Source organism: Rhodococcus sp. 14C212 (assembly GCF_011058195.1).
Taxonomy (GTDB): domain Bacteria; phylum Actinomycetota; class Actinomycetes; order Mycobacteriales; family Mycobacteriaceae; genus Rhodococcus; species Rhodococcus aetherivorans.
Genome location: NZ_JAALEH010000004.1, coordinates 57,290 through 114,125, shown reverse-complemented (window position 1 = coordinate 114,125; position 56,836 = coordinate 57,290). Strand labels below are relative to the sequence as shown.

Genomic DNA, 56,836 nt, shown 5'->3' with positions numbered 1-56,836 from the left:
TGCCCGGCGCGCTGCGCGAGCGGCCCGTCCTGGCCCCAGCCGGTCATCCGGCCGTACACCAGCTTCGGGTTGCGCGCCCAGCAGTCCTCGGGGCCCAGACCCAGGCGCTCGGTGACGCCGGGCCGGTAGCCCTCGATCAGCACGTCAGCCTTCTCGACCAGCGCGAGCACCGTCGCGAGCCCGTCCGGGTCCTTCAGGTCGGCGGCGATCATCCGTTTGCCGCGCTGGAGGGTGTCCAGCCGCGGGTCGATGGGCATGGTGAACCCGGCGCCGGTGCGCTCGACGCGCACGACGTCGGCGCCCTGATCGGCGAGGAACATCGCGGCGAACGGCGCCGGTCCCAGCCCGGCCAGTTCCACGACCTTCAGGCCGGCCAGCGGGCCCGTCCGGTGTTCGGTCATCGTGATCTACTCCTGCGGGTTCTCGGCGTCGCTAGACGCCGACCAGTTCGCCGACGGTGACGGTCTGCTTGCCCTCGGTGATGTGCGAGGCGATGAACTCCTCGTTGAGTTCGATTCCGAAGCCCGGGCCCTCGTTCGGGTAGAGCTTGCCGTCGGCGAAGACCGGGACGTTCAGGGCGATGTCCTGCGTGATCTTCTGCTCGGCGTTCTCCCACTGGTTGTTGATGATCAGCGGACCGAGGTTCTCGTGGGTGAACTGCGACGCCCAGTTGTTGGCGATCATCAGGTGCGCCGAGGGGCTGGCCTCGAGGCCCGAGCCGATCATGCAGCCGCTCATGACGGCCATGTCGGCGAGGCGGGCCATCGTCAGCCAGCGCTGCGCCTTGAGCAGGCCGCCGGCCTTCTGCATCTTGATGAACAGGCCGTCGGCGGCGCGCCGTTCGATGATCTCCCGGATGTTGTGCAGCTCCTGCGCCGACTCGTCGGCGAAGATCGGGGTGTCGATGCGGGTGCGCAGGCGGGCCATGCCCTCGATGTCCCAGTGCGGCACGGGCTGCTCGATGCACTCCATGCCGTACCGGTCGAGCCGGCGCATCGTCTTCAGCGCCTGGTCGTAGTTCCAGAAGCCGTTGGCGTCGACCACGATCCGAGCGGAATCCCCCAGCGCGGCACGGACCTCGCGGACGTTGTCCACGTCGTGGTCGGAGTTGCCGTCGGACTTGAGCTTGATCAGGCAGAAGCCCTTCTCGTGGGCCTGCACGGCCTCGGCGACCACCTGGTCGACCGGGCCGGCGGAGGCGACCCAGCCCTGCACGGAGGCGTCGGCGTTCTTCCCGCCGAGCAGCTGGTACACCGGCACGCCCAGAGCCTTGCCCTTGAGGTCGTGCAGCGCGAAGTCGACGAGAGCCTTGGCCTGGTTGTTGTCGCGGACGAAGGTGTCCATCTGCCCGACGATCTTCTCGATGTTGAGCGGATCCTGGCCGATCAGGAACGCCGGGGCGATGTGGTTCGCGATCATCGCCGTCATCGATTCCTGGGTCTCGCCCCGGTACCAGGTGGAGGTGTCGCCGCTGTCGCCGTAGCCGACGATCCCCTCGTCGGTGTGCAGCTTCAGCACGACGGAATGGATGTGGGTGATCCGGGTCCCCGGCATGAGGAACGGCTTGACAAGCGGCGTGGAGACCGGGATCAGTTCGACCTTGGTGATGATCATGCGACGTGCTCCTGAGCGGAAGAAGGGATGACGGTGGCGCCGGCGTCGGCCAGGGCCGTGAGTTCGGCGGTGTCGAGGCCGGCCTCGCGGAGGATCTCGACGGTGTGCTCGCCGACGAGCGGGGCGCGGCGCTCGACCGCGCCCGGAGTGTTGGAGAGCTTGGCGGGGATACCGGGGACGGTGACGGCGCGGCCGTTGTGCGGGTGCGTGACGGTCGGCAGCATGTCGCGGGCCCGGAAGTGGGGGTCCGCGAAGATGTCCGCAGCGTCGAGGATCGGACCGAGCGGCACCTTGCCCCCGAGCAGCTCGATGAGTTCGGCGATGGTGCGGGTCCGGGTCCAGGCGTTGACCACCTCGTAGACGGCGTCGCGGTTGAGCCACCGGTCGTGGTCGGTGGCGAACCGCGGGTCGTCGACGAGTTCCGGCTGCCCCATGACGGCGGCGAGCTTGGCCCACTGCGGGTTGTGCGGAGCACCCAGCGCGACGACACCGTCCTTTGCCTGCACCGTGTCGAACGGTGCGAAACCCTGCAGCTGGTTGCCGAGCGGGCCGGGGACCCGGCCGGTGTGGCCGTAGGTGTTGACCACGACCTCGGAGATCGCGAGGACGGCGTCGGCCATGGCGACGTCGACGTACTGGCCCTGCCCGGTGCGCTCGGCGTCGCGCAGGGCGGCGAGGATCCCGAAGGCGGCGAACAGGCCCGGAACCGTATCGCCGACACCGGAACCCACCCGGACGGGGTGCTCGGCGTCGGTCCCGGTGATGGACATGAGCCCACCCATGGCCTGCGCGACGATGTCGAACGCCGGCCAGTCCCGGTAGGGGCTGTGCCCGCCGGTCTTGTCGCCGAATCCGCGGATCGAGGCGTACACCAGGCGGGGATTGCGCACGGCGAGGGTGTCGTAGTCGAGGCCGAAGCGGTCCATGACGCCGGCGCTGAAGTTCTCGACGAGGATGTCGGCGTCGTCGATCAGCCGCAGCAGCACGTCGCGGCCCTCGGGCTTCTTCAGGTCGAGCACGATCGACCGCTTGTTGCGGTTGGCCGACTGGAACACTCCGCCGTAGTCGCGCGGCTCGTCGTCGGAGGCGAACGGGCCGGCGTAGCGGAGGAAGTCGCCGCGCGGCGGCTCCACCTTGATCACGTCGGCCCCCTGGTCGGCGAGCAGCGACGTGCAGAACGGCCCGGCGAGGGCCTGGGTCAGGTCGACGACCCGCACTCCGTCGAGGGCGCGGCGGGAGGGGGTGATCATGCGGTGGCCTCCCGTCCGAGCAGCGCGCGGCCGATGACGACCTTCTGGATCTGCGGGGTGCCCTCGCCGATCTCGAGTCCGGAGACGTCGCGCAGCATGGCCTGCAGCGGCAGTTCCTCGGCGAAGCCGCTGTGGCCGTGGGCGACGATGCAGTCGCGGATGGTCTGCAGCGAGACGTCGGTGGCGTAGAGCTTGGTCATCGCGGCCTCCTTCGTGAAGGGTCTGCCGGCGTCGGAGAGAGAGAGGGCGCGGTAGGTGAGCCAGCGGGCCGCCTCGAGCTTGGTGGCGTTCTCGGCGATGGGGAAGGACACACCCTGGAACGAGGCGACCGGCTTGCCGAAGGCCTTGCGGGACTTGACGTAGTCGATGGTGATGTCGAGGGCCTTGCGGGCGACGCCGGTCGACATCAGGCCGATGACCGAACGGGTGTAGTCGAATTCGCTCATGACGAGCCGGAATCCGTTGCCGACGCCCCCGATGACGTACTCGTCCGGGACGAAGACGTCGTCGAGGAACACGCCGGCCCGGCCGAGCGGCTTCCAGCCGGCGTCCGGGAACTTCTGCATGCTCACGCCCTCGGAGTCGAGGGGCACGAGGAAGGCGGTGACGCCGGATTCCTCCGGGGTGGCGCCACGGGCCTTGACGAACGTGATCATCGCCTTGGCGTGCGGGGCGAAGGTGATGGACGTCTTCTCGCCGTTGAGCTTCCAGCCGCCGTCGACCTTCTCGGCCTTGGCGCGCATGGCCATCGCGTCCGATCCGCTGCCCGGCTCGGTCAGGCCGAGGGCGACGACGTGGCGGCCCTCGACGATGCCGCGCACCCAGTCCTTCGCGACATCGGGGGCGAGGAAGCGCTCGAGCAGCGGGCCGGTGAGGTTGTTCGTGTAGGCGAGCTGGGTGAGGTAGAAGTTCGAGTAGGCCAGTTCCTCGTGGGCGATGCCGAGGTGCGTCTTGGTGAGCACCTCGCCGATGCGGCCCTGGCCGCCGTTCTCCTCGGAGACGCCGAGGCCGAGGAGGCCCTGGGCGGCCATCTTCTCGGCGAGGTCCCACGGGAACTCCTCGCTGTGGGCGCGTTCGAGGTAGCTCTCGGCGTGCGGTGCCGCGAACTCGCGGACCCACTGGGCGAACTCCTCGTATTCCGGCGCGAAGAGGACCGGCGGATGCAGGGCGTCCGTGGCAGACATTATCGATCTCCTCGAAGTGGTTGTGAATCAGCGCTTCTCATCGGCACCGGGAACGGAACCCGGACCGCGCGCTGCCGATCAGCGCGTCGGAACCCAGTATGTCCGCAGTCACAACCTCAGAAAAGAACAAGAATGTGGTGATCGTTATGAGGAAACCTGCGGTGTGTCTTTCGGGCGGCCCTGACAGCCCAAAGGAGACACCGATCTACAGCCGGCCCACGCGAGCCGTCGCGAACGAAATGAACTCGCGCACCACCCGGCTGAGCACCACGTCGGGTCGCCAGGCGATGACCAGCCGCACCGGATCGAGCTCGGGGACGTCGATCGGCAACAGCACGATCTTCAGTCCGCCGTAGGTGCGGTTGAGCTGCGGCTGGTGCAGCATGATCGTCCAGCCCAGACCCCGGCCGACATACGCCCGCACGGTCTCGTAGTTCGCCGACCGGTACTCGATCCGGGGCGTGAACCCGGCCCGCGCACATACCTGCAGCGCGTGTGTCGACGCCGGCGGCGCGTCGAGCAACACCATCGGTTCGTCCCGCACCGCGGCCAGCTCCACCGGGCCGGGCGTGGCCGCCAGCCGGTGCCCCGCCGGCACGACCAGCGCCGGCCGCCTCGTCATCAGCGTGGCGGTGCGCCAGGCCGGCGGCAGCTCCAGGTCGTAGGTGATCACCGCGTCCAGCGCCCCACCCTCGAGCCGCTCGGCCAGCTCATCGGCCATCGCCTCCCGGAACTCGAGCGAAACCCGCGGATGAAGCTCGGTGAACTCGGACAGCAGCGGCGGCAGGATCGTCGGCCCGACCGTCGTGTAACAGCCGACGGCGAGCCGGCCGGCGAGCTCGCCGCCTGCACCGAGCATCTCGTCCTCGATCTCGCCCGCCTGCTGCAGCAGGGCCCGCGCCCGGGCCAGCAGCGACTCCCCCGCCGGCGTGAGCTGCACGCCGTGGGCGCGGCGGCGCACGCACAGCTGCGCCGACAGCGCCTTCTCGAGTTCGGTGACGGCCAGCGACACGGCCGACTGCGACACCAGCAACCGGTCGGCCGCCGCGCTGATCGTGCCGGTCTCGGCGACGGCGACGAAGGCGACCAGTTGCCGCATGGTGAAGGCCGGCGCCCGGTCGCTGCTCATGAATCGATCATATGGGCGGTCCGCGCCGCGCCCCGCGCGGCGGTCAGGCGTCGGGGGCGGTCGTCAGCGGCACGTCGCCGCCCGGCCGCCGGCGGGGCTCCGCGACCCGGTGCAGCCCCCTGCCCAGCTTGCCGACCCCGGTGCTGCCCGCCCCGACGGCCCGGCCGCCGAGGGTGCGGGCGCTGTCACCGAGGGTGCGGGCGCTGTCGCCGAGGGCACCGCCGACGGCCCGGACCGGTTTGCCCAGCTCCGCCAGGTTCTCGGCCACCGACGGATCCTCGGCCTCGAGGGCGCGTTCCGCGGCGCTGCCGAACGCCGCCGCGACGTCGTCCAGGTCCGCCCGGAGCCGGGCGATGTCCTTCTTCACCCGGGCGGTCGACAGCCACCGCACCAGCTCGAACGGCTTGAGCTCCGCGTAGCTCGCCAGCCGGGCGCGGGCGCACAGCAGCAGCGCGACGTCCCGCTCGACGCGCCCGGCCAGCGTCGTGCCGATCGCCGCGCGTTCGTGCTCGAGCCGGTCCGGCTCGACGGTGCGGATCCGTTCGAGCCGCAGCCGCTGCCACAGGTTCAGCGAGTCCTCGACAAGGACGAGCAGCTGCAACGTCTCGCCGAGCCGGTCGGCCTCCGCGGCCTGCTGCAGGCAGGCCACCCGATCCTGCGGCGGCGCGTCGGCGGCGAGCCCGTCGAGCACCCGTCCGGCGTGGACGCGCAGCCGCCCGGCCCGATCGGCGAGTACGTCGCCGAGGCCGCGCACGGATTCCCAGTCGGTGGCGCGCAGCTGCCCGGTGGCGTCCAGGAGCCCCGCCACCCGGGTCAGCGCGTTGTGGTGGTCGACGGCGTCCCCGCCTTCGGGCGCGCCGACCAGCTCGAAGATCTCCTCGGAGAACTCGTGTACCCGCGCGACGGCCGCCTCGACCGAGACGATCGCGTCCCGCAGGGCGCGGGCGACGCCTTCGTCGGCGGGACCCGGTTCCTCGATGTGCGCGTCGTCGGCCATGGCTCCATGGTGCTACGCGTTCACGACGGGCGCAGCAGGATGCCCCGTGCCGAGCAGGTGACGGATGCCGAAGCCGGTGACCAGGGCGGTCACGAACGCCATCAGCAGGCCGCCGAGGGCCCCGATCGCCACGGTGAGCCACAGCGGCTGGCCGGGCCGCCACAGCGGCGTGCACACCGCGAGGAACAGCGTGAGACCGGCCAGCCACGCACCGGCCGTCCACACGATCCAGCGCCCGGCGCGTGGGAGGTGCCGGCGCAGCTCGAGCCACTGCGCGACCCCGATCGAACCCAGCAACGCCACCGCGAAGACCACACCGAGCGCGATGGGGATCGCCACCGGCCACGCGGACCACGTCTCGTGGAACGTCGAGGGCGACATCCCCAGCAGGTAGGCGCAGGCGGCGGCGACACCCGTGCCCAGCACCCAGCGCCGGACCGACATCGCCGGCAGCCGGTGCCGCAGCACCCGGGCCTGCGACCAGCCCAGCACCGACCCCTCGACGACACCGGCCGCCATCAGCGCCGGCAGCGCCGCGGCACTGTCGAACAGCACGGCCCCGACGACGGCGGGAACGAGGAATCCGACGAACTCCCCCGCCGTCGCCGACACCGTCCAGTCCCGCAGCAGGCTCATCGGCCGATCCCCAGCCGGGCCGCCAGCTCCGGGCCGCCGACCTGCCGGACGAAGTCCGGATCCCCGCACACCACCAGCTGATCGCGGGCCCGGGACAACCCCACGTACAGGCGCTCGCGCGAGCGCTCCTGGGGCTGCGTCTCGTTCACCGCGAGCACCACCGCCCGGCGCTCGAGACCCTTGAAGCCGAGGACATGCCCGTAGAAGACCTGTTCGGTGTCCCAGAAGCTGTCCCAGTACGCCGAGTTGCCCTCGGACTGGCGCGCCACCTGCTCCGGGTGCCGGCTGCCCGTCGCGAGCAGCGCGACGTCGCCGGGCCGCCACCCCTCGTCGAGCAGGGCGTCGATCCGGTCGTCGGCGACGGCGAGCGCCTCGTCGCCGCGGCACGCGACGAACTGCACGTCGGGGCCGTCGCCGCCGAGCAGACGCATCCGCTGCCCGACGAGCGGGCCGAAGGTCCCCGCGATCTGCCGGGTGTTGCGCAGGTTGTGGTCGAGCACCAGCGGAACCAGGGGCACCGGGGGCCGGCCCTCCCGGTCGAACACCCGCTGCGCCTCGTCGGTGAACACGTAGATGCCGCTGGTCTCCTCGTCGCGCAGGGCGGCCATGATCGGATCCCACCAGGCGTCGGTGAAGTCCTGCGCCTCGTCGACGACGACCGCGTCGAAGCGTTGTCCCTCCGGCAGGGACCGGGCCAGCTCGGTCATCTGGGCGGGCAGGTCGTGTTCCCAGAAGCGCACGGTGTCGGCGGTGCGCAGGGCCTCGTCGGGCCCCTCGGCGGCCCCCCAGAGCCGGCCGAGGGCGTGGAACTCGCCGACATATGCGGGCCGCTTCTTCCGGTTCCACGTCGCGGTGATCCGCTGCAGGTACGACGCGAGACCGTGCGAATAGCAGATCAACGCGACCCGCTGGTGCTGCTCCGCGAGGCGCCGGGCCTGCTCGAGGGCGAGGAACGTCTTGCCGGTGCCGGCGCCGCCGCGCACCTCGACGCGGGTCAGCAGGCGGGTCGCGTCGAGGATGACGGCCTGCTGCTCGGTGAGCCGGTCCGCGGCGTCCTCGTTGGCGACGGCACGCGACACCACGTCGCGCTGCGGCAGGCCACGGCCCGCGAGCACCTCGGCGAACTGGTCGACGCCGTCGGCGACGAGGGCCGGCCGGTCGAGTTCCTGCTTGTCGAGCACCGCACGCAGCCGATCGGCGATGCTGCCGAGGTCGTTGCGGTCGATCACCTTCCAGCGGGGGCACTCGGGCAGGGCGAAGTCGGCGCGGACCTCGGTGTTGGGCAGGACGACGAAGTGGTCCCAGCGCAGCCGGCGCTGCGTCCAGCGGGGGTCGGCCTCGACGTAGCGGCGCAGCGCGTAGCAGGACTGCATCACCTGCCGGACCGGATCGATCGACCGGTCCTTGCCCTGCCGGGCCTGCACCCACTGGAAGCCGTCGTGCCACACCTGGCCGCCCTTGACCTCGAGGCACGCGATGCCGTGGCCCTCGAGGGCGACGACGAAGTCGATCTCGTGGTCCTTGAGATGGTCGGTGACGCGCCGGCCCGCGGCGACGAGATCACCGTCGCCGAGCTGCCGGACGAGCGCGTCCCAGACGACGCGTTCGGCGTCGTTCGCCAACAGCGGATGCTCGGGTCTGCGGATCGGCATGCGCTCAGCTTGGCACGCGCACCCATGCCTGCTCGAGCAATGCGGTCACCTCGGCCTCGTGCCGGGCCCGGTAGGCGCTGAGCACCCGGCGCGGCCGGGTCTCGTCGCCCAGGCCGACGGCGGCGGCGAAGGCCGGCGCGACGCCCTCGTCCGGGACGATCTCCGGGGCCGAGTGGCCGATGAGGGCGAGTGCCTTGCGCAGCGGTTCGGCGTTGTCGGCGACGGTGCGCAGCGGCAGCACGTCGAACCGTCCGCCGGGGTGGAACTCGAGGAACATCTCGTTGCCCTCCTCCACCCCGAGGTCCTCGAGGAACCGTCGCACGCTGCCGAGATGGGGGGACGCGCCCGTCCAGCGCACGACCTGGGTACCCAGCCTCGACGACAGGGAGACCTCGCGTCCCGGGGCGCAGCCGATGACGCCCGCGACCGCGGACGGCACCGGGAAGTCGGCACCGCGCAGGTGGTCACGCGTGGCGGTGACCCGCAGCCGCCACACGTCGCCGAGGCGGTAGAGGCGACGGGTGCGGTGCGGCGGCTTGATGCTCACGTGGGTGCGGCGGCGCCGGCGCACCCGGCCGTCGACGATCTCGAAGTCGCCGCTGCCGGCGAAGATGCGGGCACTGGTCGGCGACACCCCGAACCGCTCGACCAGCCGGTCGACGACGCGATCGAGGTCGGCGGATCCGCCGTCGGCGTCGACGATCCGGCCGATGCGGCCGCGCACCGCGCCCGCCTCGTCGGTCTCCCATTCGCTGAGTGCCCACCGGCCGTCCTCGGAGAGCGTGAACCGCTCGTCGGCGCCGATCGCGTCGATCACGGCGGCGGGACCCGCGGGGGTGCCCATCCGGTCGACGAGCTCCGCGGCCGGCAGCGGATCCCCGATCACCTCGAGAACCGCCGCGGCATGATCGGCGAACGCGGATCGCCGGGTCAGAGCGCGGCCCTCGAACATCGGTACCCCGCACCGGCGCAGCCACGCGGCGATCTCCGCGGCGGGCAGGTCCCACACGACAGCGACAGCCGCGGGTTCGACGACCCCGTTCGGGGATTCGAACTCGGCGAGCAGCGCGTGGGTGCGGCGCTCGGCCTCGGCCAGACCGGGCACGGCGACCCACCCGTCGGCCACCTCGAAGCGGTCGTCGAGGCGGGCGAGAGCCCGCCACAGCGGCACGTCGAGCCCCGGGACGGGCTGGGCCAGCTCCGGCCGCAGCCCCAGCATCCGGTCGAGGGCGGCGACGGGGCGCACGTCCACGCGCAGCGCCGCGAGCAGGTCGCCGACGGCGGTACCGAACGCGAAGGTCGACGGAGCGTCCGGGTCGGGCGGCTCGTCGCCGAGGACGCGGCGGCGGATCGCGTCGCGCTCGGGCGCGGACAGCCCGGCGACGTACGCGGCGAGTTCGTCGAGCGCGCGGTGGGGCGCCGGCACGGGCAGGTCACGTGCGGTCAGGGCGGCGATGCGCGCGGCGACCTGCTGGATCTCCTCGGGGGTGCCGTCCTCGAGCTCGACCCGCACCAACGGCCGGTCGGGCTCGGCGCGCAGCCCGCGCCACCGCGCGAGCGCGACGAGGTCGTCGAGCAGCAGCGACAGCGCCGGCGGGAGCGTGGGGGCGTCGGTCGCCACCCGCAGCGACGCCGGGTCCCGCAGGATCGCGAGGACGAGGACGGCCTGCACGATCTGGTGCACGGTCTCCGGGCCCGCGCCGCGCACCGAGAACAGGGCGGCGGGCGTGTAACCGAGCAGACCGGCGGTGGTCGCCGCGCGGGGCAGCCGCGCGACGGTGGCGGCGGCGCGGGTGCCGAGCCCGAGGGCCGCGACGGGGACGTCGGCGGTGTCGGCGATTCCCGTGGAGAACGCGAGATCGGGGTGCTCGGTGACGTAGATCCGGGCCAGTTCCCCGCAGATCGCCACGACGTCGGCGGAGGCGGCGGTCTCCGCCGGGGACCGACGTTCCCACCAGCGCTCGTCGGGCGCGAGGGCGGCCAGTTGCGCGTTGCGGGCCGAGCCGTACCGGTCGAGCCACGGCATGAGGTCGATCCAGACGTACTCGCTGAGCATCCCGGGGGACAGTGCAGTCGACCACAGCGACACGACCCGGTGCTCCTCTTCGATCCGCGACAGGCGACCGCGGTCTCGTGCGGGACGCCCGTCGGGGACTCTACCGGCCGGCGGTCCGGCCGTCGTACGACGACCGGATCAGCCGAGTTCGTCGGCGCGCCGGACCAGCATGTCCCGCAGGCGGGCCGTGTCCCGGTCGTCGAACCCGATCTCGGCGACGCGGTCGAGGCCGCCGGCGATCCCGCGCCGGATCCCGTCGAGCATCCGGGTGACGGCGCGTTCGGGCACCCCGAGCCGGCCGCCGGACTCGACGAAGTGGCGGCGGGTGAGCTTGTTGGCCTTGCCGTACAGGTCGAGGGCCATCGGGTCGCGCCAACCGAGGTAGGGCTGGGTGCACAGGAGGTCGTAGGCCGGGGTGACGGCCCACAGCCCGGCCTCGGTCAGGTGGATGGAGAAGTTCTTCCCGTGCAGGTCGCCGTTGCCGACGGCGTACGAGTAGGCCACGAGCCGCAGCAGTTCGAGGGTGGCGACGCGGGCCGATCCGCCGCCGTGCTCGCACGCGGCGGCCAGCGCCTGGACGACGCGTTCGGTCTTCAGCCGGTACTTGGCCGCCGGGTAGACACCGAGGACCTGGCAGGCGTCCTCCTGCGCGGTGCGGTGGACGGTGTGGCCGGGACCGATCCATCGATCGAAGCGGGCGACGAGCAGTCCCGCGTTGCCCCTGCGGTCGTAGACGAGCTGATGCCCGGCGACGGCGAGGCCGCAGGCGGTCGCGAGACCCATGAAGAAGTGCTCGTTCTCGACCAGGCGGGGGTAACCGCGGGGCGGTGCGAGTTTGAGGATGGCGGGGCCCCGCACCGTCGCGACGGGGGCGGAGTACATCTGGGCCGACACCTTCGCCTGCACTCCCGGCAGGGAGGTCGGGTCGAGGACGACGGACTCGTGGCCGGAGATCCGGTCGAACAGCTCGTGCAGGTCCTCACGTCGGACGGCATCCGGGTCGAGCAGGAGCGTCGACGTCGGGGGCCGAGCGCCGGCGGGGAGCACCCGCACATCGCCGATGGTGTCCGCGCCGACCGCCATGAGGATGGTGAGGTGGTCGTCTTCGGAGGTCTTGGTGGCGGCGACGGCGCCGCGGAGCCGGATGCCCTCCGGCAGCAGGCCGGCGAAGAACGGGGGCACGCTGCCGCCGCCGGCGCGAACCTCCTCGCCGGTCTTCGGCACCGTCCACGCGAGGGCGGGAGCGGCCGGATCGTCGAGGTAGTCCTGCGCGTACCGGAACACGACATCGTGGCCGTCCCGGGTGAGGTGCCCGGCCAGGCGGTCGCCCTTGTACACGTCGGCGCTGTCGACGGCGACCAGGCGTTCGACCACCGCGCTCACCCGGCCCGGTCGCCGCGCGTGGTGAGGGTCAGGTCGCAGCCCAGCGCGTCGGCGATCGCCACGACGAGGTCGAGTTGCACGGTGGCGCGGCCGGACTCGAGCGACTGGACGCTCGAGCGCGACACACCGGCGAGGTCGGCCAGCTCGGACTGGGTGAGGCCGAGCCGGTGCCGCCGGTCCACGAAGTGGTCACCGAGACCGCCGCGTCCCGTGCGGGTGCGACGACGAGGCGTGGCCACGGCGCCTCCTCCCTGCGCTTGCGAGGGCATGCTTTGCGTCGAGTATGCCGTCGCCACGCCCGGTTGTCCAGGCTTGTGCCTGCCACCGCAAGCTCAACACGGGCGAGACACAGCTCGTCCCCTGGATTCGAGCCTTCGGCAGGCGCTCGCAGGCCCAAGGGACCCGGGCGGCAGGGCGCGACCGGTCAGGGGGTGATGCGATCCGGCTCGACCTCGAGCTGGGCTGCGGGCCGAAGCCGCAGCAGCACCAGGCCCGCGACCGACGCCACGATCAGCGCGCCGACGGCACCGTGCACGTGCAGCGCGTTGACGGCGATCCCGGCGCCGACCAGACCCACCAGCAACGCACACCACAGAACGACTTTCGCGACCACCATGACCCAAGCACCTTCCCGAGGCCCCCTGCCCGACTGTGAAGAATAGTGCGCTGGGTCACACGAGCGCGGGAGGGGCGCGGCGTGTCCGCTCGCCGGCGGTGCGGGGCACGCACCGCGCCGCGGTAGAGGGCACGCACCGCGCCGCGGTAGAGGGCACACTGTTGCGCATGAACTCGGAGGAGATCCTGCGCCCTCTCGCGGGCATCCGCGTCCTCGAACTCGGCAACTACATCGCCGCACCCACCGCGGGCCGGCTGCTCGCCGACTTCGGCGCCGAGGTCATCAAGGTCGAACGTCCCCGCACCGGCGACGAACTGCGCAACTGGCGCCTGTACGCCGGGGACACGTCGATGCTGTACCGCACGGTGAACCGCAACAAGAAGTCCATCGTGGTGGACCTGCGTACCGACGCGGGCCGGGCCGTGATCCTCGATCTGGTGCGCCACTGCGACGTGCTGCTCGAGAACTTCCGGCCGGGCACCCTGGAGAAGTGGGGCATGGGCCCCGAGGTGCTGTCGGAGATCAAGCCCGACCTGGTGATCACCCGGATCTCCGCGTTCGGCCAGACGGGTCCCCTCGCGGATCGCCCCGGATTCGCGGCCGTCGCCGAGGCCGTGGGCGGGTTCCGCGAACTCGTCGGGGACCCGGACCGGCCACCGGTGCGGGTCGGGGTGTCGATCGGCGACTCCATCGCCGGGCTGTACGCGGCCTTCGGCTCGGTCACGGCGTTGCTGCAGCGGCAGCTGATCGGGTCGCTGCCGATGGTGAACCGGGTCGTCGACGTCGCGCTGAACGAGTCGATGCTGTCGATGATGGAATCGCTGATTCCCGACTACCTCGCCTACGGCGTCCGGCGCGAACGGGTCGGCGGCCGCATGGAGGGCATCGCCCCCTCGAACGCCTACCCCTGCTCGGACGGCACCTCCGTGATCATCGCCGGCAACGCGGACGCCATCTTCCAGCGCTACATGCGCACCATCGAGCGGCCCGACCTCGCCGACGATCCCGGCCTGACCACCAACAACGGGCGGTGGGACCGGCGGGAGGAACTCGACGCCGCGATCGCCGACTGGACGCGGCTCCGGCCGCGCGACGAGGTGCTCGGGATCCTCGAGGCCGCGGGGGTGCCGTGCGGGCCGATCTACACGGCGGCCGACATCGTCGACGACGAGCAGTACCGGGCCCGGAACATGATCCAGCACTTCGCCGTCGACGTCGGCGAGGACGAGCCGAAGCAGGTCGGGTTCCCGGGCATCGTGCCCGTGCTCGGCGGCCGGTCGCTGCCCATCCGCAACGTCGGGCCGGACCTGGGCGAACACACCCGCGAGATCCTCGGCGGCCTGCTCGGCCGGACCGAGGCCGAGATCGACGAGCTCCTGGAGGTGGTGTCGTGAGCGGTGGTGTCGTGAGCGGTGATGTCGTGCGTGCCGGGGCACCGCAACTGCGCGACGTGACCCTGCGCGACGGGCTGCAACTGACCGGCAAGGTGCTGCCCACCGAGCGCAAGGCACAGATCGTCCGTGCCCTGCTGACCGCCGGCGTGCCGCAGCTCGAGATCGGCTCGATGGCCCGGCCCGATCTGGTGCCCCCGATGGCCGGCACGGTCGAACTGATCGGGATGCTCACCCCCGAGGAACTCGACCGCTGCTACATCTGGGTGGCCACGCCGCGGCACGTGGAGAAGGCGGCCGCCGCCGGCGCGCGGCACTTCCAGTACTGCCTGTCGGTGTCGGATGCCCACAATCGCGCCAACATCGGCCGGGACACCGACGCGAGCCTCGCCGCGATGCCCGCCGCGGTGGAACACGCCCACGCCGCCGGCGGGAGCATCCAGCTCTGTCTGGCCACGGCGTTCACCTGCCCGTTCGACGGGCCTGTCGACCCCGGCCGGGTGCTCGAGATCGCGCGCGACCCGAGGGCCGACGGCGCCGCCGACATCGTGCTGGCGGACACCCTCGGCCAGGCCGTGCCGGCGCAGGTCGCGGCGCTGGTGTCCCGGGTGCGCGACGACTCCCCCGCCCGCCGCATCGTCTTCCACGGCCACGACACCTGGGGTCTGGGCGTCGCCAACAGCCTCGCGGCGATCGGGGCGGGCGCCGCGGTGGTGGACGGTTCGCTCGGCGGCCTCGGCGGCTGCCCGTTCGCCCCCGGCGCGAGCGGCAACACCGCGAGCGAGGACCTGCTCTTCGCCACCCGGCCCCCCTGGCTGACCCCCGCGGTGTTCGCCGACCTGGTCCGGCTCGGGGAGGCCGTCGTCGCCGACCTGGGCGAGCCGAACCGCTCCCGCGCTGCGCAGGGGGCCCGATCCGATGCCGCGGCGTTCGAATGGGTGGTGAGCCGGTGAGGGTGCTGATCGCCCCGGACAGTTTCAAGGGCACGTACCGGGCCGCGGAGGTTGCCGAGGAGGTGGCGGCCGGCGCGGAATCCGCCGGGCTCGAGGCGATCCGGGTGCCGGTGGCCGACGGTGGCGACGGCACCCTCGAAGTGCTCACCGGCCCGCTCGGCCTCGAACCGATCGAGATGGAATCCGTGAATCCCTGGCGCGCACCGTGCTCGGGCTCGTTCGGACTCGGCGAGGACGGCACCGCGGTCGTCGAACTCGCCACCTTCAGCGGAATCACCACACCGCACAAGGGCTTCCGTGATCCGATGACGGCGGACACCTACGGGACCGGGCTGGCGATGGTCGAGGCCGTGCGGCGCGGCGCCACGCACATCGTCGTCGCGGCCGGCGGGTCGGCCACGACCGACGGCGGGCTCGGCGCGATCACCGCCGTCGTGGAGGCCGGCGGCCTGGGCACCGCCACCGTCACGGTGCTGACGGACGTGACCACCCGTTACGCCGACGCCGCCGTGGTGTTCGGCCCGCAGAAGGGCGCCGACGCGACGGCCGTGGAGCGGCTCACGCGGCGCCTCGAGGACGCGGCCGTGACGCTTCCGCGCGATCCGCGCGAGGTCGACGGCACCGGCGCGGCCGGCGGTTTCGCCGGCGGCATGTGGGCACAGTTCGGCGCGGACCTGCGCTCGGGAGCCGAATTCGTGCTCGACGCCGTCGGTTTCGACGCGGCCCTCGCCGACGCCGACCTCGTCGTCGTCGGTGAGGGCCGCCTCGACGGACAGTCCCGCGCCGGAAAGATCGTCTCGGCGATCCTCGCCCGGGTCCACACGGTGCCGGTCGTGGCGGTGGTGGGATCCGTCGGCGACGACCTCGGTGACTACCGCGACCGATTCGCCGAGATCATGGTCGCCACCGATCTCGACGCCATGCGCGCGGCCGGCGCCCGGCTCGCACGCCTCGCCTGAATCGAACGATAGTCCCGGGGAACGTCATTCGCACGGCGGTGCGGTGACGGTCGTCGTCGGCGGCGTCTGGCCGGGCTGGGGGCCGAGATCGGGGTCGGACGCCCGCACCGACCAGCCCGCGGGACGGACCCCGGGTGCCTGCGCGGCCGGAGTGTCGCGCCCCGGGCACGGAACCGCGGACGGCGTCCCGGTCTCCGGCGAGAGGGTGGTCGGCGGTGCGGGCACGGATCGGACGGCGTCGGCCGGGCGCGGCGGCTCGGACGGTCCGGCCACACCGATGGCGACGGCCAGCCCGCCGCCGAGCAGCACGGCCAGCGCGACGAGGGCCGACACCAGCACCGCCACCCGGCGGCCCGGGGAAGGTGCCGGGGCCGGCGGCCGATCGGTGTGTGCGGCCACGAGCGCGGCTCCGGTGGCCCGGTGCCACGGCACACCGTGCGGGGTCACGAACGGCACGCCGAGCACCGCGGACAACTCACGGGCGACCGCGGCGTCGCCGGGTCGCAGGTCCAGGAACGCCAGCGCCTCCGGCGCCACCCCGGCGCGCGCCACGGCCTCGTCCGCGGCCTCCGGCAAGCCCGGGGCGATCCCACCGAAGTCGTCCTCCGCCACGGCGACCGACGCCAGGACCGCTCCCGAACGGATGTCGGCGACCGACGCGGTCGTGGCCGCATCGTCGCGGCCGATCAGTGCCACCACCCGTACACCCTCGAGTTCCGGGGTCGCGGCGAGGAAGGCCAGCCGTGCCTCGTCGACCCCCACGGCCTGCACCGGCACCGTGGTCTCCCCGGAGTCCGGCACGACCGCCTCGGCCGCCACCAGTCCGGCCCGGGCGAACCGCACCCCGGCCCGCGCGGCGCGCTCGGTCATCACCGCGAGCGCCCGGCGCACCGCCTCGGCGTCCGTGCCATCGCCGGCGGCCCACCGCTGCGTGTCGAACGGGCCGAGCGCCGGAACGTCGGCGTCCACGAGCACCGCACAGACCTCACCGGCATCGATCGCAACGCCGAGCACCGCACGCATCACTGCCCTTCCGCCGACGGGACGATGCCCGAGCGTAACGCACCGTGGCGGAAGGACGTGGCGTCCGAAACCGCTGTCGCTACTCCTTCTCCCCCGCCTTGCGCGTCGTGAACGGCAGCACGAGCCGGGACCGGTGGGCGGCGTCCCGGTAGATCTTGTGGGTGACCGGGCGGCCCACCGGCAGGTGGAACGCATCCGGCGGGAGCAGCGCATTGTGCTCGTCGGCCGGCGGCTCCCCGTTGGACAGCTCCACGGTCAGCTTGTGACCCGGCTGGAAGGTGTTCGCGAACGGGTAGAGGCGCAGCACGTACTCCTCGATCTTCCCGGGCTCGACCGGCACAGCGCGGGTGTGCGGGTGGTACGGGTTGCCCTCGGTGGTGCGCTCGTCCAGCTCGCGGTGCGAGGCCTTCAGGTAGCCGGTGGTGATCAGCTGGCGCTTGCCGCCCGGGGCGTAGTCCCACAGGCGCAGGATGAAATTCGAGTCCGGCTGGTCGATTTCCGCGAAGATGTGCGCGGCACCGGTGCCGATCATCTCCGTGGGCTCCTCGAACACCGGGGTCTCCCACTTCAGGATCTCGACCTTGTCGGTGACGGTCAGCGGGGCCTGATAGAAGCCGTCCGGGGCGGCGTACTGCGCACCCATCGGCTCCGGCTCGGTGGACAGCTTGCCGCGCGGACGCAGGTACAGGGACTTGTACTCGATGTCCTTCGGCGGCCACTGGCTGCCGGTCACCCGCTCACGCGAGCCCTCGACGAAGACATTCACCGCGGGCTCGTCCATGATCCCGTTGTCGATGCCCTTGATCCAGTAGTCGTACCAGCGGAACATCTTGTCGTGCTCCTCGATGAAGGGGCGCGACTGCATGGGCGGGTACGGGCCGATGTCCAGCTTCTTCGGACCCTTCAGCGCGTCGAAGAGTTCGATCGTGCCGTCCATCGTCCAGCCGCGGCCCTGGTCGATCTGCAGATAGACCGGGATGTCGATGTTCGGGGCCAGCGTGATGGGGTTGCGCTCCTCGTACCACTCGCCGTCCAGCTCGTTCATCACGATGTCGAACCAGGCCTCGTGGTGCTTCGGGTAGTTCAGCACGTGGACCAGGTTCGGCCAGGCGGCCACATCCGGATCCTCGAGGCGCTCGGCGACGCGCTCCTTGATCTCCTCCGGGGAGTACGTCTCGAGCATGCGGGACTTGACGTTGTCGGTGAAGGCCCAGCCGGAGTCGCCGCCGCGGCCCTCGCGGGCGGCACGCGGCATGAACCACATGATGCCGCCGTGGTAGGTGGTCTCGTAGAAGTCGTAGTGGCCGCCGCTGACGAAGATCGCCTTCAGATGCGGCGGACGCTCCGCGGCGGCGAGCACCTGCATCGACCCGAAATAGGAGATGCCGATCATGCCGACGTTGCCGTCGCACCACGGCTGCTCGGCGACCCACTCGATGAAGTCGTAGGCGTCCTGCCCCAGCGGCACGCCACCGGCGTTGTAGTTGCCGATGTGCTCGCCCTCGGAGGCGCCGGAGCCGCGCAGGTCGCCGATCACGTGGACGTAGCCCTCCGCGACGACGCGGGCGATGTCCCCGGCTTCGATGCAGCCGTCCCACATCGGGCTGGGGCGACGCTGCGGCGGCGTCGTGAGGGCGAGCGCCTGCAGCTCCTTGCCGTAGGGGCTCAGCGCGACCAGCGCCGGTCGAGGCTTGTCGTCGACACCCTGGTAGGCGTCTGCCGCCAGCTCGATCCCATCCCGCATCGGGACCCGGAGATCCTTGTGGATGTGGATGGTCTGCCCACCCGCGTCGAATTCTTCGAAATCGGCCATGAGTCTGCGACTCCTATCCTCTGTCAAGACTTCTGGGTGAACTGGGTGCGGTAGCCGTGCAGCGACGTGAAGAACGGGGACGGTTCGAGCGTCGGGTCCCCCTCGTAGCCGAGTTCCTCCGCCACCGGTGCGAACGGCGAGTACGCCGAGTCCGTCTCCCGCAGACCGCCGCACAGGCACCGATGGGCCGCGCCGCGGACGCCGCCCTCGATGTCCACACTCTCGCGGAGTGCCTCGGCAGCCTGGACCCGATCGAGTTCGACGCCGTACGCGACCCCGTCCGCCCGACGGTACGGATGCCCCAGGTACAGGTGCTCCGGGCGGATCTCGTCCCGCAGGTACTGCAGGCTCGACCGGTACGCGTCCGGATCCTCGTAGCCGGGGAAGCCGTTGGCTGCTCCGTGGACCTGCACGGCGTCGCCGACGAACACGGAGTTCTGCCCCTCGACGACGTACGCGACCGATCCGGCGGTGTGCCCGGGGACGGAATGCACCGAGACGGTGACGTCGCCGCCGAGGGACAGTTTCTCGCCGCCCCGCACCAGCATCGTCGGTTCCATCTCCCCGGAGATGACGGCCTCCGTCGTGGCGGTCTGCTTCGCAGCGCCGTCGGGATCGTGCAGGTACTGCCCACGCACAGACAGGTACTCGTCGACATGGGCCTGCCGCGAGCGCAACAGGTGTGCGTCGGCCTCGTGGATCACGACCTGGGCGCGTCTGCCGGTGAGTTCCCACAGGGCGTGTGCCCCACCGATGTGGTCGATGTGGCCGTGGGTCAACAGGATCCAGCGCACGTCCTCGATCCTGAACCCGAGGGCCTCGAGCGCAGGAGCCATGCCCTCGGCGGGCGAGCAGGCGATCCCGGTGTCGACGATCGCCGGTTCAGGGGCGTCGATGAAGAAGCTGTAGAGACCGAATCGACCCCAGGGCGAGACGAGCGGATGGATCTTCACGTCCTGCGCCATGTCACTCCCCCCGGCCGGGTCGGGTCTGCCGAAGGAACTCGGCCGTCTCCGCGAACGCCCGGTGGAACTCGGGGATCCACGAGAAGTTCTGGACGAAGCCGTGGTTGGCGCCGGCATAGCGGCTGACCGTCGCGTCGACCCCGGCCTCGCCGAGCCGGGTGCCGTAGAGCTCGCCCTCGTCACGCATGGGGTCGAACTCGGCGGTGATGATCAGCGCCGGGGGCAGCCCGGTGAGATCCGCACGCTTGATCGGGGAGACGAGCGGGTCGACCGGGTCGGCACCGCTGTCGACGTAGAAGGAGTTGAAGCCCTTCAGTCCCGCCGTCTCCACGCCGTACCCTTCGGCGTTCTCCCGCAGGGAGGCGTAGCGGTCGACGTCGAAGTCCAGGTCCAGCGACGGGTAGTACAGGACCTGGTGGGTGATGCGGTCGAATCCCTCGTCGTGGGCCATCGCGGCGACGGCGGCGACGAAGGTGCCGCCGGAACTGTCACCGGCCAGCGCGAGGGTCTCACCGTTCCACTTCAGGGCCTCGCCGTTGTCTGCGGCCCACCGGACCACCCCGAGGCAGTCCTGGAGGCCGGCCGGGAACGCCGCCTCGGGTGCCCGGCGGTAGCCGACGGAGACGACCTTCAGCCCGGTCTCCTCGGCCAGGTTCCGCGCGACGTGGTCGTGCGTGTCGACGCTGCCGAGGAAGAACGCGCCGCCGTGGAAGTACACCAGCAGTCCGTACGAGTCGGCGTCGACCGGGGTGTAGATCCGGACCGGCACGTCCCCCGACGGGGTCTGCGCGGTCGTGTCCTCGACGGCATGGAGGGGCAGGCGCTCCTCGACGGGAGCAACCTGCGAGTCCTCCGCAGCACGCATGGCCGCGGGGTCGAGCGGGCCCTCGGGCGGGGCCGGCAGGTTCGCCAGGACCTGTGCGATCTGGGGATGCAGTGCCATGACGTCAGACCTGAGGCTGGGAGACGGGCGCCTGGGACGACGGCTTCTGCCCGGGGAAGACGTCGTCGACCTCGTCCTCGGTCCATCCCTGACGCGAGATGCGCTGCAGCTCGTCCGTCACCGGCTTGCGGGTTGCCTGGTACGACGCGAGCGCCTCCTCGACGGAGTCTGCCTCCCGCAGGGCGTCGGCAAGACCGCCGCCGTCCAGGATTGCCGAGTTCGCGCCCTGGCCCTGGTGGTGCAGCATCGAGTGGGCCGCGTCGCCCACGAGGACGACCGAGTCCGAGTGCCACGTGTCGACCGGGTCGATGTCGTAGACCGCGCGGATGTTCACGGTGTCCATGGCGAGGTCGCGCGTGATGTTCACGATCCGTTCGTCGAAGCCCTCGACGGTCCTCAGGAGATCGTCCTTGGTGATCTGCGGCGCCCAGGTGCTGTCCGGGCACAGGGCAGTGATGTCGAAGGACACCTGACCCCGGTGGCGCAGCGGCAGCAGGTAGACCTTCGTTCCCTTGCCGATGTACATCCGGAGGTTGTCGTCGGTGACCATCCCGTGGGCGTCGTCGACGGAGATCACTGCGCGGTAGGCGTGCTCACCGGAGAACCGTGGGTCCTTGTCGCTGAACAGCTGCCGGCGCACCACCGACTTGATGCCGTCGGCGCCGACGACCAGGTCGGCCTCGACGGTCGTGCCGTTCGTGAAGGTGAGGACGGAACGGTCGCCCCGGTCCTCGACGGTCTGCAGCTTGTGCCCGAGGTGCACCATGCCCTCGGGGAGCACGCCCAGGAGAGCGTCGATGAAGTCACCGCGGTGGATCAGGTAGGTCTTCGTCCGGTCGGCGGAGGCCGGCCAGGTGTCCTTCATGATCGGATCACCGGTGGCGGTGAGGATCTCGAAGTAGTCACTCGGCGAGCTCACCCTTGCGATCGCATCGAAGATCCCCCACTCGCGGAAGCGGTCCATGCTGGACGGACGCAGACCGATGCCGGCGCCGACCTCCCGGACCTCGGTGGCCTGCTCGTACACGTCGACATCGGCACCGAGCAGGCTCAGTGCCTTGGCCGCCGCCGCGCCGGCGTATCCCGCGCCGACGATGGCGACGCGGAGGTTCTTCAGGTCTGAAGGCTGCATGGGTCTCTTCTCTCTGGGTCGGGCGTACGGGAGCGCCCTGTGAGTGGATGCGCTGGGTTGTCCTGTGGCGATCAGGACTGGATCGTGAGGAAGTCGGCCGGGTTCTCGACGAACAGCTTGGTGATCGTGGCCTCGTCCAGACCGGCCTCGCGCAGGTCCGGAATGAGGTCCTCGAAGAGGTAGTTCACGGTGTGGCCCTTGACGCCCGGCCACCCGAGCGGGCTGCAGTTGGCATCGACGCCGGCGAGTGCCCGGTCGAGGTGGCCGTCCCCGAGGAACCGGAGGAAGTGGTCCAGGCGTTCCTTGCGCGGCCGGGCCCAGAACGGCGGGTCCTCGAGTTCGGTCTCGTATCCGAAGGTGTCGAAGCCGACACGGCCACCCTGTTCGGCGATCCAGGTGTCGCGCGTCTTCTCGGCGTTCACGCCGTCGTCGGCGTGCCCGAACAGCACACGGTCCAGCGGGAGGCCCTCTTCGTTGAAGATGGCGATGGCGTTCTCGGCGTCGATCGCCAGGTGGGTCAGGATCGGCACGCCGGTGCTCAGCGCGGCGCGAGCGGCGGCACGGTAGATGCGCTTGTCCAGCTCCGTCATCCGGCCACCGCGGCTCACCCCGACCTTGATGACGCCGGCGCGGCTGCCGGTGTCGCCGATGCCGACGGTGATCTCGTGCACGAACTGCCGGGTCAGGTAGTCCACGCTCGCCCGTTCGAAGAACGGCAGGGCGGTGTCGCCGCCGACGAACCCGGTGCAGGCGATGATGTTCACGCCGGTCTTGGCGGACAGCGACTTGTAGTAGTCGATGTCACGGCCGTTGCAGATGCCGGTGACGTCGACGAAGGTGCCGCCCCCGTATTCGTGGAACTTGCGCAGCTTCGGGACGGTCTCCTCGTAGCGCTCCTCGGGGGTCTTCCACCATCGGGTGTCCAGTTCGGAGCCGGGCATGCCGTATCCGATGTGTTCGTGGATGGCGACGATGCCCAGTTCCTCGGTCGCGATCGGACCCAGAACGGTGTTCACTCTCGACACAACAACTCCCCTTCGGGAAAATCTCTTCGACGGTTTCGGGTGGAGGCGTCAGCGCACGGTCAGCAGGTCGCGCGGGTTGCCGGTGAGGATGCGCTGGATGTCCTCGTCGCCGAGACCCTGTGCGGTGAGCAGGGGCACGAAGGTCGAGAGCACGTAGCCGAACGGCAGGTCCCGGCCCGCGTCTCCGTCGGGTTCGCCCTTCGACACGCCGGTCGCGTTGCACGAGAGCAGGATTCGGTTTCCGTACCCGGCCTCGATCAGTTCGCGGATCACGGCGGCGCGCTCCTCGTCGGTGACGTGGATGTCGTCGGCCGTGCCCACGTGGTCGAGGGCGACGAAGGCTCCGCGGCGGGCGATCTCGAGCGGTGCGCCGGCGGCGATCGCGTCCTTGCGGTCGAGACCACCGACGACGACGCGGTCCGCCGGCAGCTTCTCGTCCAGGACGATCCCGAGGTCGTGGACGGCGTCGTTCCCGTAGCGGATCGAGGCCGCGACTCCCGTGGCGAGGGCAGTGCGGGCCGCGCCGCGGAACAGGCTCTCCTCGGTGGCGGTCATACCGTCGGGATCCGCGGCGGTGGTCACCAGGCCTGCGGCGCCGCGGCGCTCGACGCGGGGCACCACCATGCCCTCGGTGATCTCCCTGGTGAACAGGTCGGCGAACTTCTCCGCGGGCCACGGGGTGGGCGGGTTGGTCTGCGGCGTGAGGAAGTAGCCGCCGAGCAGGTTCTCCGGTCCCATGCCCGTGGACGCGACGATGTGCACGCCGGTCGTGCGGGAGAGTGCCTCGTACAGCTTCACGTCGCGACCGTGGAACATGCCGGTGCTGTCGACGATCGTCCGTCCGCCGTGTTCGCGGAAATCGGTCAGCTTCGCGGCCAGGGTCTCGAAGATCTCGGCGCGGTCCATGGTGATGTCGAAGCCGTGCTCCGCGCCCGGAACCACCGACAACAGCGCCTCGTGAACCGAGACAACGCCCAACTCGTCGGCGGGAACGGGGCCGAGGACGGTGTGGACGGTCTTGCCCTCGGCAGTGTGGGCGCCAGTCATCGGCACTTCCTTTCGTCAGCGTCGCGTCGGCACGACGTGGTGCTCATCACAGTAGATGTTTGAATTACATCATGTCAAGTGACGATGCATCTCGACACGTGACTGTGCTGACAGGTCAGTGGCTGTACTGCGGCTAGAATCCGAGCCCATGTCGCTCCGTGCCGCACAGAAGCAGATGACCTACGAGCTCTTCCTCACGAAGGCACTCGAGCTGTTCGGAACCAAGGGCTACGCCGCGACCACGATCGACGACATCGCCACCGCCGCCGGCTCGACCCGGACGACCTTCTACCTGCACTTCGCGTCCAAGGCCGAGGTGATGAGCGCACTGCTGACGAAGGTCGACGCGATCCTCACGACGGCCGACGACCCCACGCTGACCGCAGTGGTCGCCTCCGGCTCGCGCGAGCGGATCCAGGAGTGGCTGGACCGCAAGTTCTCGCAATGGGACGAGATCAAGCCCTACCTCACCGCGTCCTACCAGGCCGCCCATGAGCCGGACGTCGCGGCCAGGACCGAGCAGTGGTTCGAGGACGCGGTCGGCCGGATGACCGAGGGGCTGGAGCAGGCGAACCGATTCCCGCCGGACCGTCGCCGGATCCGCTGCGTGCTCGCGTTCGGCCAGCTCGAGTACCTCTCGCGCCGCTACTTCTCGGTGGGCTGGCGGACCCCCCGCGAGGTCTGCCTCGACGAACTCACCGGTTCGTGGTGCCACCTGCTCGCATCGGACGACTGAGGCTCACTTCTGCTCGGACCCCGATGTCGTCGAGCGGCCGAGGCCGGCCTCGAAGGCGGACGCCTCGACCAGGATCTCCCGCAACCAGCCGATGAACTCCGCATCCGCCAGGCGCGGGTTCCACACCATGTCGACACCCAACGGCGAGACCGGCAGCGGGAACTCCTCGATGCGGAGGTTCACCCGTTCCCGCATCGCGACAGCGACCCGGAAGGTGTGCACCGCCACGCCACCGGCCGTTGCCACCAGATGCGGGATGAGCAGGTGGTCCGAGATCAGTTGCCCGATCCGGTAATGGACGCCGTGCGCGTCCATCGCGGCGTACGGCGCCACCCGGTGCCGGGAGTCGTAGGTGACGTGGGGCAGCGAGGTGAGCAGGTCCAGCGCAGATGCCTCGGGATCGCTGTCCGGGTGGGCGATCACCACCCAGCGGTTCTCGTAGAGCCGGTGTCGCGGGTACGGCGAGGAGAACGCCTCGGACACGAGTACGACGTCCACCCCGTCGTCGGTGAAGTCGCTCGGATGCGGCTCGACGAAGTTGCGCATCCGGAGGGTCGCATTCGGTGCCCGTTCGGCGATCAGTCGGGCCAGGTTCGGCCCGAGCACGAAGGCGGTGCTGGTGGTCATCGCCACGGTGATGGTGCGGCTGTCGCGAGCAGGGTCGAAGCCCGGGAAGTCCACCACCCGCGCGGTCTGCCGCAGCACGTCACGCAGCGGAGCGATCAGTTCCAGGGCGCGCGGGGTGAGCACCAGGCCGCTCCCCTGCCGCGTCACCAGGTCGTCCCCGATCAGCCGGCGCATCCGTCCCAGGGCATGGCTCATCGCGGGCTGGGTCATGCCCACCCGGGCTGCGGCGCGGGTGACCGATCCCTCCTCGAGCAGTGCCAGCAGCGGCACCAGCAGGTTGAGGTTGACCGAGGCGAGCCGTCCCAGGTCGGGATCGCTCGGGTGGTCCAGCGGTTGGTTCATCCACACGAACTGTACGTATCCGTTTGCTGAAACCGCGGCGACCGTCGTAACTGCGGCGTCACGTGGCGGCCGAGGCCATGCGGCGCAGCTTCGGGATCGGGATCCGGTGATTGACGGCCACCGCGACCCCGCGCCCGTCGTCGTGCGTCCAGCGCATCACCGACGGTCCGTGCGGGCTGTCCCCGACGAGGAACTCGGGTTCGCCGGCCGCCGGCAGGTGGCCGGTCGCCTTGAGGTTCAGCCCGAACTGCTCGGTCCAGAAGTACGGTTCGAGGTCGAGTTCGGGCGCGTCGTCGCCGGCCAGGAGCGCGACGGCCGCCACCTTGGCCTGCTCGATGGCGCTGCTCCACAGCGGAATCCGGCGCACGCCGCCCCGCGTCGGGATCGCCGCGACGTCCCCGGCCGCGACGATGCCCGGCCCGACGCGTCCCCGCGAGTCCGCCTCGAGGCGGCCGTCGACCATCAGGCCGCTGGTGGCCATCCACTCGGTGTTGGGAATGTCGCCGATCGCGGTGACGATCAGGTCGGCCTCGACCCGGGAGCCGTCGCTCAGGACCACGGCACGCGAACCGTCGATCCCGGCGGCGGTACCGTCGACCAGTTTCAGCCCCCGGGCGACCGCGGCCGCGGCGAACGCTTCGGACAGGCACGGCCCCAGATGCGGGAGCATCGGCCTCCCGTCGGCCACGAGCGTGACCTCGCACCCCGCCGACAGCGCCGCGGACGCGATCTCCATGCCCAGTGGGCCGGCGCCGACGACCACGACGGACGGCTGCGCCGCCAGCCGGTCCCGGAGGACGAGGGCGTCGTCAAGGGTGCGCAGGGTCGACTCCGGGCTGTGGGGACCACCGAGGCGCCGGGCCCGGGAACCCGTCGCGATCACCAGTCCGTCGAAGCTCAGCTCCGATCCGTCGGCGAGACGCACGCGGCGGGACTCGACGTCGAGGCCGACGGCCGCCACCCCGAGCACCTCGGTGGCGCCGTGCGTGGGCGGCGCCAGTTCGTGGGAACCACCGTCGACCAGGAGCGCCTTGGAGAGCGCCGGTCGCGAGTAGGCCGCCCGCGGTTCGTCCCCCACGATGGTCAGGTCGCCGTCGAAACCCGCGGCGCGGAGGCTGTCACAGGCCGTCTGACCGGCAATTCCGTTGCCGATGACGATGATTCGTCGGGGAGCTTCGGTGCTGTTCATGTGGGTTCCGTTCCTGCGGGTATCGGTGTCAGGCCAGTTTGAGGGCGGCCACGGGGCAGACCCGAACGGCGGCACCTGCGGCGGCGAGTTCGGTGCTGCCCTCGGGGAGTTCGCCCGCGTCGATGATCAGTTCGCCCTCGTCGTCGAGGTGCATCAGTGCGGGAGCGACCTCTTCGCACAGTCCGTGGCCTTCACAACGGGGCCTGTCGAGCACGATCTTCATGCGGGGACCACCTTCAGGATCTCGAGTTCGTCGATGGAACGGGTGATGTTGCTGGGCACGCGAACCGGCTCGGCGGCCACGAGCCGCTGCGCGTGATTCGCCAGTGCCGCGATGACGGCGTGAGCTTCGAGACGGGCCAGGCCCTGACCGGCGCAGCCGTGCGGACCGTAGCCGAAGGACAGATGGTCGACGGGGTTCCGTTCGACCAGGAAGGCGTCCGGGTTCTCGTAGTGCCTAGGGTCGCGATTGCCCGCACCGAAGAGGATCGCCACCCGGGATCCGGCCGGCACCAGGGTGCCGTCGATCTCCACGTCCTGCGTGACCTCGCGGCCCCACGCGTGGATCGGAGCCCAGAAGCGAAGTGCCTCGTTGAAGGCGGCCGGCACCAGGGCGGAATTCCGGCGGATCAGGTCGAACTGGTCGGGGAAGGCCGAGAAGAGCGCGACGACGTTGCCGAGCGCGGTGATCGTGGTGTCCACCCCCGCACCGAGGTACTGGTGGATGATGTGGCCGGCGGTGCCGGGCGGAATGGCGCCCCGGGCCTCGGCATCGAAGATCCCGCGACCCACCGACCCCGGTGCCAGATCCTCGGCCCGGACCCCGGCGCACCATTCGTAGAGCTCACCCGCGATCGGGAAGTTCTCGGCCGTCCGCTGGTTCATCGGGCCGATGACCTCGATCGCGGCCTGTCCCCAGCGCAGCATGTTCTCGCGCGCCGCGCCGGTGAAGCCGATCAGGTCGGCGACGACCTCGAGCGGAAAGGCGCGGGCCAGCGCATCGATGGCCTCGAACGATCCCTCGGCCACCAGGTCCGCGACCAGCGCATCGGCCTTGGCCTCGATCTGGCCCTTGAGTCCCCGCAGCGCCCGCGGGGTGAGGTTCTCGGTGAGGGCCGCGCGCAGTTCGGTGTGGATCGGTGGGTCGGAGGCCAGTGACGTGCCCTGGAGCGCCTCGTTGACCATCGGGTTGAAGCCGATCGTCCGGGACGAGAAGGTGCCGGGGTCGGCCAGGGCGTCGCGGATGACGTCGTACCGGGTGAGGGCATAGGCGTCGTTGGCGGGCAGATGCACCACCGCGCCGAGATCGCGGAGTCGGGCGTACGTCGGATAGGGGTCGGTCAGGACCTCGTCGGCGAAGAGGTCGATATCGGAACTCGCGGGAGTGCTGCTGGTCATGCACCCAGTGAAGTGACTGCACTCACATAAATCCAACTCATATTACGCATACAAGAACATGCACCCTGTTGATGTGATGTCCCGCGGTCTCCGGTGGCAGCAGGCCGGGAATTGCACCCGCTGCGCGGTGAGTTGCCTCCTTCAACCGAGAAGGACTTTCGGTGCCCGCCAGCAGGAGCGTCGGGGCCGCGACCCCGTCGAACCGGCCGGACCGATACACCCAGTCCTCCTCGGCTCTGCACTCCCTGGACACCGTGGGCGCAGCGGCGAGGAGGGCCGGCCATTGCGGACCCGATCGCATCGATCGCCGTCGACCCACACGGCCAGCGGTGTTCCGTCGGTGGATCGCACGTCGAAACGGGTTGCACCGGCTTCGGCAGCCCTCGGTGGCTCATGACTTCCGTGCCTTCAGTCCTGCGCGGCTGCCGTGCACCGGTCGAGCTCGGTGGCGAACGACGCAGCAGCATCGGCGAATTCGTCGGGCCGCTCGGCGTAGGTGACGTGTCCGCTGCCCTCGAGCTCGACGAAACGAGCGTCGGGAAGGGCCGCGGCCAGTTGCCGGGCGATCGACCGCAGCGACGGGTGGCTTTCGCTTCCGGCGACGACGAGCGCGGGCACTGTCACGGCGGCCAGGTCCCCGGCCGTGACCTCGAGCGACGGGGACCGCAGGTCGGTGAAGCCGATGTCGGCGTTGGCCCGATAGCGGTTCCTTCGTTCCTCGTCGATCATCGACCACAGCCCCGGGCAGACGACGGAGAAGAACGCGTCGACCCCGGCGGCCGGTCCGCCGGCGGCGGTGGCCTGCTCGACGCGGGGCACCACGTCGCGAAGGACGATCCGGCCGGCAGCCGGATCGAGGCCGAACAGCGGCGGCTCGCTGAAAACTGCGCCGCGGAGCAGGTGACCGTACCGCAACGCGACCTCGACGGCGACGGCGGCGCCGCTGCTCGATCCCACCAGGAGGCAGGGGGCAAGTTCCAAGGCTTCGATCAGGGCGGCGGCGTCGTCCGCGTGCAGGGAGTCGCTGATCACGGCATCGCCGCGGGAACTTCGGCTGTGGCCTCGGCGGTCGTACCGCACGCACGTGTAGCGGTCCGACAACCGCCGGGCCTGGTCTGCCCAGACCTCGGCGTCGCCGCACATACCGTGCACGAACAGGATCGCCCGCCCGGCCCCGGTGCGCTCGAAATAGATTCTGGTGTCGTTGATGTCGATCGTCGGCATGGCTGCCTCCCTCGTTTTCGGTCCCTGCCAGCGAGTGTGAACCGGTCGCCGCCGGCACACATCGGGCGTTCGCCCCATTTCCGACGCCGGTCAGGGCGAGAGGAGGTCGTGCTCCATTGCGAACAGCGTCGCGCCCGCACGCGTGGTGACCCCGGCCTTGGTGTAGATGTGCTCGATGTGGTGCCCCACCGTCTTGGGCGAGATGACGAGGGCGGCCGCCACTTCCCTGTTGGTGCGGCCGCGGGCGATGAGCGCCAGCACCTCGACTTCGCGCTCGGTGAGGCCCGCGGGACGGGAGATCCGCGGGGGGCGGCTCCGCTGACCGGCAGCGTCGAGCACCGCGTCGACCTCGACCCGGGTGAAGCGGCCCGCATCGACCTCGGCGAGCAACTGCGACGCCGCGTCGGCCGGGGCGAGCGCCGGCCGGTGCGGCCGCGTCTCGGTCATCGCATGGTAGGCATCGGCGGCGCCCAACAGCCGAGCAGCGAGGCCGAGCTGGTCTCCCGATGCCCCGCGGTGGTATCCGGAGCCGTCGGCTCGCTCGTGGTGGCGGGCCGCGAGGTCGGCGAAGGGGGCCAGGAGCGCGCAGCGGTGCAGGACCCGCTCGCCGAGGTAGGGGTGCAGCCGAACCCGTTCCCACTGTTCGGCGCTGAGCGGGCCCCGGTGATCCCAGATCCCGTTGGGGATACCGACACGTCCGACGTCGTGGACCAGCCCGGCCCGACCGAGCGTCGTCGCGTCGGCAGTGCTGAGGCCGGCGGCATCGGCGGCAGCGGCGGCCAGCCGCGAGACACCGGTCGAATGGGTTCGAAGGTACGGCGACTTCAGATCGGTGAAATCGGCCACCGCGGTGAGAGCCACGTCGAGGTCGCCCGCCTCGATCGTCAGGGCCGGTGCCGGCTCGGCGTCGAGGACCGCCGCGCACGGATCGTCACCGATTCCGGCGAGCCAGTGTTCACCGTCGGCGACCACGGCGTCGACCACGGCCGGGTCGTACGCGCGACCCCTGCGGTGCAACAGCACGTCGGTGGCTGCCGACCAGCCCGCCCGGCGCGCCCACAACTCGGCGTCTCGGGCGACCGTCACGATCCGCACCGCCACCGGCACCTCGTCGGCCGCCAGGCCGGCCGGATAGCCCTTGCCGTCCCAGCGCTCGTACGCATGCGCGAGCGACCGACGGACGGATTCGGTCATCCCGAGTCGGGTTGCCAGGCGGGCCCCCGCCTCACAGTGTTGCGACAGGCTGCGCCGATTCATGTCCGGGTCGCTCAGTGCCCGCACAATCCGCCCCACGCGGCGGGGCAACGGGAGATCGCTCGCCAGATGGCGCACGAAGTAGCGCATACCGTCACCGGGCTCGGCCATCAGCATCGGCGCCATCGCCGCGTCGAACGCGAGGTCGTCGCCGCCGGCCAGTACCGCGGTCCCCGACGCATCCGAGGTGCATCCCAGAAACCGAAGCAGCGCAACATAATACACGCAGGACCGCGTCGGCGCAGCCAATCCGAGCGCCTCCGACACGGCCAGTGACAGCCGGCACGTACGTAACCCGTGCTCCATCGGCTGGCCCGTGCCCAGATCCGTCGCCAACGACAACGCAATCGTCAACTCGGCCACGCGTCCGGACCGGGCCTGGTCGCTCACAACCACTACTATCCCAGCCGGAACTTCCCAGTAGTCGCGATTCGACCGTCGATCCCGCACAGCACCGGTCCGCGGGCCGGTACGTCCCGGGAGGCAGGTTCGGGCGCGTGCCGCGTCTCCCCTGTCGGTTCGACTCGACCGAAGGAGGTTGCTGCGCGACGGGTCAGTCGCGCAGGAATTCGAGGACGGATTCCGTCCGGCCGAGGATCGCGTGCCCGGTCTCGGGTAGGACCTCGACGGTCGCGTGCGGGACGCACCGGTGAACGCGGTCGGCGGTGCCCTCGGAGTCGAACAGGACGTCGCGGCCCCCGACGATCACGAGCGCGGGCATGGTCAGCCGCCGCAGCGCGTCGTCGGAGAACACGGGCAACCGCTCCGTACGCGGCTTGAAATGGGCGAACGTCAGCACCACCTCGTCGAGGACCGGACGCGTCTCGGGAGTGTCCAGGCCGGTGACGACGGCCGCCGAACGAAGTGTCCCCCGGCGCCCGAAAAGACGCAGGAACATCGCCTTGACCAGCCAGCCCATCCGCTGCCTGCCCAGGCCACCGGGGCACAGCAGGACCAGCCGTGTCACCCGTTCCGGGCGTCGCGTGGCGTAGTCCACCGCCATCCAGCCGCCGAGGGACACGCCGACGATCGCAGCGCTCGTGATCCCCAGACCTTCGAGCACGTCGTCGAGCCACAGCGCGTACGCGTCGGAGGCCAGGGGCGGCCGGGACGGCGCGCTCTCCCCCGGTTCACCGATGAGGTCGACGGCGTAGGTTCGGAAATGCCGCGCCCAGGAGGCGATGTCGTCACGCCACATCGTCGCGTTCGCTCCCGAGCCGTGCAGCAGCAGCAAGGGCGGCGCGTCGTCCGGACCGGAGACGACCACGAAGGTCTCACCCTGGCGGCTGGGTACCCGCACCTGCTCGGCCGGAATCGGCCAGTCCCGCAGGGCATCACGATAGCGCCGCCGGACCTCGCGGGCGCCGGCCTCGGACGTGTAGATCGTGCTCACGACGCCAGCACCCCGTCGATGTAGTCGAACAGCCGGGCGGTGTCGGCCAGCCCACCGAGGATGACGATCTTCATCCTTGCCCTCCTTTCGTCGTACACCGTCTCGATCCGCAGTGGCTCGTCGCCCGAACGGCGGTTGCCCGCCGCGCTCGTCACGAGAGTGGTCAGGCGGTGGGCCGTCTCGGCGCCGACCGCGTCGATCTCCACGATGCTCGACACGTCGGTGTGCCGCCGGCGTCCGGCCGTCTCGCGTGACGACGGCGGCATCGGACGGCCGGTGAACGCCTCCAGGTCCTGCTGCGCGATGCGGTACTGCTTACCGATGCGGACCGCGGGGAGCCGCCCGGAGCGCACGTAGTTGCGGATGGTGCGCACGTGCAGACCCAGGCTTTCGGCTACCTCGTCCACCGAATAGAGACGTTCACTCACATAGCTACCCTAAACTTCCCTCAGTATCCGCGCAATGGGTACTTTTACATACGTATGAGGAACCTCTCCCCCGCTCCGCGCCTCCCGCGCCCTCCCTCCGTCGTCGCACACCGGCGGGCACGGGGAGTTCACTACGGCCGGTCCGGGTAGCACCCCACCGTCAGGCCCACCGTCGCGGCGAGATAGCTGCCGAACGCGATGGAGGAACCGTCCGCGGCGAACATCCGGATCTGGAGCCCGGTCTCGACCGGCAGCGACCGGGCACCGTGGAAACCGGTGCCCGCCAACGATTCCTCGAACACCCGCGCCGCCCGCTCCAGCTGCCCCGGCGGCACCGGCCGATCGGAGAGGTGGATCGGGAGGAATACCGTGGTGCCCTCCGATCCGTCGGGCATTTCGCAGTAGGCCGTCGTGGCCGGGTCCGATTGCCGGAACTGCATCTCCGGGAAAGCGTCCGTCAGGGCGGCCATCGCGTCGCGCCGGACCCGGGTGTAGTACTCGACGGCACCGGCGCGGTCCGCGGCGACCGGCTCGGGCACGGCGACGGGGACCGGTCCGCCCGCGCACCCCGCGAGCGACAGGGCCAGCGCCGGCACACCGACGCGCAGAACCTTCATCGCACCACCCGATCCGGGAGGCCGCCGACGACCGCGGCGACGTTGTACAGGCTCATCGTTCCGTCGCTCAGGTACTCGCTGTGCCCGGTCGAGCCGAGCCGCGGCCGGCCGGACGCGTCCGCCCCGGCGTCGCTCGACAGGTGGGTCACGCCGTCGAGGAAACTCGGATCGCCGTCGAACGTGCCGACGTCACCGACCGGGTCGCGGTCGGCCTCCACGAGGTACGTCGCGCCCGGCGGCACACCGAGTTCGGCGACGTCGTCGGTGCCGATTCCCGGGGCGCCGAGGAACACGGCGGCGTCCACCCCGACCCCCTGCTGCAGCGCCAGGCCGGTGGCGAGCGCGCCGTAGGAGTGGCCGACGGCGGTGACGTGCGGGTCCCGCTCGGCGTGCAGACCGTCGAGGAAGCCGGCGAGCCGCGGGGCGGCACGAACCGCCGCGAGGTCGGACACCGGGCTCAGCTCGGTGCGGGCGAGGCCCCAGCCCCATTGCGGCACCTGGTAGTTCAGCCACGTCACGGCGGCGACCGACTCGGCGGCGCGGCCGGCCTCCTGCAGGTGGCGCATGGTCTCCTCCCGCAGCGCCGCCATCCGGGTGTCGTATCCGGCGAGGTTGCCCTGCACCGTGGAGCCGGCGCCGGGGGTGAACACGGTGACGTGGTCGGCGGTGTCGACGTCCCCGACCGCCACCGCGGCCATCGCTTCCCGGCCCGAGAGATCGAGGCCCAGCAGCCGCCTGTCCTCGCGGGCCAGCGTCGTCTCGATGGCGTCGAGCGCGGCGATCTTGTTGCGGGTCTGGGCGAGTCCGGCGTCGGCGTTGCTCGTCAGTCCGCCGAGGGGATCGGCGTCGAGCTGGGCCTGCAATCGGGCGGCGACCTCCTCGAGCCGGCGCCGTTCCCCCGTCAGCTGCGCGCGGTTGGCCAGGTCGCGGACCGCGGCCGGCACCCCGTCGAGGTTGCCGATCGACTCGGGCGCCAGGGTGACGACCTTCGTGCGCTCGCCGTGGTCGAGTCCGGCCCACCACGCGGCCACCTGGGCCGCCGCCGTACCCGGGGCCGGCACCGCCGGGGCGGACGCCGGCACAGCGCGCACGCCCCCGAAACCGAGCGGACGCGAAGGTCTGTCGTCCGGCACGCGGCCGAGGTCGGTTGCGGCCCACCGATCCAGCGCCTCGGCCCGGTCGAGGACCGCACGGATGCGGGTCTGTGCCTCGTGCCGCTCCGAGTCGGTGCCCGGTCCCAGGCCGCCCACCACGGTTCCGTCGTCCCGCACGGTCAACGCCCGGTCCTGCGCCCAGCGAGTCGCCTCGTCGAGTTCCGCGCGCAGCGCCCGCAGCCGCGGCGCGCACCATGCCGCGCAGCGGCTCACCTCGCGATACGCGTCGGACCGTCGCGCGATCCCGCCGGTGACGTCACCGAGTCGCCGCTCGGCGGCGGCGTGCGCGACGCCCGACCACTGTCCGTCGAACCGTCCCGACGCGGTGATTTGCGCGCCGATCCGCTCGAGTTGCCCCGCGTGCCGGTCCAGCACCGCGACGAGACCGTCCAGCGCGTCCGGGTCCCACCGCTGCAACTGCCGAAGATCCATTCGTTCCACCCCCCCTCGGCGCGGCAGCGTAATCCACTGCGCGCCTGCCGCGGCGGGGTGCAATGCCGTCGGCGTGAAACTGTGGAGGAACGAGCCGGTTGTGGACAACTCACGTCCGGAGGCGAGTGTCCCCGTCACCGCGGCCGGGTCGCGACGGCGGCAGCACGAGTTCCGCCCCCGGCGCGCGGCGCCGGGGGCGGAAGGAGACGGGCCCGAGGTCCCGCCGCGTCAGATGTCGGAGATCGCCTCGAGCGGCGGCGTGCGTGCGGCCCGGACGCCGGGCCACAGGGCGGCGAGCACACCGACCACCCCGGATCCGACGAGCATGGCGATCACCTGCCCCCACGGGACGGCGATCTTGTCGAGGCCCTGGTCGGCCAGCGTCCGGACGAAGCCCCAGCCGAACGCCAGGCCCAGCACCAGACCGACGACCGCGCCGAACACCGCGATGAGCATCGACTCGATGTAGATGGTGCGGCGGACCTGGACCCGCTGCATGCCGACCGCGCGGAGCATGCCGATCTCCCGGCGACGCTCCACCACCGACAGGGCGAGGGTGTTGACGATGCCCAGGACCGCGATGACCACGGCCAGCGCCAGGAGCCCGTAGAGCACGGCGAGCAGCGTGTCGATCTGGGCGGCCTGCTGGCCCTTGAACTGGTCCCGGTCGAGCACCTGGACCACGACGAACTGCTTCGTGGCGTCCTCGAGCGCCGTGCGGATCGTCTCCGGGTCGCTGCCGGCCGCGGTGTTGACGAACACCACGAAGTCCGATCGCGTCGCCGGCGAGGTGAACTGCTGGTAGACCTCCTCGGAGACGACCCACGAGCCGAGCAACTGGTTGTCGGCGAAGATGCCGCTCACCGTCGTGCCGACGTCCTCGCCGTCGCGGCTGGTGAGGGTGACCGGGTCGCCGACCCTCCAGCCCTTCTCGTCCGCCGTGGTCTGCGACACCAGCAGGTCGGTGCCGGCGACGTCCTCCCGGCCCTCGGTGACGTCGACCTCGAGCACGTCGCCGAGGGGGCCGGACAGCGCGACGCCGAACGTGTCCTCGTCGCCGATGCGCGCCGGGACGCCGTGCATCGCGATGGTCTCCTCCACGCCCTCGGCCCGCGCCGCCGCGGCGGCGGCCCCCACGGGCACCCCGATCATCTGCGGTCCGGTGAGCATGAAGTCGGACTTGACGCCGGTGTCCACGAGCGAGTTGACGCTCTCCTTGGCGGACGCGCCGAACACCCCGATCACCGACACCAGCATCAGACCCAACGTGAGCGCGAAGGCGGTGGCGGCGGTACGGCGGGGGTTGCGCACCGCGTTGGTGCGGGCGAGCCGGCCCACGGCCCCGAACGGGCGGGCGAACACCGCGCCGAGCCCCGCGACGAAGGGCCGCGACAGCGCGGGCGCCGCGAGCAGGACCGCGATAATCAGGGCGAAGGCCCCGACGCCGACGGTGGAGGCCGCGCCACCGCCGGTGCCCTGGGCGCCGACGACGACGGTGACGGCACCGGCCACCGCGGCGACGGCACCGATGACGGTGCGCAGCCGCAGCGACTCGACGGTCGCGGTGGACTCCTCCCGCATGGCCGCGACCGGCGGGACCTTGCTCGCGCGGCGGGCCGGCGCGTAGGCGCTGACCACGGTGACGACCACACCGATGAGCAGGGCCACGAGCACGGTGCGCGGCGCGAGCTGCAGCGGGCCCGAGGGCAGGCCGACGTCGAACGCGTTGAGCGCGGAGCGCAGCCCGTAGGCCAGGGCCACGCCGCCGGCGATGCCGAGGGCACTGCCCACGATCCCGACGACCAGTGCCTCGAGGTTCACCGACCGGCCCACCTGGCTGCGGCTCGCCCCGATCGCCCGCAGCAACGCGAGCTCCCGCAGTCGCTGCGCCACGATCATCGAGAAGGTGTTGTAGATGATGAAGGTGCCCACCAGCAGCGCGATCGCGCCGAACGCGAGCAGGAAGTAGTTCAGGAAGCTCAGCGCCTCCTCGATCTCGGTCTTGATCTCCTCGCTGACCTCGGCGCCCGTCTGGACCTTCTGGCCGGGCACAGCGGCGGCGATCCGGTCCCGCAGCTCGTCCGCGGGCACACCGTCACCGGCGACGTCGATGTACTGCACGTGCGTGCCGTCGGTGAACAGGGTGCGGGCCTGGTTCTCGGTGAACATCGCCCCGACGTAGCCGCCGGTGTCGGTCTCGACGTCGTAGATGCCGCTGACCGTGACCGGGACGATCCCGGCCGAGGCGGCGAGGATCTTCGTCGGGTCGCCGACGGACAATCCGGCACGCTCGGCGGCGCTCGAGTTGAGCGCGATCTCGCCGTCGACGGTGGGCGGTTGTCCGGCGACGAACTCGTTGGGGTCGCCGAGCTGCTGGTCGGGCGGCATGTAGGCGGTGCCCTCGCTGGGGGCACCGCCGGTCTGGATGGCCGCCCCCTCGGAGTCGAGGACGATGACCGGCCCACCGAACGCCGGCACCACGGTACGCACGCCGGGGACCGCGGCGACGACGGCGACATCGGAGTCGGGGACGCCGCTCGCGCCCTGCTGTTCGCTGCTGACGCGGACGTCGACGCCCTTGGCGGCGTCGGCGAAGATGCTGTCGAACGTGCGCTGCAGGGTGTCGGTGAAGACGAAGGAGCCGGTGACGAACGCGGTGCCGAGCACCACGGACAGGACGGTCAGCAGCAGCCGCACCTTGTGAGCGGCGAGGTTGCGCAGGGCAACCCTGCGGATGGGATTCGCACTCATGGTCGGCTCGCCCTACTTCGCCGTGGGAACGACGACGGCGTCGAACTGCTTCATCCGGTCGAGGACCGACTCGGCGGTCGGGTCGCGCATCTCGTCGACGATGCGCCCGTCCGCGAGGAACACCACCCGATCCGCGTAGCTGGCCGCACGCGGATCGTGGGTGACGATCACGACCGTCTGCCCGAACTCGTCGACCGCGGCCCGCAGGATCGACATCACCTCGCCCGAGGAACGGGAGTCGAGGTTGCCGGTGGGCTCGTCGCCGAAGATGATCTCGGGCCGCCCGGCGAGCGCGCGCGCGCATGCCACGCGCTGCTGCTGACCGCCGGACAACTCCCCGGGCCGGTGGTCGAGCCGGTCGCCGAGTCCCAGGCGGTTCACGACGGTGTCCAGCCATTCGCGGTCGACCTTGCGGCCGGCGATGTCGACGGGCAGCGTGATGTTCTCGAGTGCGGTGAGCGTGGGCACCAGGTTGAACGCCTGGAAGACGAAGCCGATGCGGTCGCGGCGCAGCTGCGTCATCTCTTTGTCCGACAGGTCGGTCAGGTCCGTGTCGCCGAGGACCACCGAACCGGAGGTGGCGGTGTCGAGGCCGGCGAGGCAGTGCATCAGCGTCGACTTCCCCGAACCCGAGGGGCCCATGATGGCGGTGAACTCCCCCGCCGCGAACTCCGCGTTCACCCCGTCGAGGGCGTGGACAGCGGTCTCACCGGTTCCGTAGATCTTTCTCAGGTCGATTGCGCGCGCGGCGGTGGCGGTGTGGGCTGGCATGCCCACCATCTTCCTGACTTTTCCGGCAGGGCACCATCGGGGACGTCCCGGATTCCTCGCCGACGGTTCTCGGGGTGCGCTCGGTGACGTCCCGGTGCGGTTCTGCTGCGTCGCCGCCGGGCGCTACCGTCGAGACCATGCGGATAGGAGCACACGTCCGGCAGGACGACGATCCGATCGGCTGCGGCGAGCGATTCGGCGCAGACCTGGTGCAACTGTTCCTCGGCGATCCCCAGCAGTGGACGAAGCCGGGCCCGCACCCCCGGCAGGAACAGATCCGCGCTTCCGACGTCGCGGTGGTGGTGCACTCCCCCTACGTGATCAACGTGGCCAGCACGAACAACCGGCTGCGGATGCCGTCGCGCAAGGCCGTGGCCGAGCACGCCGAGGCGGCCGCCCGGATCGGCGCCTTCGGTCTGGTGGTGCACGGCGGCCACGTCCGGTCCGGCGAGGAGGTCGCCGCGGGCGTGGAGAACTGGCGCAAGCTCTTCGAGCGACAGGAGGACAAGGGCGGGTTCGCGGTGCCCGTCCTGATCGAGAACACCGCCGGGGGCGAGTTCGCGATGGCCCGGCACGTCGATGCGATCGCGCGGTTGTGGGACGCCGTCGGCGACTACGACGTGGGCTTCTGCCTCGACACCTGCCACGCGTGGGCGGGCGGCGAGGACCTCGTCGACGTCGTCGAGCGGGTGCGGGCCGCGACCGGCCGGATCGATCTGGTGCACCTGAACAATTCCCGCGACGGCTTCGGCTCCGGCCGGGACCGGCACGCCAACATCGCCGCCGGCACGATCGACCCCGACCTGCTGGTGGCGGTGTGCCGGGCCGCGGACGCGCCGATCGTCCTCGAGACCCCGGCGGAAGGGATCGCCGAGGACGTCGCCTACCTGCGCGAACTGCTCGGGTGAGACACGCCTCCCGGAGACCGGGCCGTCACAGCCGTAACATCTTGCTCATGAAGCACGCCCGGATCGCCTTCGCCGTCACCGCCGCCGCGCTGGTACTTGCGGGCTGCTCGGACGCCGACAGCCCGGCACCGTCCGCGTCGGCGAGCACCGCCACCTCCTCGATCTCCTCCGGGTCGGGTTCCTCCGGGTCGGGTTCCTCCGGGTCGGGTTCCACCGACTCGGCGCCGACCCCCGAGCCCGCGCCGGCCGACGCGTCGGACAAGACGTCGCCCGCCTCGGCCGGCGCGAAGCTGACCGTCACCGACATCCGCACCGGCCGGCACGAGAACTTCGACCGGGTGGTGTACGAGATGGGCGGCACCGGCACCCCGGGGTGGCGCGTCGGATACGTCGACCGGGCGGTGCAGGACGGCAGCGGCAACGACGTGGCCGTCGCCGGCGGCGCGATCCTGCAGGTGCTCATCGACGGGTCCGCCTATCCGTTCGACAGCGGCGTCGAACCCTACTCCGGCCCCAACCCGGTGCTCGCGCAGCCGGGCGGCTCGGTCGTCGAGGTCAACGGCTCCGGCGTCTTCGAAGGCGTGACCCAGTCGTTCGTCGGCGTCGCGGAGCCGAACACGCCGTTCGCCGTCTACGCGCTGACGAACCCGACGCGGCTGGTCGTCGACGTCGCTCGCTGATCGCGCGGCTCAGACCCGGCCGGGCGGGAAACCGCCCGTCGCGACCGGACCCCAGTCCTCGACGAGGATCCGGATCAGCGACTTGCCCTGCTTGCGCATCGCCTCCCGGTACTCGTCCCAGTCGGAGTGCTCCCCGGCGACGGCGCGGAAGTACTCGACGAGCGGCTCGACCGAGTCCGGCAGATCGATCACCTCGGCGGTGCCGTCGATCTGGACGTAGGGACCGTTCCAGTCGTCGGAGTGGATCAGGATCGACACGGCCGGGTGGCGGCGGATGTTGACGACCTTGGCGCGTTCCGGGTAGGTCGCGATCACGATGCGGCCGGCGTCGTCCAGCCCGCAGGTGACCGGGGACATCTGTGGCCGGCCGTCGGACCGGGTGGTGACCAGGGTGCCGCGGTGACGTGGGCGGACGAATTCGAGCAGCCCGTCGCGGTCCACGCGGTCCGCCGTTGCGATCTTCGGTGCCATGCTCCGACCCTACGTGCGCGGCCGTGACGACGGGCCCTGTCGGGGGTCACGTGCAGAATCCGGTGGGCGGGTTCGATACGCACGAGCAGACTCTGTGGCGACCTCACGAGCCCGCAGCAGTGCGCGCACCTACGCTTGACCTCGAGTCCACTCGAGGTTCTACGGTCGGGCGACCGACTTCAGGAGGCTCCCGCATGAGCATGGAAGTGACCGCGTGGAACGCGATGTACAACGCGATGCACGCGCAGAGCGACCGGCGCCCGTTCTCGCGCGCCAGCCTGCGCCGGATCGCCGAGTTCGCCCGCCCCCACCGCCGCAACATCGGCATGTACCTGCTACTGAGCGTGCTGATCGCCGCACTCGGCGTGGCCACCCCGGTCCTCGCCGGCCGGGTGATCGACGCCATCGTCGATCGGGCCGACCTCTCGGTGATCACGTGGCTGGCGGTGCTGATCGCCGCCATCGCCGTCGTCGAGGCCGGGCTCGGCATCCTGAACCGGTGGCTGTCCGCGAGCATCGGCGAGGACCTGATCCTCGACCTGCGCACCACCGTGTTCGACCACGTGCAGCGCATGCCCATCGCGTTCTTCACCCGCACCCGCACCGGCGCCCTCGTCAGCCGGCTCAACAGCGACGTCATCGGCGCCCAACGGGCGTTCAGCGACACCCTGTCCGGAGTGGTCGGCAACATCGTCACCCTCGCGATCACGCTCGTGGTGATGATCGGGATCTCCTGGCAGATCACGTTGCTCGCGCTGTTGCTGCTGCCGATCTTCGTGGTGCCCGCCCGGCACATGGGCGTACGGCTGGCGCGCCTGAATCGCGAAGCAGCCAACCATAATTCGATGATGAGCACCCAGATGACGGAGCGGTTCTCCGCACCCGGCGCGACGCTGGTGAAGCTGTTCGGCCGCCCGTCGCAGGAGTCGTCGGAGTTCGCCGTCCGTGCCCGCCGGGTGCGCGACATCGGGGTGAAGACGGCGATGCTGCAGTCGGTGTTCGTCACCGCCCTGACTCTCGTGTCCGCCCTCGCGCTGGCCCTCGTCTACGGTCTCGGCGGCTTCTATGCGCTGCGCGGACAACTCGAGCCTGGTGCCGTCGTGGCGATGGCGATGCTGCTGACGCGCCTGTACTCGCCGCTGACGGCACTCGCGAGCGCCCGCGTCGACGTGATGAGCGCAATGGTGAGCTTCGAGCGGGTCTTCGAGGTGCTCGACCTGCGGCCGCTGATCGAGGAGGCCCCCGACGCCCGCCCCGTCCCCGACGGCCCGGTCGCCGTCGAGTTCCGGCACGTGGACTTCGCGTACCCCGCCGCCGACAAGGTCTCGCTGGCGTCGCTGGAGGAGGTGGCCACGCTCGACACCCGCGGCGGCGCACCGGTCCTGCACGACGTGAGCTTCCGGGCCGAGCCGGGCCGGATGGTGGCCCTGGTGGGCTCCTCCGGCGCCGGCAAGTCCACGATCGCGCAACTGGTGCCGCGACTCTACGACACCGACTCCGGATCCGTGCTGCTCGGCGGGGTCGACGTGCGCCGCCTCACCACCGCGTCGATCCGCGGGACCGTCGGCATGGTCACCCAAGACGGGCACCTGTTCCACGAGACCGTGCGGGCGAATCTCCTCCTGGCCCGCCCGGAGGCGACCGAGGATCAGCTGTGGGACGTGCTGGGCCGGGCCCGGCTCACCGAGCTGATCCGCTCCCTGCCCGACGGCCTGGACACCGTCGTCGGCGAGCGCGGGTACCGGCTCTCCGGCGGTGAGCGCCAGCGGCTGACCATCGCGCGACTGCTGCTGGCCCACCCGCGGGTGGTCATCCTCGACGAGGCCACCGCGCACCTGGACTCGACGTCGGAGGCCGCCGTGCAGGAGGCGCTCACCGAGGCGCTGGCCGGCCGGACCTCGGTGGTGATCGCGCACAGGCTGTCCACGATCCGCGCGGCGGATCTGATTCTCGTGGTCGAGGACGGACGCATCGTCGAGCGCGGCACCCATTCCGAGCTGCTCGCCGCCGGCGGGCGCTACGGCGAGCTGTACCGCACCCAGTTCGCCGATTCAGGACCGCGGGTGTCCGCTATGGCTCCCACACTGGGCGCATGACGACGAACGAGACCGACCTGCTGCTCCTGCTTCTCGACACTCAGCGCACCGCGTTCCGCAACGCGCTGTCCGGGCTGACCGAGGACCAGGCGCGCAGCGTGCCCAGCGCCTCCGCGATGAGCCTGGCTTCGCTGTTGAACCATGTGATCGACGGCGAGGTCGCGGCCGCCGACCGCATCTCCGGGACGCAGAGCCGCGAGCCGGACCCGGTGGCGGCGTGGACGGCCGGGTGGGCGGTGCGCGACGACGAGACCGTCGCGGATCAGCTCGCCCGGCTCGACACGGTCGCGGCACGCTTCGCCGACGTGCTGCGGGCGGACCCGGACCTGGACCGGGTGGTGGACCTGCCGGCGGACATCGCCCGATGGCTGGACCAGGGCGTGCCGCTCACCGTGCGGTTCCTGGTCCTGCATCAGATCGAGGAATGGGCCCGGCACGCCGGCCACGCCGACATCATCCGCGAATCCGTCGACGGCGCCACCGCCGACGTCCTGGCCGGCAGGGTCCGGTAGCCGGCGCCGGCGAAGCCGGACGACGCCCCGCCGGCGCGATAGGCTCCCCGTAGGCACCACTGCCAGGGCGCCCCGGCGCCGTCGCCGCGAGATCCTGGAGGCCGTCGCGTGACCGGACAACAGACCAGCACGGGGGCTGCGGGCGCTGCCCAGCATCCGATGTTCGAGAAGGTGGCGCGGGTCGGACAGGCCGCGAGCGGGGTCGTGCACCTGCTGATCGCCTACATCGTCGTCCAGGTCGCGTTCGGCGATCCGGCCAGTGCCGACCAGTCCGGTGCCCTCGGCGAACTCGCCGCCCAGCCCGGCGGCAGGATCGTCCTGTGGGTCCTGGCCGTGACGCTCACGGCGCTGGCACTGTGGCGTCTGGTCGAGGCCGCCGTCGGCAAACGCTCGGACGTCGAGAAACCGTCCGCCCTGGACCGGGTCAAGACCGTCGGCGTCGCCGTGGCGTACCTGGCGCTGGCACTGACCGCGTTCCAGTTCGCGCGGGGCACCGGCAAGTCGAGCGGTGAACAGAACGCCGGACTCAGTGCCCGGTTGATGCAGTCCGGAGGCGGCAAGGTCGTGCTCGTCGCGGCCGGGCTGGTGATCATCGGTATCGGCGCCTACCACGTCTACAAGGGCGCTGCGAAGAAGTTCCTCGACGACCTGCACCGGGAGCGGTTGCCCCGGTACGCCGAGCCGCTCGGTGCCGTCGGGTACGTCGCGAAGGGCCTGGCGATCGCCGGCGCCGGCGTCCTGGTCCTCGTCGCGACGTTCACCGCCGATCCGTCCAAGGCGACGGGACTGGACGGTGCCCTCAAGACGCTGGGCACCGCCCCGTTCGGTCAGATCCTGCTCGTCGCGGCCGGCCTCGGTATCGCCGCATACGGCGTGTACTGCTTCGTCCTCGCGCGGTACGGGAAGATGTGAGCCCCCGCGGGCGCGTTGGTCGCGCCCGCGGTAGCCGCCGTCGCGCGCGCGATCGCAGCCGCTGCGCTAGTCGCGCCCGCGGTAGCCGCCGCTGTGGCCGCCCGAGCCGTGTCCACCGGACTGCCCGCGCTCGCCGGAGCGTTCACGGAATCCGCGGTTCGGCTTGTCGCCGAACCGGTCGCCGCGCCCACCGACGTCCTTGTTGCGGCCGCCGCGATCGCCCCAGTCCTTCTTGCCGCCGTACTCCTTGCGCTCACCCTGGCGGCGCTCGCCGCGGTCGTCGCGCTGACGGTAGGTCGACGACGGCCGGCCCGACGGTGCGCCGCTGTCGGGCTGCAACTGGATGAGCACCCCGGAGATGCGGGTGCCGCGCAACGCCTCGAGCGTTTCCGGCGACAGGTCCTTCGGCAGCTCGACGAGGCTGTGGTCCGGGCGGATGCTGATGTGCCCGAAGTCGCTGCGGCGCAGGCCGCCCTCGTTGGCGATGGCGCCGACGATCGCGCCGGGCACCACCCGGTGCCGCTTACCGACGGCGATGCGGTAGGTGGCCATCTCCTGCCCGTCGCGCCCGACGCGTGACGCACCGTCGTCGTCGAACCGGCGCGGGGGCCGCTCCCGCGGCTCGCGTTCCCGCCGCGGCGGCGCCACGGGCTCGGGTTCGGCCTCCATGAGGAAGGACTCCCCGTCGCGGGACAGCACGGCCAGCGCCGCCGCGATGTCGGCGAGGGGAACGTCGTGCTCGCGCTCGTAGTCCTCGACGAACGTGCGGAACAACGACAGGTGATCCGACGCGAGCGCCTCGGTGATCGAATCGTTGAACTTCTCGACGCGCTGGGCGTTGACATCCTCCACCGACGGCAGCTGGATCTCGGTGAGCGGCTGCCGGGTGGCCCGCTCGATCGCCTTGAGCAGGTGCCGCTCGCGGGGGGCGACGAACAGCAGGGCGTCGCCGGTGCGCCCGGCGCGGCCGGTGCGGCCGATGCGGTGCACGTAGGACTCGGTGTCGTGCGGGATGTCGTAGTTCACGACGTGGCTGATGCGGTCGACGTCCAGACCGCGGGCCGCCACGTCCGTCGCGACGAGGATGTCGAGCGCGCCGCTCTTGAGCTGGCCGATGGTGCGTTCGCGCTGGGCCTGCACGATGTCGCCGTTGATCGCGGCGGCGGAGAAGCCGCGGGCGCGCAGCCGCTCCGCGAGGTCCTCGGTGGCCTGCTTCGTACGGACGAAGAGGATCATCGCCTCGAACTGCTCGACCTCGAGGATCCGGGTCAGGGCGTCGAGCTTGCGCTGGTGCGACACGAGCACCCAGCGCTGGGTGATGTTCGCCGAGGTCGTCGTCTTCGACTTGACCGTGATCTCGACCGGGTCGTGCAGGTACTGCTTGGACAACCGGCGGATCGCGCCCGGCATGGTCGCCGAGAACAGCGCGACCTGCTTGCTCTCCGGGGTGTCGGCGAGGATCCGTTCGACGTCCTCCTGGAAGCCCATGGTGAGCATCTCGTCGGCCTCGTCGAGCACGAGGAACTCGAGCTCGGAGATGTCGAGGGTGCCCTTGGTGAGGTGATCGATCACACGTCCGGGGGTGCCCACGACGACGTGCGCACCCCGGCGCAGCCCGGACAGCTGCACGCCGTAGCTCTGGCCACCGTAGATGGGCAGCACGTGCAGACCCGGAATGTGCGCCGAGTACTTGCCGAAAGCCTCCGCGACCTGCAGGGCGAGCTCGCGGGTGGGAGCCAGGACCAGTGCCTGGGGCCGCTTCACCGAGGTGTCGATCCGCGACAGGATCGGCACCGCGAACGCGGCGGTCTTGCCGGTGCCGGTCTGCGCGAGACCGACGACGTCGCGCCCCTCCAGCAGCGGCGGGATGGTGGCCGCCTGGATCGGCGACGGGGTCTCGTAGCCCACATCCGAAAGCGCTTGCAGCACACGGGCGTCGATGTCGAGATCGGCGAACGTGGGGGTAGCGGTGTCGGCTTCGGGGTCTTGCACAGTATCACTCATTTGACCTGCAGTTTATCGGATGGACGGCCATGGCCCTTCCACAGCGCCGGACAAGGGTCCCCGACCACCCTATCCGGACGCCGCATCCGGTGCCGTCGCCGCCACATAGCGGGCCCACAACCGCAGCGCCGGCCGCACCGGCGGGTACTCGAGCCCGTGCCGGCGCGCGAGGGCGGTGGCGGGCGCGGTCGGGTACGTGTCGGCGCTGAGGAAACTCAGGGTCTCCTTCTCCGCCCCGGTCAGGCGGGCCGGCAGCGCCCGCAGCGCGGCGACGGGTATCCGCCGGCGCGGCGGGGCCACGCCGAGTTCGTCGGCGACCAGCGCGACCAGCTCGGGCAGCGGCGGCGTGGCGTCGTCGAGGACCCAGTAGGCCTGCCCCGCCGTCTCCGGGTCGCACGGCATCAGCGCCAGGAAGCGCGCGAGGTGGTCGATGGTGACGACGGGCAGCACGGTGCGCGGCGAGCCGGGCACGGCGCGCAGCTGACCGCGGGCGAGTTGCACGACCAGCTCCGCGAGACCCAGGTACTGATCGGCCTCCCCGGTCCGGGAGTCGCCGATCACCGTCCCGGGGTTGACGACCGTGAGGGGGACCCCGAGCTCCGCGGCGAGCGCACGCACCACCGCGTCGGCCTCGATCTTCGACGCCTCGTACGCGCCGAACCTCCGGTAGATCCGGCGCCGGTGCCGCCGCGGCCACGGCGCCGGCACGGCCGGGTACGCCGCGACGCGGTAGCCGCTGACGTGCACCAGCCGGCGCGCGCCGGCGGCTGCCGCGAATCGGGTGATCTTCTCGGCCAGCACCACATTCACCTCACGCGCCGCTCGGGCCGTCATCCCGAAGGCGAACGCGGCGGCGAGGTTGTAGACGTCGCGCACGTCCGTCGCCACGGGATCCAGGACGAGCTCGGCGGAGGCCGGATCGAACACGTGGACCGAGAGCCGGTCCAGCGGCACCCCGTCCGACGCGAGCCGGTCGCGCAGCCGCGCCCCCGACTCCGCGGTCCGCACCGCCGCGACGACGAGGTCGTCGCCGTCCGGGTCGGTGAGCAGTTCCCGGATCAGGCCGCGGCCGATGAATCCGGTCGCGCCGAAGACCACCGCGGCGCTCATCGCGCGGCTCCGAGGAGGTCGAGCGCGACGGCACGGGCATCCACCAGGGGGGCCACGTCGTGCCGGGCACGGGCGACGGTGGTCGCGCCCTCGACGAGGCTGACGATCACCCCGGCGAGCCTGGCGGCATCGGGTATCCCGTCGCGTACGAGCACGCGCTCGAGGACCACCCGCCACGACTCGTAGACGCGGGCGCAGCTCTGCTGCAGAACGGGGTTGTCGGTGGCGGCGTCGACGGCGACGGAGGCCACGGCGCAGCCGGCCGCGAACCCCGATCGCCCGAGCCGGGCGGCGAGATCGTCGAACACCGCGGCGACGATCTCGGCGGCGGTCCGGCCCTCGGCCAGCAGGGCCTCGAGCAGGCCGGTGAACTCCGCGCCCACCCGGTCCAGCGCGGCCACGACGAGCTCGTCCTTGCCGCCGGGGAAATGGAAGTACACCGAGCCCCGGGGCGCACCGGAGGCGTCGGTGATGCGGGCGAGGCCGGTGCCGTGGTAGCCGCGGGTCTGGATCAGTTCCAGCGTGGTGTCGATCATGCGCGCCTTCGTGCGTGCTCCCTTGGTGGTCACGGCGAAATAATAGACCGGTCTACATATTTCTGTCGACACCGCGAGCCCTCCGCCGGACGGGCCACGTGCGACGGAAGGCACACTGAACCGGTTCCACTCTCGACAGACGAAAGGACCTTCCGGTGTCGGAGCTCGTCAGCATTCCCACCCACTGGTACAACATCGCGGGAGATCTGCCCGACGCCCCGCCTCCGCACCTGCATCCCGGCACCGGGGAACCGGTCACGGCCGCCGACCTCGAACCGCTGTTCGCCGCCGGCCTGATCGAGCAGGAGCTGTCCACCGAGACCGACATCGCGATCCCCGAACCCGTCCGGGAGGCGTACGCGACCTACCGCACCACGCCGCTGCTGCGGGCCCGGTCCTTCGAGCGTGCACTCGGCACCCCCGCGCGCATCTACGTCAAGTACGAGGGCGTGAGCCCGGTGGGCAGCCACAAGACGAATTCGGCTCTGGCGCAGGCGTATTACAACTCCCTCGACGGTGTGAAGAAGCTGACGACCGAGACCGGCGCCGGCCAGTGGGGCAGCGCGCTGTCGTTCGCATGCGCCAAGTTCGGCATCGACCTCGAGGTGTGGCAGGTGCGCGCCTCGTACGAGTCCAAGCCGTACCGCCGGCACCTCATCGAGGTGTACGGCGGCACCGTGCACTCGAGCCCGTCGGAACTCACCGCGTCCGGCCGCAAGGTGCGCGCCGAACAGCCGGACACCCCCGGCTCGCTGGGGATCGCCGTGTCCGAGGCCGTGGAGGTGGCCGCCGGCGACCCCGCCGCCCGGTACGCGCTCGGCAGTGTGCTCAACCACGTCGTGCTGCACCAGACCGTGATCGGTCTCGAAGCCGTCGACCAGCTGCGCGCCGCCGGCGAGGAGCAGGCCGACGTCGTGTTCGGCTGCGCCGGCGGGGGCTCCAACCTCGCCGGCCTGTCGTTCCCGTTCCTGCGCGAGGTGCTGCACGGCCGCGCCACGACGCGGGTGGTGGCCGCCGAGCCGGCCGCGTGCCCGTCCATCACGCAGGGCGAGTACCGCTACGACCACGGCGACATCGTCGGCCTCACCCCGCTGCTCAAGATGCACACCCTCGGTCAGGACTTCATCCCCGACCCCATCCACGCCGGCGGGCTGCGCTACCACGGCATGGCGCCGCTGCTGAGCCACACCGTCGAACTGGGGTACGTGCAGGGCACGGCCGTCGCGCAGACCGATGCCTTCGCGGCGGCCGTCGAGTTCGCCCGCAGCGAGGGCATCGTGCCCGCCCCCGAGTCGGCCCACGCCCTCGCGGCGGCCGCCGAGTACGCGCGGACCGTGACCGGGCCCGAGGTGATCGTGATCGGGCTGTCCGGGCACGGGCAGCTCGACCTGCCGGCCTACGCCGCATACCTGCACGGCGAGCTCGGATAGCCCCCGGGCGTGTCTTCCTCCCCCTGTGACGGGGAGGAAGACACGCCGAGGATGTCTGTGATGCAACACACGCCCGGTCATCGGCGATACACCTGTGGAACCGCTCCACCGCGCCATGTCACCACCGGGAGGCCCCGATGCCCGACGCAGCCGACAACCTGGCCCTGCGCCTGCTCGACGCAGTGCACCGCACCCGAGGCGTAGATCCCGGGATCGTCACCGATCGCTACCGGGCCTACCGGGCCGCCCAGGGCGCGGACGCCGGCCGCGACGGGATCCGCGCGCTCCTGCGCACCTTCGAGGAGACCGGCGGCAGCGCCCAGTGGGCCGGCAAGGTCGGCCACTATCGTCGCCGCTACAGCCCCGACGAGGCCCCCATCGCCGCCGACACCGTCGAGCTGGCCGCCGAGGTCCTGTATCGGCACGGTGTCGACACCGTCGACGACCTCGCCGGTACGGACGACACCACCCTCGCCGACGAATGGCAGCGACGCGGCGGCGACGCCCTCGCGTGGCAGCCGCTCCTCGACGCCCTGCGGCCCGCGCGAGCCCTGCACACCGTCGCCTGAGCCCTGCACACCGTCGCCTGAGCGGGCCCGGATCCGGACGCAAACCCGCCCGGGCCGCCCGCCGCCGGGCGCATACTCGATCTATGCGTTATTCCGGCCGTCCGGAGGCCGGGCGGCGGCTGGCCCGCTCGGTCGCTCACCTGCGCGACGCGAACCCGGTGGTCCTCGCCCTCCCCCGCGGCGGCATCCCCGTCGCCCGCGAGGTGGCTCACGCCCTCGACGCCCCGCTCGACGTGCTCGTCGTCCGCAAGCTGGGGGTGCCGTGGCAGCCGGAACTCGCGATGGGCGCCATTGCCGAGGGCGGCTTCCGCGTGCTCAACGAGGACGTCATCCGCATCGGCCGGGTGGCCGAGGACTCGATCGAACGGATCGAGGCCCGTGAACGCACCGAACTCGACCGTCGCGCCCGGCTGCTGCGTGGCGGCAAGGAGCGCACGTCGCTGTCTGGACGCACGGTCGTCCTCGTCGACGACGGCATGGCCACCGGCGCGACCGCCGCCGTCGCCTGCCTGGCCGCTCGGGAGTCCGGTGCCGAACGGGTGGTGCTGGCGGTTCCCGTGGCGTCCCCGGAGGCGGCGCGTCGCGTGCGCGCGGTGGCCGACGAGGTGGTGTGCCCGTTCACCCCCGCGGACCTGGGCAGCGTCGGCGCCGCGTACGACGACTTCCATCAACTCTCCGACGACGAGGCCGCCCGCCTCCTCGAACCCGCCTGAACACGCACACGGCCGGACCGCGGCGATTGTCCGTGTCCGTCGTTAACAGGTATCTTCACAGGTCAGAGCGAAAAGGCTACAAATCGGGCACCCCCGTTGCTGCGTTTTCCGTCCTCGTGTGATGCAATGCACATCCACCAGTGAAAAATTGATGGAGGGGTCACCGTGAGAGAGTTTGCCGTGCCACAGTCGTTCTCGATTCCCGAGGACGCATCGATGGCGGACGCCGTCTTCCGGCACGAGAAGGAGTCGCCGACCTGGGTGCCGTTCGAGCGCAGGGTCGACGGCCGGTGGGTCAGCGTCACCGCCGCCGAGTTCGCCGCCCAGGTCCGCGGGGTGGCCAAGGGCCTGATGGCCTCCGGGATCGAACTCGGCGACCGGGTCGCGATCCTGGCGAGCACCCGCTACGAATGGGTCCTCATCGACTACGCGATCTGGGCCGCCGGGGGCTGCACCGTCGCGATCTACGAGACCTCCTCGGCCGACCAGGCCCAGTGGATCCTCGAGGACTCGGGAACCTCGCTGCTGGTCGTCGAGAACGATGACCACGCGCGAACGGTCGCGGCCGTGGCCGAGGCCGCGCCGGCCCTGCGCGAGGTCCTGCAGATCGAGGGCGCAGCGGGCACGAAGGGCGCCGTCGACGAACTGATCGCGCGCGGCGCCGCGATCACCGACGAGCAGCTCGAGGAGCGGCGCCACCAGGTGCGTGCCGAGTCCCCTGCCACCCTGATCTACACCTCGGGCACCACCGGCCGCCCGAAGGGTGTGCAGCTGACCCACAGCAACCTGTGGGCAGAGGCCGCGGCCGTCAAGCTCGCCCTGCCGAACTCCATGGTGAGCGGCAAGCGGACCCTGCTGTTCCTGCCGCTCGCGCACGTGTTCGCCCGCGAGATCTCGTTCGGCGCGTTCGAGCACGGCGTCACCGTGGCGCACACCTCCGACCTGACCACGCTGCTCGACCAGCTCGGCGAGTTCAAGCCGAACTTCATCCTGTCGGTGCCCCGCGTGTTCGAGAAGGTCTACAACTCGGCCAAGCAGAAGGCGTACGACGGCGGCAAGGGCAAGATCTTCGAGAAGGCCTCCGACACCGCCATCGCGTACAGCGAGGCGCTGGACAAGGGCAGGCCCGGTCTGGGCCTGAAGATCAAGCACGCGGTGTTCGACAAGCTGGTGTACGGCAAGTTGCGCGCGGCCCTCGGTGGCGAGTGCGAGCAGGCGGTTTCCGGCGGCGCCGCCCTCGGCGCGCGTCTGGGCCACTTCTTCCGCGGCGTCGGCATCCCGATCTTCGAGGGCTACGGCCTGACCGAGACCACCGGTGGCGTCACCATCAACACCCCCGAGCACCAGCGCGTGGGCAGCGTCGGCCGGCCGGTCAACGGGCACGCCGCGCGGATCGCCGAGGACGGCGAGCTGCTGCTCAAGGGCCCCGCGGTGTTCGGCGGCTACTGGAAGAACGAGAAGGCCACCGCCGAATCGATCGTCGACGGGTGGTTCCACACCGGTGACATCGGCAAGATCGACGAGGACGGATTCGTCCACATCACCGGCCGCAAGAAGGAGCTCATCGTCACCGCCGGCGGCAAGAACGTCGCCCCGGCCGTGCTCGAGGACGCTCTGCGGGCGCACCCGCTGATCAGCCAGGTCATCGTCGTCGGCGACGCGAAGCCGTTCATCGGCGCGCTGGTCACCCTCGATCCCGAGGCCCTGCCCGGCTGGAAGGAGCGTCACGGCATTCCGGCCGACGCCCCGGTGTCCGAGCTGCTGAAGAACCCCGACCTGATCGCGGAGATCGATGCCGCGGTGGCCGAGGGCAACAAGAAGGTCTCCAACCCCGAGCAGATCAAGAAGTACCGGATCCTCGAGGTGGACTTCACCATCGAGACCGGCGAGCTGACCCCGACGCTCAAGCTCAAGCGCAACGTCATCCACGAAGCGCACGGCACGGCGATCGAGGCCATCTACTCGTAGGGCCACGCCCATGGTGAGCGAATGTATCCTTCATCTCCTCTGATCGAGTGAGGGATACATTCGCTCACTGTTGTTGGGGGGTCGGCACTTCGGTCACGGTCCGGACGAACTCGGCGACGTCACGCGTCACCGTGCGGTGCACCGGTTCGTGCAGCAGGTCGTGGCCCGCGTCGGGGTACTCGCGCAGGTCCAGGGCCGGGATCGTCCGGGCCCAGGCCCGTACGGGGTCGATCGGGGCCAGCCGGTCGTCGGCGCCGTGCACCGCGAGCAGCGGGATGCGCGCCCCCGCGAGGATCTCGGCCGTCGCGGGCACGGCCGCCGAGCGCGGCGTCCCGCACAGCACGGCGCCGCGGAAGCGGCCGGCGTCGGTGCGCAGCAGCGTGAGAGCGGTCGCCGCGCCGAGCGAATGCCCCATCACCACCAGCGGCATCCCCGGCTCGGCACGCTCCGCCAGCTCGGCGACGCGCAGCAGGTCCGCAGCCAGGTCGTCGAGGACGCCCGGCTCACCGGGGCTGCCCTCGGACAGGCCGTGCCCGGCGAGATCGATGCCCCACAACGCGATGCCGTGCGCCGCCAGGCCCGCGGCGAAGCGGTGGTAGTGGCCGGTGTGCTGACGCATTCCGTGGGCGAAGACGACGGCGGCCGCCGCGCCGTCGACGGGCCAGTGTCGGTAGTGGATACGGCCGGTGCTGCCGTCGAAAAAGGGCATGCGGTCATTGTGCGCCGGTGCACAATCGCGGGATGACACCCACCACCGCCGCCGAGCGCAGTCGAGCCGAGGGGCGTGCCGCCCGCGCCCGCGTGCCCCGCGGTGCGCACGGCGAATTCCGTTGCCCCGAACGCGACCCCGTGGCGATCTTCGAGCAGCAGAACCACACCCGGCTGCCGGAACTGGTGCCGATCCGGTACGAGCGGATGACGGAGTCCCCGTTCGCCTACTACCGCGGCAGCGCCGCCGCGATGGCGGCGGACCTGTCCACCGAGCCGGTGACGGGACCGCACGTGGTGGCCTCGGGCGACGCCCATCTGGCGAATTTCGGCCTGTACGCCTCGCCGGAGCGCCGGGTCCTGTTCGATCTCAACGACTTCGACGAGGCGTATCCGGCGCCGTGGGAATGGGACGTCAAGCGGCTGGCCGCCTCGGTGTGGCTGGCCGGCCGTCACACCGGCTGCACCGAGCAGCAGTGCCGCGACGCGACCCTCGCGACGGTGCGCTCGTACCGCGAGACCATCCGGTTCCTGTCCGGACTGACGGCCACCGAGCGGTTCTACTTCCAGGTCGACGCGGAAGAGATCGAGCAGGCGTCGCGGAATCCGGAGGCGATACGAGCCGTCGTGAAGAAGGCTCGCAGCCGCACGTCGGAACAGGTCCTGAGGAAGCTGACGGTCACGACGGCCGACGGCGTTCCGCGCATCGTCGACCAGCCCCCGATCGTGCGCCACCTCGACATCGGGTCACTCGATGCCCTCGAGCGGATCGTCGCGTCCTACCGCGCGACGGTGCGGGCGGATGCCCAGCTGCTGCTTTCCCAGTACCGCGTCGTGGATTTCGCGATGCGGATCGTGGGGGTGGGCAGCGTGGGCACCCGGTGCTTCCTCGTCCTGCTGCTCGGCCCGGCCGACGAGCCGCTGTTTCTCCAGGTCAAGGAGGCCGGACGGTCGGTGCTGGAGACGCACGGCGGGATCCGGGAGACCTCGCACCGGGTCGAGGCCGACCTCATCGCGCACGGCCACGGCGCCCGCGTCGTGGGGACGCAGCGGATCCTGCAGGCCCACTCGGATCCGCTCCTCGGCTGGATCACCGGCGTCCCCGGCGCCGACGGCGTGCGCCGGGACTTCTATGTGCGTCAGTTCCGGGACATGAAGGGATCGGTGCAGTGGGAACGGCTGAGTCCCGCACAGTCGGAGCAGTACGGCCGGCTGTGCGGAGCGCTGCTCGCCCGCGCCCACAGCCAGAGCCCGGACGGCGCGTTCGTCGCCGGGTACCTCGGCCGCGGGACGGTGTTCGACGAGGCGGTGGCCCGGTGGTCCGCCGCCTACGCCGATCGCACGGAGCAGGACTGGAAGGCGTTGTGCAACAGCGCGGCACCGGCGTAGTTCACCAGCAGTGCCCCTCGCCGCGATAGGTGGGGACGGTGGCGCGGGTGCCGCCGGCGTCGACGAGATGCAGTTCCGCGAACCGCTCGCACAGCTCCCCCGCCTTGGCGTGCCGCAGCCACACGCGGCCGCCGACGGGCAGGTCTTCGGCGGCGCGGCCGGTGACCGGGGTCTGCACCTCGCCGGCGCCCTCGGCGCGCAGCAGCCGCAGTCCGGCGGGACGCACCGGCCGCGGTACCCGCGACGGACCCGCCGGGCCGGACGCGATGTAACCGCCGCCGAAGAGCGTGGCGATGGTGGGGCTGGGCCGGCGCACCGTGGGCAGCGCGAAGTACAGCGCGGGCCGCGGCGTGAACGCCCGGTATCGGTCGAACAACGTGGGCACGTAGAGGCCGGAGCCGGCGGTGACCTCGGTGACGACCGGGTCCGCGGAACTGATCTCGAGCGAGCCCGTGCCGCCGCCGTTGACGATCTCGAGGTCACCGACGACGGCACCGACGGCCCCGACGACGGCGCTGCGACGGGTGGCCAGCTCGGCGGCCGACCGGCGCTTGATCAGGCGGACCGCGAGCGACGTGTCGGGCAGGCCGGCGATCTGCGCCTCGTAGAACATCACTCCGACGACCGCGAAGCCCGCGGTCGTGGCGCAGCGGGCGAGCTGCGCCACCTCGTCGGGCGTGCGCAGCGGCGAGCGACGTACGCCGAGGTGCACCGGCCCGAGCCGCAGCGACGCATCCACGTCGAGGCACACACGGGGCCGCACGCGGGCGGTGCCGAGGGCGTCGCGGACGATGCCGAGCTGGGCGGCGGAGTCGACCATGAGGGTGACGGCGTCGAGGGCGTACGGCCGGCCGGCGAGTGCGGCGAGCGCGGCACGGTCGACGGTCGGGTAGCCGAGAAGCACGTCGCGGGCGCCGCGCTCGACCAGCCAGAGCGCTTCGCGCAGCGAGTACGCCATGATCCCGCGGAAGCCGCCGCCGGCGGTGAGGCCGGTGCCGAGCACCTCCTCGAGGACCGCGCGGCACCGGACGGACTTGCTCGCCACCCGCACGGGGGTGCCCCCGGCGCGACGGACGAGGTCGGCGGCGTTGCGTCGGAGCGTGGGGAGGTCGACGGCCGCGAGCGGCGGGTCCAGGTCGGCCGTCGCGTCGTGGAGCCGGTCGAGGGGGTGGGTCACGGCGGGGGTCCAATCCACGGCAGGTCGGGTCGTCGCGGCCAGTCAAGCACCGAGTTGGACCTGTGTCCAGGTTCAGGTCGTTTCCACGGCCCGGCCGGCAACGATCGCGGCGATGTCGTCGAGTTCGGTGACGATGGCGTCGCTGTCACGATCCACGAGCCACCGCAGGACCAGGCCGTCGAGCATGGCCAGCGCCAGGCGGGCGACGGTCGAGACCGGCTCGACCCATTCGGTGCCGGTGCGGGCGGCGCACTCCTCGAGGAAGGCCTGGGCCTCGACGTCCATGATGCGGTACTGCTCGGTGGCGATGTTGCCGCCGAGCGGCTCGCCGGCGGCCCGGTGGCGCAGCGAATAGGTGGTGATCTCGTAGGTGAGCAGCTGACGGTCGGCGGTCGCCTCGATCGTCGGCCACATCGCGTTGATCCCCAGGTAGAGCAGCTGCCGCAGCCCCCGCGGGCCCTGCGGGTCGGGCCCGTCCTGCGGGAGGGTGAAGGCGGTGCGCAACGCCTGGCTGAGCTGGAGCACCAGGGTCTCCCCCATCGCGGCGACGAGGGCTTCCTTGCTCTCGAAGCAGTAGTGCACCACCCCGAGCGATACGCCGGCGTGCTCGGCGACGGCCCGCACGGTGACGGCCCCGAGGCCGCCGCCCTCGGCCAGCGCGAGGGCGGATTCGACGAGTTGGGCTCGACGTTGGTCCGCCGGCAACCGGTTCAGCATGCCTCCGATCGTAGAACCCGGCCCGGATCCGTCGGCCGCTATTGACCTGGACGGTCGTCCAAGTCGATGATTACCCCATGGCGACCGACCGTCCCGCAGCCACCTGGCGCAACTGGGCACGCACCGAATCCGCGATACCGCACGCGTACGAGACACCGGAATCCCTGGACGAGATCGCCGTCGTCGTCGCACGCGCATCCGAGCGGGGGCTGCGCGTCAAGGCGGCCGGGGCAGGGCACTCGTTCAGCGGCGTCGCCGTCACCGACGGCGTACTCGTCTCCCTCGACCGGTTCACCGGCATCGAGGACGTCCGGCCCACCTCCGCCGGGGCACTCGTCACCGCGCGGGCCGGCACCCGGCTGCGGGACCTCAACCGGCTCCTGTGGGGTCACGGTCTGGCCGTGCCCAACCTCGGGGACATCGACGTGCAGTCGCTCGCCGGCGCGATGTCCACCGGCACCCACGGCACGGGCGCGCGATTCGGGGGCCTCGCCACCGTCGCCCGTGCGGCCACCGTGGTGCTCGCGGACGGCTCCGTCGTGCACTGCTCCCCCGACGACCACCCGGAACTCTTCGAGGCCGCCCGGCTCGGCCTCGGCGCCGTCGGCATCCTCGCCACCATCACCCTCGAGTGCGTACCCGCCTTCGCGCTGCACGCCGCGGAAGCGCCCGGCACGCTGCACGACACCCTCGCCGTACTCGAGCGCGACCGGCTCGCCGTCGACCACTTCGAGTTCTACTGGTTCCCGCACACCGACCGGGCACTCACCAAGCGCAACACCCGGCTGACCGCCGACGCGCCCGGCGCCCCGGTGGGCCGGGTGCGCGGTTTCGTCGACGACGAGGTGCTCG

53 protein-coding genes (2 of these 53 cut by a window edge) are annotated in these 56,836 nt (G+C 71.3%); 15 read left to right on the top strand and 38 right to left on the bottom strand.

All coding sequences use genetic code 11. The features are described from left to right. The 12 genes from G6038_RS03600 to G6038_RS03545 form a co-directional block, all read right to left on the bottom strand. On the bottom strand, window positions 1-401 hold the 5' end (the start) of the coding sequence (locus G6038_RS03600) for a CaiB/BaiF CoA-transferase family protein (protein WP_165035958.1). 739 nt of this gene lie to the left of the window's left edge; 401 of the gene's 1,140 nt are visible here — the first part of the coding sequence; it begins with the start codon at window positions 399-401; its stop codon lies off the left edge, out of view. 31 nt (window positions 402-432) lie between these two features. Then, complete coding sequence (locus G6038_RS03595; protein WP_165035957.1) at window positions 433-1,614, bottom strand: enolase C-terminal domain-like protein; 1,182 nt, start codon at window positions 1,612-1,614, stop codon at window positions 433-435. Beyond that, window positions 1,611-2,864 carry a CoA transferase gene (locus tag G6038_RS03590; RefSeq protein ID WP_165035956.1) on the bottom strand — a complete coding sequence of 418 codons (1,254 nt, stop codon included), beginning with the start codon at window positions 2,862-2,864 and terminating at the stop codon, window positions 1,611-1,613. Before G6038_RS03590 ends, G6038_RS03595 begins: the two co-directional genes overlap by 4 nt. After that, the gene (locus G6038_RS03585) at window positions 2,861-4,048 is read right to left on the bottom strand and encodes an acyl-CoA dehydrogenase family protein (protein WP_165035955.1); all 1,188 of its coding nucleotides are present in this window, start codon (window positions 4,046-4,048) and stop codon (window positions 2,861-2,863) included. Before G6038_RS03585 ends, G6038_RS03590 begins: the two co-directional genes overlap by 4 nt. Window positions 4,049-4,253: 205 nt before the next feature. Further along, window positions 4,254-5,177, bottom strand: a complete 924-nt coding sequence (locus tag G6038_RS03580) for a LysR substrate-binding domain-containing protein (RefSeq protein WP_165035954.1) — start codon at window positions 5,175-5,177, stop codon at window positions 4,254-4,256. A 43-nt stretch (window positions 5,178-5,220) separates the two neighbouring features. Then, the gene (locus G6038_RS03575; protein WP_165035953.1) at window positions 5,221-6,174 is read right to left on the bottom strand and encodes a hypothetical protein; all 954 of its coding nucleotides are present in this window, start codon (window positions 6,172-6,174) and stop codon (window positions 5,221-5,223) included. A gap of 12 nt (window positions 6,175-6,186) precedes the next feature. Continuing rightward, entirely contained in the window at window positions 6,187-6,810 is a 624-nt protein-coding gene (locus tag G6038_RS03570) for a DUF4175 domain-containing protein (protein ID WP_165035952.1), read from the bottom strand. Then, on the bottom strand, window positions 6,807-8,462 hold the full coding sequence (locus G6038_RS03565; protein ID WP_165035951.1) for an ATP-binding domain-containing protein: 1,656 nt from the start codon (window positions 8,460-8,462) through the stop codon (window positions 6,807-6,809). Before G6038_RS03565 ends, G6038_RS03570 begins: the two co-directional genes overlap by 4 nt. A gap of 4 nt (window positions 8,463-8,466) precedes the next feature. After that, entirely contained in the window at window positions 8,467-10,551 is a 2,085-nt protein-coding gene (locus G6038_RS03560; protein ID WP_165035950.1) for a hypothetical protein, read from the bottom strand. Between the two features lie 105 nt (window positions 10,552-10,656). Continuing rightward, window positions 10,657-11,892: a HipA domain-containing protein gene (locus G6038_RS03555; protein ID WP_165035949.1), complete on the bottom strand. Its 1,236-nt coding sequence runs from the start codon at window positions 11,890-11,892 to the stop codon at window positions 10,657-10,659. 5 nt (window positions 11,893-11,897) lie between these two features. Beyond that, window positions 11,898-12,140 (bottom strand): helix-turn-helix transcriptional regulator, encoded by a 243-nt coding sequence (locus G6038_RS03550; protein ID WP_100058431.1) that lies wholly within the window; start codon window positions 12,138-12,140, stop codon window positions 11,898-11,900. A 185-nt stretch (window positions 12,141-12,325) separates the two neighbouring features. Further along, the gene (locus G6038_RS03545) at window positions 12,326-12,517 is read right to left on the bottom strand and encodes a hypothetical protein (protein ID WP_165035948.1); all 192 of its coding nucleotides are present in this window, start codon (window positions 12,515-12,517) and stop codon (window positions 12,326-12,328) included. Window positions 12,518-12,684: 167 nt separating this feature from the next. On the opposite strand from G6038_RS03545, the gene G6038_RS03540 reads away from it, so the two are divergent. The 3 genes from G6038_RS03540 to G6038_RS03530 are packed head-to-tail and all read left to right on the top strand — an operon-like array spanning window position 12,685 to window position 15,820. Next, complete coding sequence (locus tag G6038_RS03540; RefSeq protein ID WP_165035947.1) at window positions 12,685-13,911, top strand: CaiB/BaiF CoA-transferase family protein; 1,227 nt, start codon at window positions 12,685-12,687, stop codon at window positions 13,909-13,911. After that, window positions 13,908-14,861, top strand: coding sequence for a hydroxymethylglutaryl-CoA lyase (locus G6038_RS03535; protein ID WP_346772734.1), 954 nt, complete (start codon window positions 13,908-13,910; stop codon window positions 14,859-14,861). The genes G6038_RS03540 and G6038_RS03535 overlap by 4 nt, the downstream gene beginning before the upstream one ends. Next, the gene (locus G6038_RS03530) at window positions 14,843-15,820 is read left to right on the top strand and encodes a glycerate kinase (RefSeq protein ID WP_165035946.1); all 978 of its coding nucleotides are present in this window, start codon (window positions 14,843-14,845) and stop codon (window positions 15,818-15,820) included. The genes G6038_RS03535 and G6038_RS03530 overlap by 19 nt, the downstream gene beginning before the upstream one ends. Window positions 15,821-15,844: 24 nt before the next feature. Here the strand turns inward: G6038_RS03530 and G6038_RS03525 are convergent, their stop codons facing one another. From G6038_RS03525 to G6038_RS03495, 7 genes are all read right to left on the bottom strand, one after another. After that, window positions 15,845-16,843, bottom strand: a complete 999-nt coding sequence (locus G6038_RS03525; RefSeq protein WP_165035945.1) for a hypothetical protein — start codon at window positions 16,841-16,843, stop codon at window positions 15,845-15,847. A gap of 79 nt (window positions 16,844-16,922) precedes the next feature. Then, window positions 16,923-18,656 (bottom strand): CocE/NonD family hydrolase, encoded by a 1,734-nt coding sequence (locus G6038_RS03520; protein ID WP_165035944.1) that lies wholly within the window; start codon window positions 18,654-18,656, stop codon window positions 16,923-16,925. Window positions 18,657-18,679: 23 nt separating this feature from the next. Beyond that, on the bottom strand, window positions 18,680-19,621 hold the full coding sequence (locus G6038_RS03515; RefSeq protein WP_165035943.1) for an MBL fold metallo-hydrolase: 942 nt from the start codon (window positions 19,619-19,621) through the stop codon (window positions 18,680-18,682). Window position 19,622: 1 nt separating this feature from the next. Continuing rightward, the gene (locus G6038_RS03510; protein ID WP_165035942.1) at window positions 19,623-20,564 is read right to left on the bottom strand and encodes an alpha/beta hydrolase; all 942 of its coding nucleotides are present in this window, start codon (window positions 20,562-20,564) and stop codon (window positions 19,623-19,625) included. Window positions 20,565-20,568: 4 nt separating this feature from the next. Then, window positions 20,569-21,696 (bottom strand): FAD-dependent monooxygenase, encoded by a 1,128-nt coding sequence (locus G6038_RS03505; RefSeq protein WP_165035941.1) that lies wholly within the window; start codon window positions 21,694-21,696, stop codon window positions 20,569-20,571. 71 nt (window positions 21,697-21,767) lie between these two features. Further along, the gene (locus G6038_RS03500) at window positions 21,768-22,721 is read right to left on the bottom strand and encodes a phosphotriesterase (protein WP_165035940.1); all 954 of its coding nucleotides are present in this window, start codon (window positions 22,719-22,721) and stop codon (window positions 21,768-21,770) included. A 48-nt stretch (window positions 22,722-22,769) separates the two neighbouring features. Continuing rightward, window positions 22,770-23,768, bottom strand: a complete 999-nt coding sequence (locus tag G6038_RS03495) for a phosphotriesterase (RefSeq protein WP_165035939.1) — start codon at window positions 23,766-23,768, stop codon at window positions 22,770-22,772. Between the two features lie 148 nt (window positions 23,769-23,916). On the opposite strand from G6038_RS03495, the gene G6038_RS03490 reads away from it, so the two are divergent. Continuing rightward, on the top strand, window positions 23,917-24,504 hold the full coding sequence (locus G6038_RS03490; protein ID WP_165035938.1) for a TetR/AcrR family transcriptional regulator: 588 nt from the start codon (window positions 23,917-23,919) through the stop codon (window positions 24,502-24,504). A 3-nt stretch (window positions 24,505-24,507) separates the two neighbouring features. On the opposite strand, the gene G6038_RS03485 is transcribed toward G6038_RS03490, so the two are convergent. The 12 genes from G6038_RS03485 to G6038_RS03430 form a co-directional block, all read right to left on the bottom strand. Further along, window positions 24,508-25,473, bottom strand: coding sequence for a LysR family transcriptional regulator (locus G6038_RS03485; protein WP_165035937.1), 966 nt, complete (start codon window positions 25,471-25,473; stop codon window positions 24,508-24,510). A 58-nt stretch (window positions 25,474-25,531) separates the two neighbouring features. Next, window positions 25,532-26,662 (bottom strand): FAD-dependent oxidoreductase, encoded by a 1,131-nt coding sequence (locus G6038_RS03480; protein WP_165035936.1) that lies wholly within the window; start codon window positions 26,660-26,662, stop codon window positions 25,532-25,534. A gap of 28 nt (window positions 26,663-26,690) precedes the next feature. Beyond that, the gene (locus G6038_RS03475) at window positions 26,691-26,885 is read right to left on the bottom strand and encodes a ferredoxin (RefSeq protein WP_165035935.1); all 195 of its coding nucleotides are present in this window, start codon (window positions 26,883-26,885) and stop codon (window positions 26,691-26,693) included. Then, window positions 26,882-28,060, bottom strand: coding sequence for a cytochrome P450 (locus G6038_RS03470; protein ID WP_165035934.1), 1,179 nt, complete (start codon window positions 28,058-28,060; stop codon window positions 26,882-26,884). Before G6038_RS03470 ends, G6038_RS03475 begins: the two co-directional genes overlap by 4 nt. A gap of 408 nt (window positions 28,061-28,468) precedes the next feature. Next, the gene (locus G6038_RS03465; RefSeq protein WP_165035933.1) at window positions 28,469-29,284 is read right to left on the bottom strand and encodes an alpha/beta hydrolase; all 816 of its coding nucleotides are present in this window, start codon (window positions 29,282-29,284) and stop codon (window positions 28,469-28,471) included. A gap of 90 nt (window positions 29,285-29,374) precedes the next feature. Next, window positions 29,375-30,928 (bottom strand): HD domain-containing phosphohydrolase, encoded by a 1,554-nt coding sequence (locus tag G6038_RS31785; protein ID WP_165035932.1) that lies wholly within the window; start codon window positions 30,926-30,928, stop codon window positions 29,375-29,377. A 163-nt stretch (window positions 30,929-31,091) separates the two neighbouring features. Next, window positions 31,092-31,931, bottom strand: a complete 840-nt coding sequence (locus G6038_RS03455; protein WP_165035931.1) for an alpha/beta fold hydrolase — start codon at window positions 31,929-31,931, stop codon at window positions 31,092-31,094. Then, a complete protein-coding gene (locus G6038_RS03450; protein ID WP_165035930.1) occupies window positions 31,928-32,359 on the bottom strand; it encodes a helix-turn-helix domain-containing protein in 432 nt (143 codons plus the stop codon). The genes G6038_RS03455 and G6038_RS03450 overlap by 4 nt, the downstream gene beginning before the upstream one ends. A gap of 131 nt (window positions 32,360-32,490) precedes the next feature. Beyond that, a complete protein-coding gene (locus tag G6038_RS03445) occupies window positions 32,491-32,976 on the bottom strand; it encodes an LppA family lipoprotein (RefSeq protein WP_206024211.1) in 486 nt (161 codons plus the stop codon). Continuing rightward, window positions 32,973-34,562, bottom strand: a complete 1,590-nt coding sequence (locus tag G6038_RS03440; RefSeq protein WP_165035929.1) for an alpha/beta hydrolase — start codon at window positions 34,560-34,562, stop codon at window positions 32,973-32,975. Before G6038_RS03440 ends, G6038_RS03445 begins: the two co-directional genes overlap by 4 nt. A gap of 228 nt (window positions 34,563-34,790) precedes the next feature. Beyond that, complete coding sequence (locus G6038_RS03435) at window positions 34,791-37,313, bottom strand: FtsX-like permease family protein (RefSeq protein WP_165035928.1); 2,523 nt, start codon at window positions 37,311-37,313, stop codon at window positions 34,791-34,793. A gap of 12 nt (window positions 37,314-37,325) precedes the next feature. Then, window positions 37,326-38,084, bottom strand: coding sequence for an ABC transporter ATP-binding protein (locus tag G6038_RS03430; RefSeq protein ID WP_165035927.1), 759 nt, complete (start codon window positions 38,082-38,084; stop codon window positions 37,326-37,328). A gap of 137 nt (window positions 38,085-38,221) precedes the next feature. Here G6038_RS03430 and G6038_RS03425 point away from each other — a divergent pair, with 137 nt between their 5' ends. Beyond that, window positions 38,222-38,992: a deoxyribonuclease IV gene (locus G6038_RS03425; protein WP_165035926.1), complete on the top strand. Its 771-nt coding sequence runs from the start codon at window positions 38,222-38,224 to the stop codon at window positions 38,990-38,992. Window positions 38,993-39,039: 47 nt separating this feature from the next. Beyond that, window positions 39,040-39,672: a hypothetical protein gene (locus G6038_RS03420; RefSeq protein ID WP_165035925.1), complete on the top strand. Its 633-nt coding sequence runs from the start codon at window positions 39,040-39,042 to the stop codon at window positions 39,670-39,672. 9 nt (window positions 39,673-39,681) lie between these two features. On the opposite strand, the gene G6038_RS03415 is transcribed toward G6038_RS03420, so the two are convergent. Then, window positions 39,682-40,143 (bottom strand): PPOX class F420-dependent oxidoreductase, encoded by a 462-nt coding sequence (locus tag G6038_RS03415; RefSeq protein ID WP_165035924.1) that lies wholly within the window; start codon window positions 40,141-40,143, stop codon window positions 39,682-39,684. Window positions 40,144-40,337: 194 nt separating this feature from the next. Here G6038_RS03415 and G6038_RS03410 point away from each other — a divergent pair, with 194 nt between their 5' ends. The 3 genes from G6038_RS03410 (at window position 40,338) to G6038_RS03400 (ending at window position 43,663) form a co-directional block, all read left to right on the top strand. Further along, on the top strand, window positions 40,338-42,239 hold the full coding sequence (locus G6038_RS03410; protein WP_165035923.1) for an ABC transporter ATP-binding protein: 1,902 nt from the start codon (window positions 40,338-40,340) through the stop codon (window positions 42,237-42,239). Beyond that, window positions 42,236-42,751: a DUF664 domain-containing protein gene (locus G6038_RS03405; RefSeq protein ID WP_165035922.1), complete on the top strand. Its 516-nt coding sequence runs from the start codon at window positions 42,236-42,238 to the stop codon at window positions 42,749-42,751. The genes G6038_RS03410 and G6038_RS03405 overlap by 4 nt, the downstream gene beginning before the upstream one ends. A gap of 108 nt (window positions 42,752-42,859) precedes the next feature. Next, window positions 42,860-43,663 carry a DUF1206 domain-containing protein gene (locus G6038_RS03400; protein WP_165035921.1) on the top strand — a complete coding sequence of 268 codons (804 nt, stop codon included), beginning with the start codon at window positions 42,860-42,862 and terminating at the stop codon, window positions 43,661-43,663. 66 nt (window positions 43,664-43,729) lie between these two features. On the opposite strand, the gene G6038_RS03395 is transcribed toward G6038_RS03400, so the two are convergent. The 3 genes from G6038_RS03395 to G6038_RS03385 all read right to left on the bottom strand — a co-directional run bounded on the left by G6038_RS03395 (window position 43,730) and on the right by G6038_RS03385 (window position 47,346). Beyond that, complete coding sequence (locus tag G6038_RS03395; RefSeq protein ID WP_206024210.1) at window positions 43,730-45,667, bottom strand: DEAD/DEAH box helicase; 1,938 nt, start codon at window positions 45,665-45,667, stop codon at window positions 43,730-43,732. Between the two features lie 69 nt (window positions 45,668-45,736). Next, entirely contained in the window at window positions 45,737-46,777 is a 1,041-nt protein-coding gene (locus G6038_RS03390; protein ID WP_165035919.1) for an SDR family oxidoreductase, read from the bottom strand. Then, complete coding sequence (locus tag G6038_RS03385) at window positions 46,774-47,346, bottom strand: TetR/AcrR family transcriptional regulator (protein ID WP_165035918.1); 573 nt, start codon at window positions 47,344-47,346, stop codon at window positions 46,774-46,776. Before G6038_RS03385 ends, G6038_RS03390 begins: the two co-directional genes overlap by 4 nt. A gap of 122 nt (window positions 47,347-47,468) precedes the next feature. On the opposite strand from G6038_RS03385, the gene G6038_RS03380 reads away from it, so the two are divergent. The 4 genes from G6038_RS03380 to G6038_RS03365 all read left to right on the top strand — a co-directional run bounded on the left by G6038_RS03380 (window position 47,469) and on the right by G6038_RS03365 (window position 51,993). Further along, window positions 47,469-48,743, top strand: coding sequence for a TrpB-like pyridoxal phosphate-dependent enzyme (locus G6038_RS03380; protein ID WP_165035917.1), 1,275 nt, complete (start codon window positions 47,469-47,471; stop codon window positions 48,741-48,743). Between the two features lie 137 nt (window positions 48,744-48,880). After that, the gene (locus tag G6038_RS03375) at window positions 48,881-49,312 is read left to right on the top strand and encodes a hypothetical protein (protein WP_165035916.1); all 432 of its coding nucleotides are present in this window, start codon (window positions 48,881-48,883) and stop codon (window positions 49,310-49,312) included. Between the two features lie 83 nt (window positions 49,313-49,395). Then, complete coding sequence (locus G6038_RS03370) at window positions 49,396-50,025, top strand: phosphoribosyltransferase family protein (RefSeq protein WP_165035915.1); 630 nt, start codon at window positions 49,396-49,398, stop codon at window positions 50,023-50,025. A 165-nt stretch (window positions 50,026-50,190) separates the two neighbouring features. Continuing rightward, window positions 50,191-51,993, top strand: a complete 1,803-nt coding sequence (locus G6038_RS03365; protein WP_165035914.1) for a long-chain fatty acid--CoA ligase — start codon at window positions 50,191-50,193, stop codon at window positions 51,991-51,993. 64 nt (window positions 51,994-52,057) lie between these two features. Here the strand turns inward: G6038_RS03365 and G6038_RS03360 are convergent, their stop codons facing one another. Further along, window positions 52,058-52,702 (bottom strand): alpha/beta fold hydrolase, encoded by a 645-nt coding sequence (locus tag G6038_RS03360; protein ID WP_165035913.1) that lies wholly within the window; start codon window positions 52,700-52,702, stop codon window positions 52,058-52,060. 32 nt (window positions 52,703-52,734) lie between these two features. Here G6038_RS03360 and G6038_RS03355 point away from each other — a divergent pair, with 32 nt between their 5' ends. After that, window positions 52,735-54,090, top strand: coding sequence for a DUF2252 domain-containing protein (locus G6038_RS03355; RefSeq protein ID WP_165035912.1), 1,356 nt, complete (start codon window positions 52,735-52,737; stop codon window positions 54,088-54,090). A 1-nt stretch (window position 54,091) separates the two neighbouring features. Here the strand turns inward: G6038_RS03355 and G6038_RS03350 are convergent, their stop codons facing one another. Both G6038_RS03350 and G6038_RS03345 read right to left on the bottom strand, forming a co-directional pair. Beyond that, a complete protein-coding gene (locus G6038_RS03350; RefSeq protein ID WP_165035911.1) occupies window positions 54,092-55,267 on the bottom strand; it encodes an alanine racemase in 1,176 nt (391 codons plus the stop codon). Between the two features lie 72 nt (window positions 55,268-55,339). Further along, on the bottom strand, window positions 55,340-55,984 hold the full coding sequence (locus G6038_RS03345) for a TetR/AcrR family transcriptional regulator (RefSeq protein ID WP_165035910.1): 645 nt from the start codon (window positions 55,982-55,984) through the stop codon (window positions 55,340-55,342). 77 nt (window positions 55,985-56,061) lie between these two features. Between G6038_RS03345 and G6038_RS03340 the strand changes: the two genes are divergently transcribed. Then, window positions 56,062-56,836, top strand: the 5' portion of a protein-coding gene (locus G6038_RS03340; protein ID WP_165035909.1) for a D-arabinono-1,4-lactone oxidase. The gene runs 551 nt beyond the window's last position; the window shows 775 of its 1,326 coding nt (coding positions 1-775); its start codon is at window positions 56,062-56,064; its stop codon lies beyond the right edge, outside the window.

Excerpts from the sequence above, each read along its gene's own strand:
- G6038_RS03595 (WP_165035957.1), bottom strand. The coding sequence starts at position 1,614 with ATGATCATCACCAAGGTCGAACTGATCCCGGTCTCCACGCCGCTTGTC.
- G6038_RS03590 (WP_165035956.1), bottom strand. The coding sequence starts at position 2,864 with ATGATCACCCCCTCCCGCCGCGCCCTCGACGGAGTGCGGGTCGTCGAC.
- G6038_RS03585 (WP_165035955.1), bottom strand. The coding sequence starts at position 4,048 with ATGTCTGCCACGGACGCCCTGCATCCGCCGGTCCTCTTCGCGCCGGAA.
- G6038_RS03580 (WP_165035954.1), bottom strand. The coding sequence starts at position 5,177 with ATGAGCAGCGACCGGGCGCCGGCCTTCACCATGCGGCAACTGGTCGCC.
- G6038_RS03575 (WP_165035953.1), bottom strand. The coding sequence starts at position 6,174 with ATGGCCGACGACGCGCACATCGAGGAACCGGGTCCCGCCGACGAAGGC.
- G6038_RS03570 (WP_165035952.1), bottom strand. The coding sequence starts at position 6,810 with ATGAGCCTGCTGCGGGACTGGACGGTGTCGGCGACGGCGGGGGAGTTC.
- G6038_RS03565 (WP_165035951.1), bottom strand. The coding sequence starts at position 8,462 with ATGCCGATCCGCAGACCCGAGCATCCGCTGTTGGCGAACGACGCCGAA.
- G6038_RS03545 (WP_165035948.1), bottom strand. The coding sequence starts at position 12,517 with ATGGTGGTCGCGAAAGTCGTTCTGTGGTGTGCGTTGCTGGTGGGTCTG.
- G6038_RS03540 (WP_165035947.1), top strand. The coding sequence starts at position 12,685 with ATGAACTCGGAGGAGATCCTGCGCCCTCTCGCGGGCATCCGCGTCCTC.
- G6038_RS03530 (WP_165035946.1), top strand. The coding sequence starts at position 14,843 with ATGGGTGGTGAGCCGGTGAGGGTGCTGATCGCCCCGGACAGTTTCAAG.
- G6038_RS03525 (WP_165035945.1), bottom strand. The coding sequence starts at position 16,843 with ATGCGTGCGGTGCTCGGCGTTGCGATCGATGCCGGTGAGGTCTGTGCG.
- G6038_RS03520 (WP_165035944.1), bottom strand. The coding sequence starts at position 18,656 with ATGGCCGATTTCGAAGAATTCGACGCGGGTGGGCAGACCATCCACATC.
- G6038_RS03515 (WP_165035943.1), bottom strand. The coding sequence starts at position 19,621 with ATGGCGCAGGACGTGAAGATCCATCCGCTCGTCTCGCCCTGGGGTCGA.
- G6038_RS03510 (WP_165035942.1), bottom strand. The coding sequence starts at position 20,564 with ATGGCACTGCATCCCCAGATCGCACAGGTCCTGGCGAACCTGCCGGCC.
- G6038_RS03505 (WP_165035941.1), bottom strand. The coding sequence starts at position 21,696 with ATGCAGCCTTCAGACCTGAAGAACCTCCGCGTCGCCATCGTCGGCGCG.
- G6038_RS03495 (WP_165035939.1), bottom strand. The coding sequence starts at position 23,768 with ATGACTGGCGCCCACACTGCCGAGGGCAAGACCGTCCACACCGTCCTC.
- G6038_RS03490 (WP_165035938.1), top strand. The coding sequence starts at position 23,917 with ATGTCGCTCCGTGCCGCACAGAAGCAGATGACCTACGAGCTCTTCCTC.
- G6038_RS03485 (WP_165035937.1), bottom strand. The coding sequence starts at position 25,473 with ATGAACCAACCGCTGGACCACCCGAGCGATCCCGACCTGGGACGGCTC.
- G6038_RS03480 (WP_165035936.1), bottom strand. The coding sequence starts at position 26,662 with ATGAACAGCACCGAAGCTCCCCGACGAATCATCGTCATCGGCAACGGA.
- G6038_RS03475 (WP_165035935.1), bottom strand. The coding sequence starts at position 26,885 with ATGAAGATCGTGCTCGACAGGCCCCGTTGTGAAGGCCACGGACTGTGC.
- G6038_RS03470 (WP_165035934.1), bottom strand. The coding sequence starts at position 28,060 with ATGACCAGCAGCACTCCCGCGAGTTCCGATATCGACCTCTTCGCCGAC.
- G6038_RS03465 (WP_165035933.1), bottom strand. The coding sequence starts at position 29,284 with ATGCCGACGATCGACATCAACGACACCAGAATCTATTTCGAGCGCACC.
- G6038_RS03445 (WP_206024211.1), bottom strand. The coding sequence starts at position 32,976 with ATGAAGGTTCTGCGCGTCGGTGTGCCGGCGCTGGCCCTGTCGCTCGCG.
- G6038_RS03440 (WP_165035929.1), bottom strand. The coding sequence starts at position 34,562 with ATGGATCTTCGGCAGTTGCAGCGGTGGGACCCGGACGCGCTGGACGGT.
- G6038_RS03435 (WP_165035928.1), bottom strand. The coding sequence starts at position 37,313 with ATGAGTGCGAATCCCATCCGCAGGGTTGCCCTGCGCAACCTCGCCGCT.
- G6038_RS03430 (WP_165035927.1), bottom strand. The coding sequence starts at position 38,084 with ATGCCAGCCCACACCGCCACCGCCGCGCGCGCAATCGACCTGAGAAAG.
- G6038_RS03425 (WP_165035926.1), top strand. The coding sequence starts at position 38,222 with ATGCGGATAGGAGCACACGTCCGGCAGGACGACGATCCGATCGGCTGC.
- G6038_RS03420 (WP_165035925.1), top strand. The coding sequence starts at position 39,040 with ATGAAGCACGCCCGGATCGCCTTCGCCGTCACCGCCGCCGCGCTGGTA.
- G6038_RS03415 (WP_165035924.1), bottom strand. The coding sequence starts at position 40,143 with ATGGCACCGAAGATCGCAACGGCGGACCGCGTGGACCGCGACGGGCTG.
- G6038_RS03410 (WP_165035923.1), top strand. The coding sequence starts at position 40,338 with ATGAGCATGGAAGTGACCGCGTGGAACGCGATGTACAACGCGATGCAC.
- G6038_RS03405 (WP_165035922.1), top strand. The coding sequence starts at position 42,236 with ATGACGACGAACGAGACCGACCTGCTGCTCCTGCTTCTCGACACTCAG.
- G6038_RS03395 (WP_206024210.1), bottom strand. The coding sequence starts at position 45,667 with ATGAGTGATACTGTGCAAGACCCCGAAGCCGACACCGCTACCCCCACG.
- G6038_RS03390 (WP_165035919.1), bottom strand. The coding sequence starts at position 46,777 with ATGAGCGCCGCGGTGGTCTTCGGCGCGACCGGATTCATCGGCCGCGGC.
- G6038_RS03375 (WP_165035916.1), top strand. The coding sequence starts at position 48,881 with ATGCCCGACGCAGCCGACAACCTGGCCCTGCGCCTGCTCGACGCAGTG.
- G6038_RS03370 (WP_165035915.1), top strand. The coding sequence starts at position 49,396 with ATGCGTTATTCCGGCCGTCCGGAGGCCGGGCGGCGGCTGGCCCGCTCG.
- G6038_RS03360 (WP_165035913.1), bottom strand. The coding sequence starts at position 52,702 with ATGCCCTTTTTCGACGGCAGCACCGGCCGTATCCACTACCGACACTGG.
- G6038_RS03355 (WP_165035912.1), top strand. The coding sequence starts at position 52,735 with ATGACACCCACCACCGCCGCCGAGCGCAGTCGAGCCGAGGGGCGTGCC.
- G6038_RS03345 (WP_165035910.1), bottom strand. The coding sequence starts at position 55,984 with ATGCTGAACCGGTTGCCGGCGGACCAACGTCGAGCCCAACTCGTCGAA.